The 57671-nt window shown below is 62.0% G+C and carries 50 protein-coding genes, 1 tRNA gene and 1 riboswitch (1 of these 52 running past the window's edge); of the genes, 30 read left to right on the top strand and 21 right to left on the bottom strand.

Annotated elements, in window-relative coordinates; all coding sequences use genetic code 11:
- The 10 genes from ANI01nite_RS17215 to ANI01nite_RS12980 all read left to right on the top strand — a co-directional run.
- Positions 1–252: hypothetical protein (locus ANI01nite_RS17215; protein ID WP_174787690.1), on the top strand; the 252-nt coding region annotated here is incomplete at its 5' end.
- A gap of 86 nt (positions 253–338) precedes the next feature.
- A complete protein-coding gene (locus ANI01nite_RS12945) occupies positions 339–623 on the top strand; it encodes an HU family DNA-binding protein (RefSeq protein ID WP_013349906.1) in 285 nt (94 codons plus the stop codon).
- A gap of 157 nt (positions 624–780) precedes the next feature.
- Positions 781–1389, top strand: coding sequence for a hypothetical protein (locus ANI01nite_RS16755; protein ID WP_170214649.1), 609 nt, complete (start codon positions 781–783; stop codon positions 1387–1389).
- 43 nt (positions 1390–1432) lie between these two features.
- Entirely contained in the window at positions 1433–2023 is a 591-nt protein-coding gene (locus ANI01nite_RS16760; RefSeq protein ID WP_170214650.1) for a copper resistance CopC family protein, read from the top strand.
- Between the two features lie 76 nt (positions 2024–2099).
- Complete coding sequence (locus ANI01nite_RS12955) at positions 2100–2615, top strand: copper chaperone PCu(A)C (protein ID WP_083586557.1); 516 nt, start codon at positions 2100–2102, stop codon at positions 2613–2615.
- The gene (locus ANI01nite_RS12960) at positions 2602–3738 is read left to right on the top strand and encodes a Dyp-type peroxidase (RefSeq protein ID WP_141358457.1); all 1137 of its coding nucleotides are present in this window, start codon (positions 2602–2604) and stop codon (positions 3736–3738) included. Before ANI01nite_RS12955 ends, ANI01nite_RS12960 begins: the two co-directional genes overlap by 14 nt.
- Positions 3739–3803: 65 nt before the next feature.
- Positions 3804–5855: a bifunctional copper resistance protein CopD/cytochrome c oxidase assembly protein gene (locus ANI01nite_RS12965; RefSeq protein WP_141358459.1), complete on the top strand. Its 2052-nt coding sequence runs from the start codon at positions 3804–3806 to the stop codon at positions 5853–5855.
- Positions 5848–6603, top strand: coding sequence for a hypothetical protein (locus ANI01nite_RS12970; RefSeq protein WP_141358461.1), 756 nt, complete (start codon positions 5848–5850; stop codon positions 6601–6603). The genes ANI01nite_RS12965 and ANI01nite_RS12970 overlap by 8 nt, the downstream gene beginning before the upstream one ends.
- Before the next feature lie 149 nt (positions 6604–6752).
- Positions 6753–8660 carry an NHL domain-containing thioredoxin family protein gene (locus tag ANI01nite_RS12975; RefSeq protein ID WP_141358463.1) on the top strand — a complete coding sequence of 636 codons (1908 nt, stop codon included), beginning with the start codon at positions 6753–6755 and terminating at the stop codon, positions 8658–8660.
- Between the two features lie 155 nt (positions 8661–8815).
- Positions 8816–10054 carry an MFS transporter gene (locus ANI01nite_RS12980; RefSeq protein ID WP_073705798.1) on the top strand — a complete coding sequence of 413 codons (1239 nt, stop codon included), beginning with the start codon at positions 8816–8818 and terminating at the stop codon, positions 10052–10054.
- On the opposite strand, the gene ANI01nite_RS12985 is transcribed toward ANI01nite_RS12980, so the two are convergent.
- The 8 genes from ANI01nite_RS12985 to ANI01nite_RS13020 all read right to left on the bottom strand — a co-directional run bounded on the left by ANI01nite_RS12985 (position 10051) and on the right by ANI01nite_RS13020 (position 16753).
- Positions 10051–11073 carry a zinc ribbon domain-containing protein gene (locus ANI01nite_RS12985; protein WP_141358465.1) on the bottom strand — a complete coding sequence of 341 codons (1023 nt, stop codon included), beginning with the start codon at positions 11071–11073 and terminating at the stop codon, positions 10051–10053. The two genes, ANI01nite_RS12980 and ANI01nite_RS12985, sit on opposite strands and share 4 nt — an antisense overlap.
- 66 nt (positions 11074–11139) lie before the next feature.
- Positions 11140–12678 (bottom strand): helicase HerA-like domain-containing protein, encoded by a 1539-nt coding sequence (locus ANI01nite_RS12990; protein WP_141358467.1) that lies wholly within the window; start codon positions 12676–12678, stop codon positions 11140–11142.
- Between the two features lie 18 nt (positions 12679–12696).
- The gene (locus ANI01nite_RS12995) at positions 12697–13464 is read right to left on the bottom strand and encodes an amino acid ABC transporter ATP-binding protein (RefSeq protein WP_141358469.1); all 768 of its coding nucleotides are present in this window, start codon (positions 13462–13464) and stop codon (positions 12697–12699) included.
- On the bottom strand, positions 13451–14116 hold the full coding sequence (locus tag ANI01nite_RS13000) for an ABC transporter permease subunit (protein WP_038990297.1): 666 nt from the start codon (positions 14114–14116) through the stop codon (positions 13451–13453). The genes ANI01nite_RS12995 and ANI01nite_RS13000 overlap by 14 nt, the downstream gene beginning before the upstream one ends.
- A gap of 72 nt (positions 14117–14188) precedes the next feature.
- A complete protein-coding gene (locus ANI01nite_RS13005; protein ID WP_066141138.1) occupies positions 14189–15010 on the bottom strand; it encodes an amino acid ABC transporter substrate-binding protein in 822 nt (273 codons plus the stop codon).
- 86 nt (positions 15011–15096) lie between these two features.
- On the bottom strand, positions 15097–16026 hold the full coding sequence (locus ANI01nite_RS13010; protein ID WP_038990299.1) for an AEC family transporter: 930 nt from the start codon (positions 16024–16026) through the stop codon (positions 15097–15099).
- A 66-nt stretch (positions 16027–16092) separates the two neighbouring features.
- Positions 16093–16163: transfer RNA gene (locus tag ANI01nite_RS13015), tRNA-Gly, on the bottom strand.
- A 104-nt stretch (positions 16164–16267) separates the two neighbouring features.
- Entirely contained in the window at positions 16268–16753 is a 486-nt protein-coding gene (locus ANI01nite_RS13020) for an SseB family protein (RefSeq protein WP_141358471.1), read from the bottom strand.
- Between the two features lie 111 nt (positions 16754–16864).
- Between ANI01nite_RS13020 and ANI01nite_RS13025 the strand changes: the two genes are divergently transcribed.
- On the top strand, positions 16865–18571 hold the full coding sequence (locus ANI01nite_RS13025) for a fumarate hydratase (RefSeq protein WP_073705802.1): 1707 nt from the start codon (positions 16865–16867) through the stop codon (positions 18569–18571).
- Between the two features lie 127 nt (positions 18572–18698).
- On the opposite strand, the gene ANI01nite_RS13030 is transcribed toward ANI01nite_RS13025, so the two are convergent.
- Positions 18699–19559, bottom strand: coding sequence for a M15 family metallopeptidase (locus ANI01nite_RS13030; RefSeq protein WP_170214651.1), 861 nt, complete (start codon positions 19557–19559; stop codon positions 18699–18701).
- A gap of 189 nt (positions 19560–19748) precedes the next feature.
- On the opposite strand from ANI01nite_RS13030, the gene dcd reads away from it, so the two are divergent.
- Positions 19749–20330: a dCTP deaminase gene (gene dcd, locus ANI01nite_RS13035; RefSeq protein ID WP_038991749.1), complete on the top strand. Its 582-nt coding sequence runs from the start codon at positions 19749–19751 to the stop codon at positions 20328–20330.
- Between the two features lie 82 nt (positions 20331–20412).
- Here the strand turns inward: dcd and ANI01nite_RS13040 are convergent, their stop codons facing one another.
- Positions 20413–21732 carry an MFS transporter gene (locus tag ANI01nite_RS13040; protein ID WP_141358475.1) on the bottom strand — a complete coding sequence of 440 codons (1320 nt, stop codon included), beginning with the start codon at positions 21730–21732 and terminating at the stop codon, positions 20413–20415.
- A 226-nt stretch (positions 21733–21958) separates the two neighbouring features.
- On the opposite strand from ANI01nite_RS13040, the gene ANI01nite_RS13045 reads away from it, so the two are divergent.
- From ANI01nite_RS13045 to mnhG, 6 genes are read left to right on the top strand one after another with little or no spacing between them, the layout of a single operon-like run.
- Positions 21959–24928 carry a Na+/H+ antiporter subunit A gene (locus ANI01nite_RS13045; RefSeq protein WP_141358477.1) on the top strand — a complete coding sequence of 990 codons (2970 nt, stop codon included), beginning with the start codon at positions 21959–21961 and terminating at the stop codon, positions 24926–24928.
- A complete protein-coding gene (locus ANI01nite_RS13050; protein WP_038991744.1) occupies positions 24925–25374 on the top strand; it encodes a Na(+)/H(+) antiporter subunit C in 450 nt (149 codons plus the stop codon). Before ANI01nite_RS13045 ends, ANI01nite_RS13050 begins: the two co-directional genes overlap by 4 nt.
- Positions 25371–26972, top strand: a complete 1602-nt coding sequence (locus ANI01nite_RS13055) for a Na+/H+ antiporter subunit D (protein ID WP_141358478.1) — start codon at positions 25371–25373, stop codon at positions 26970–26972. The genes ANI01nite_RS13050 and ANI01nite_RS13055 overlap by 4 nt, the downstream gene beginning before the upstream one ends.
- Before the next feature lie 11 nt (positions 26973–26983).
- Positions 26984–27610 (top strand): Na+/H+ antiporter subunit E, encoded by a 627-nt coding sequence (locus ANI01nite_RS13060; protein ID WP_307723211.1) that lies wholly within the window; start codon positions 26984–26986, stop codon positions 27608–27610.
- A gap of 2 nt (positions 27611–27612) precedes the next feature.
- The gene (locus ANI01nite_RS13065; protein WP_038991741.1) at positions 27613–27879 is read left to right on the top strand and encodes an MrpF/PhaF family protein; all 267 of its coding nucleotides are present in this window, start codon (positions 27613–27615) and stop codon (positions 27877–27879) included.
- Positions 27879–28280, top strand: coding sequence for a monovalent cation/H(+) antiporter subunit G (mnhG, locus tag ANI01nite_RS13070; protein WP_141358480.1), 402 nt, complete (start codon positions 27879–27881; stop codon positions 28278–28280). Before ANI01nite_RS13065 ends, mnhG begins: the two co-directional genes overlap by 1 nt.
- 60 nt (positions 28281–28340) lie before the next feature.
- Here mnhG and ANI01nite_RS13075 read toward each other — a convergent pair whose 3' ends face one another.
- A complete protein-coding gene (locus tag ANI01nite_RS13075) occupies positions 28341–28592 on the bottom strand; it encodes a DUF4235 domain-containing protein (protein ID WP_038991737.1) in 252 nt (83 codons plus the stop codon).
- A 75-nt stretch (positions 28593–28667) separates the two neighbouring features.
- Positions 28668–28788: riboswitch (TPP riboswitch) on the top strand.
- A 62-nt stretch (positions 28789–28850) separates the two neighbouring features.
- Between ANI01nite_RS13075 and ANI01nite_RS13080 the strand changes: the two genes are divergently transcribed.
- A complete protein-coding gene (locus ANI01nite_RS13080; RefSeq protein WP_066141114.1) occupies positions 28851–29459 on the top strand; it encodes an ECF transporter S component in 609 nt (202 codons plus the stop codon).
- Positions 29456–31783: an ATP-binding cassette domain-containing protein gene (locus ANI01nite_RS13085; RefSeq protein WP_141358482.1), complete on the top strand. Its 2328-nt coding sequence runs from the start codon at positions 29456–29458 to the stop codon at positions 31781–31783. Before ANI01nite_RS13080 ends, ANI01nite_RS13085 begins: the two co-directional genes overlap by 4 nt.
- On the opposite strand, the gene ANI01nite_RS13090 is transcribed toward ANI01nite_RS13085, so the two are convergent.
- A complete protein-coding gene (locus ANI01nite_RS13090) occupies positions 31780–32655 on the bottom strand; it encodes an aminodeoxychorismate lyase (RefSeq protein ID WP_038991732.1) in 876 nt (291 codons plus the stop codon). The genes ANI01nite_RS13085 and ANI01nite_RS13090 overlap by 4 nt on opposite strands.
- Positions 32656–32820: 165 nt before the next feature.
- Here ANI01nite_RS13090 and cls point away from each other — a divergent pair, with 165 nt between their 5' ends.
- Positions 32821–34317 (top strand): cardiolipin synthase, encoded by a 1497-nt coding sequence (cls, locus tag ANI01nite_RS13095; protein WP_255314538.1) that lies wholly within the window; start codon positions 32821–32823, stop codon positions 34315–34317.
- A 10-nt stretch (positions 34318–34327) separates the two neighbouring features.
- On the opposite strand, the gene ANI01nite_RS13100 is transcribed toward cls, so the two are convergent.
- The 4 genes from ANI01nite_RS13100 to ANI01nite_RS13115 form a co-directional block, all read right to left on the bottom strand.
- Positions 34328–36340 carry a chorismate-binding protein gene (locus tag ANI01nite_RS13100; RefSeq protein ID WP_141358484.1) on the bottom strand — a complete coding sequence of 671 codons (2013 nt, stop codon included), beginning with the start codon at positions 36338–36340 and terminating at the stop codon, positions 34328–34330.
- The gene (locus tag ANI01nite_RS13105; protein ID WP_038991730.1) at positions 36327–36836 is read right to left on the bottom strand and encodes a low molecular weight protein-tyrosine-phosphatase; all 510 of its coding nucleotides are present in this window, start codon (positions 36834–36836) and stop codon (positions 36327–36329) included. The genes ANI01nite_RS13100 and ANI01nite_RS13105 overlap by 14 nt, the downstream gene beginning before the upstream one ends.
- A 139-nt stretch (positions 36837–36975) precedes the next feature.
- Positions 36976–37599 (bottom strand): LysE family transporter, encoded by a 624-nt coding sequence (locus ANI01nite_RS13110; RefSeq protein ID WP_141358486.1) that lies wholly within the window; start codon positions 37597–37599, stop codon positions 36976–36978.
- A 9-nt stretch (positions 37600–37608) separates the two neighbouring features.
- Complete coding sequence (locus ANI01nite_RS13115) at positions 37609–38106, bottom strand: MarR family winged helix-turn-helix transcriptional regulator (protein ID WP_038991728.1); 498 nt, start codon at positions 38104–38106, stop codon at positions 37609–37611.
- 173 nt (positions 38107–38279) lie between these two features.
- Between ANI01nite_RS13115 and ANI01nite_RS13120 the strand changes: the two genes are divergently transcribed.
- From ANI01nite_RS13120 to pulA, 3 genes are all read left to right on the top strand, one after another.
- Positions 38280–40376 carry an MMPL family transporter gene (locus ANI01nite_RS13120; protein WP_170214653.1) on the top strand — a complete coding sequence of 699 codons (2097 nt, stop codon included), beginning with the start codon at positions 38280–38282 and terminating at the stop codon, positions 40374–40376.
- Positions 40377–40677: 301 nt separating this feature from the next.
- Complete coding sequence (locus tag ANI01nite_RS13125; protein WP_141358490.1) at positions 40678–42252, top strand: DEAD/DEAH box helicase; 1575 nt, start codon at positions 40678–40680, stop codon at positions 42250–42252.
- Between the two features lie 297 nt (positions 42253–42549).
- Positions 42550–48324, top strand: a complete 5775-nt coding sequence (gene pulA / locus ANI01nite_RS13130; RefSeq protein ID WP_141358492.1) for a pullulanase-type alpha-1,6-glucosidase — start codon at positions 42550–42552, stop codon at positions 48322–48324.
- A 177-nt stretch (positions 48325–48501) separates the two neighbouring features.
- Here the strand turns inward: pulA and ANI01nite_RS13135 are convergent, their stop codons facing one another.
- A complete protein-coding gene (locus ANI01nite_RS13135; protein WP_141358494.1) occupies positions 48502–48810 on the bottom strand; it encodes a PLD nuclease N-terminal domain-containing protein in 309 nt (102 codons plus the stop codon).
- Between the two features lie 170 nt (positions 48811–48980).
- Between ANI01nite_RS13135 and dnaK the strand changes: the two genes are divergently transcribed.
- The 4 genes from dnaK (at position 48981) to ANI01nite_RS13155 (ending at position 53028) form a co-directional block, all read left to right on the top strand.
- Positions 48981–50834 (top strand): molecular chaperone DnaK, encoded by a 1854-nt coding sequence (dnaK, locus tag ANI01nite_RS13140; RefSeq protein WP_038991726.1) that lies wholly within the window; start codon positions 48981–48983, stop codon positions 50832–50834.
- A 13-nt stretch (positions 50835–50847) separates the two neighbouring features.
- Complete coding sequence (locus ANI01nite_RS13145) at positions 50848–51429, top strand: nucleotide exchange factor GrpE (protein WP_038991725.1); 582 nt, start codon at positions 50848–50850, stop codon at positions 51427–51429.
- Between the two features lie 85 nt (positions 51430–51514).
- Positions 51515–52486, top strand: coding sequence for a DnaJ C-terminal domain-containing protein (locus tag ANI01nite_RS13150; protein WP_038991724.1), 972 nt, complete (start codon positions 51515–51517; stop codon positions 52484–52486).
- A gap of 113 nt (positions 52487–52599) precedes the next feature.
- On the top strand, positions 52600–53028 hold the full coding sequence (locus ANI01nite_RS13155) for a heat shock protein transcriptional repressor HspR (protein ID WP_038991723.1): 429 nt from the start codon (positions 52600–52602) through the stop codon (positions 53026–53028).
- Here ANI01nite_RS13155 and ANI01nite_RS13160 read toward each other — a convergent pair.
- Together ANI01nite_RS13160 and trmB are read right to left on the bottom strand one after the other, a co-directional pair.
- Positions 53025–53651: a GNAT family N-acetyltransferase gene (locus ANI01nite_RS13160; RefSeq protein WP_084083828.1), complete on the bottom strand. Its 627-nt coding sequence runs from the start codon at positions 53649–53651 to the stop codon at positions 53025–53027. The two genes, ANI01nite_RS13155 and ANI01nite_RS13160, sit on opposite strands and share 4 nt — an antisense overlap.
- Before the next feature lie 47 nt (positions 53652–53698).
- Positions 53699–54556, bottom strand: a complete 858-nt coding sequence (gene trmB / locus ANI01nite_RS13165; RefSeq protein ID WP_038991722.1) for a tRNA (guanosine(46)-N7)-methyltransferase TrmB — start codon at positions 54554–54556, stop codon at positions 53699–53701.
- Between the two features lie 126 nt (positions 54557–54682).
- Here trmB and ANI01nite_RS13170 point away from each other — a divergent pair, with 126 nt between their 5' ends.
- The gene (locus tag ANI01nite_RS13170; protein WP_038991721.1) at positions 54683–55093 is read left to right on the top strand and encodes a YccF domain-containing protein; all 411 of its coding nucleotides are present in this window, start codon (positions 54683–54685) and stop codon (positions 55091–55093) included.
- 69 nt (positions 55094–55162) lie between these two features.
- Here ANI01nite_RS13170 and ANI01nite_RS13175 read toward each other — a convergent pair whose 3' ends face one another.
- Both ANI01nite_RS13175 and ANI01nite_RS13180 read right to left on the bottom strand, forming a co-directional pair.
- Positions 55163–56347 (bottom strand): TerC family protein, encoded by a 1185-nt coding sequence (locus tag ANI01nite_RS13175; protein ID WP_141358496.1) that lies wholly within the window; start codon positions 56345–56347, stop codon positions 55163–55165.
- Positions 56348–56729: 382 nt separating this feature from the next.
- The gene (locus ANI01nite_RS13180) at positions 56730–57224 is read right to left on the bottom strand and encodes a DinB family protein (RefSeq protein WP_141358498.1); all 495 of its coding nucleotides are present in this window, start codon (positions 57222–57224) and stop codon (positions 56730–56732) included.
- A 169-nt stretch (positions 57225–57393) separates the two neighbouring features.
- Between ANI01nite_RS13180 and clpB the strand changes: the two genes are divergently transcribed.
- Positions 57394–57671 carry the 5' end (the start) of an ATP-dependent chaperone ClpB gene (clpB, locus tag ANI01nite_RS13185; RefSeq protein WP_141358500.1) on the top strand. It continues 2311 nt past the right edge of the window, so 278 of the gene's 2589 nt are visible here — the first part of the coding sequence; the start codon lies at positions 57394–57396; its stop codon lies off the right edge, out of view.

Below are 57671 nucleotides of genomic sequence, written 5' to 3' on the forward strand. Positions count from 1 at the left end.
TGCTGGCCACTCGGTCAAGCTGACCGCTGGTTCGAAGCTGAAGGCTGCTGTAGCCAAGAAGTAAGCTTCCTGTCGAGCTTTGCGCAAGGCCCGCCAACCGTCCTCGGTTTGGCGGGCCTTGCCGCGTTAAGCAGCGTTGCAATAGCTTTCATTCAGCTCGAAAATGGTGCCGTTGAGCCAAGAAAACTGCAATTAGTTGAAAAAATCCCGGTTTTCCGCCCGTTTTCCAGTGTTTCGGGGCAAAACGTTTGATATGTTCTCACTGATAAGTCCGTGCGACCGCGCGGCGTCCGGGCCCGGAAGAGGGTCTTGGATCACTAGTCCAGGAGGACCATACATTGGCTATGAACCGTAGCGAACTTGTTGCTGCTGTTGCAGCGAAGACCGAAAACTCCCAGGTTGCCGTCAACGGTGTTCTGGATGCAGTCTTCGAGGTTTTCGTCGACCAGATTTCCAAGGGTGAGAAGGTGTCGATCCCAGGTTGGTTGGCTGTAGAGCGCACCGATCGTGCAGCTCGTACCGGCCGCAACCCGCAGACCGGTGAAGCAATCCAGATTCCTGCTGGCCACTCGGTCAAGCTGACCGCTGGTTCGAAGCTGAAGGCTGCTGTAGCCAAGAAGTAAGCTTCCTGTCGAGCTTTGCGCAAGGCCCGACCCGCTCCGGAGAAATCCAGGAGGCAGGGACGGGCCTTTTGCGTTATCTGGCACCATTTGAGGCATACTTCTACTTCGCGTAGAATCAGCCATGATTGAAGATTTCCACTAAGAATGGCTGCCCACCGTGTCACAGAAACCCGCTACCCGCGTACTGCGCGGCTGGTTAGCGGCAAGCGTGTGCACCTGGACAGCTTTTGCCGCCCACGCCCACAGCGCGCCCACTGCGCTGTCGGTCGTGGCCATGGTGCTGATTACCTGCGTTTCCGCGGCGATCAGTGTTGTGCTGGTTGGCCGTAAATTCTCCCTGTGGGCAACCAGCCTGGTCGTGCTGCTCAGCCAAGGGCTCTACCACTTGAGCCTGTCGGTGATGAACCACCAGAGCGGCGATGTTTCCGGCATGGAGCACGTCCATCATGCGGGACGAAATCTGGAGCTGGCGCAGAACATCACCGCGCAGTACGCCAACGTGCATACCGAATCGATGCTCTACGCCCACGTGCTGGCCGCGATCGCCAGCGTTGTGGTGCTCAACGGCGGTGAACGCCTGCTCAAGGTCTTGGGCAGCTGCCTCACACTGTCAACGGCCCGGCGGATCCTCGCGCGCATTCGCGTGCAGGCTCCTGCTGCCCGGCCGCTCCGCGCCTACTTCCCCTTGCGCTTCCAACTCAAGCTGGCGCAACTGGGAAGGCTGCCGGAGCGCCGCGGTCCTCCCTGCTTCATTCTTGCCGCCTGAGAAAAGAATCGAAGCGCCCCGACAGGGGCTTGGAAGGAAAGCCATGACCGTAGCAACCAAGAAGATCTCGCGCGTGATCGCCGTATTGGCGTTCTCCCTGCTGGCCTTTGCCGGCTCGATTAGTGCCGCGAACGCCCACGACCAGCTGATCGGCTCCACCCCGAAGGACGGGGCAACCGTCAAGCAGGCCCCGGAAGACATCACCCTGGAATTCTCCGGTGTGCTCCAGAGCTTATCCGGCGTGGACTCCACGGTGGTCTCGCTGACCCTTGATGGGGAAAAGATCGACGCCGAAGCGCAGACCAAGGGCACCAAGGTCACCATCACCCCGGCCCAGGAACTGGCCAACGGAGAGTACCAGCTGGCCTACCGCGTGGTGTCCTCTGACGGGCACCCGATCGAGAACAAGATCGGCTTCAGCGTCGACGCGCCGCAGGCCGAACCGACCCTGGTCAGCTCCAGCGAGCCAGCCGCTCCAAGCGAGACTGCCGGCTCCGCTGACGAGGAACGAGGCCAGAACCCGGTCCAGGAACTGGGCAGCTCGGTGAGCCCGGTCATCTGGGTGATCATCGGCGTGGTCATCCTCGGCGGTGCGCTGGGCGTGCTAGCCAAGTTCATGCGCCAGTCCAAGTAACCCCCACTCTTCCGGTGCGCCAGAGGCCACCGCAGCCTTTGGCGCGCCTGCACACCGATTTTGAAAGCTTGAGAACATGAAATTCCAAAAGACTTCTGCACTGGCCTTGGGCCTCACACTGCTGCTCGCCGGCTGCGCGCAGGGCGCCGGCTCACCCGCACCGGGCAGCGAGCAGCAAACCGTCCGGCAGGCTGAAGCGCTGACTACGAGCGAGACCTGGGCAAAGGCCGCCGAATCAGGCATGAGCGCGGCCTTCGGCATCCTGCACAACTCGTCGGGCACCCCGATTGCACTGCACCAGGTCAGCAACGCGCAGGGCGACGAGATCCAGATCCACGAAATGCGCGGCACCGGCACCGGGATGACGATGGCGCAGCTCGAAGGGGACCTGGTGATCGAACCCGGGAAGGACGCGGTGCTGGCACCGGGCGGAAACCACTTGATGTTCATGGACCTGCAACAGCCGCTGGTGGCCGCGCAAACGGCGAGGCTGACGCTGGAGTTCGCCGACGGGTCGAGCACCGAGGTCGATTTCCCGATCCGCAACTTCGACGGAGCCAAGGAAAGCTACGACGAGCATGCCGGGCATTAGTGTCGATCGCCGGGCGCTGCTGGGCACCACCGCGGCCGCCGCGCTGGGCGGGATGCTCACCGGGTTCGGCACCGGCAAGCTCAGCGTGCCAGCGGCCAGCGCCGCTGAGCCTGGCTACCGCCCGTTCTACGGCAAGTACCAGTCGGGAATCCTCGATCGCCACCAGGCCCACGCGGTGTTCGCCGGATGGGACCTGCACTGGCGCGAAGGGTCGAAGAAGGACCAGCTGCGCGCGATGCTGCAGATGATCACCGAAGATGCGGCCAGGCTAGCCAGCGGCCGCGGAGTGCTGGCCGACACCGAACCGGAAATGGCGCAGCCCGGATGCGAGCTGACGCTCACCGTGGGGCTGGGCCAGAGCCTGCTCGATGTGGCCGGGCACGGGCAGATCGGCACGTTGCCGCATTTCGCCGGCGACCAGCTCGAACAGCAGTACGGACAGTGCGATCTGCTGATCCAGTTCTGCGCGCAGGATCCCACGGTGCTGCAGCATGCAGTGCGGGCGGTATCCAAGAACCTGCGCGGCCTGGCCTCCCGGCGCTTCGCCCAAACCGGGTTCGCAAGCCCTGGCGTGCACGGGTTCCGCAACCTGTTCGGCCAGCTGGACGGCGTCAACAACCCCGAGGGGGAGGTGCGCGCGGAAGCGGTGTTCGGCCAGCCGGGCTGGATCGAGAACGGAACCACGCTGGCGCTGCGCAGGTTCGAAATGGACCTGGATGGCTGGGACGAGGTGGACACCGCAGGACGCGACCATGCGCTGGGCCGGCGGCAGGCCGACGGCTCGCCGCTGTCCGGCGGCAGCGTCGATGACCCGGTGGACCTCGCAGCGGTCAATGGGCTCGGGCTGCCGGCGATCGCGGCCAACGCCCACGTGGCGCTGGCCAGGCCGGGCAGCGCCGATGAAGTCATGCACCGGCGGGGCTACAACTTCGCCGGGCAGGCTTCGGGCCTGCTGTTCGCCAGCTACCAGCGCGACCCGGCAACCAGCTTCATCCCGGTGCAGCACCGGCTGGCGGCCGCGGATGCGCTGAACACCTGGCTGAAGCCGGTGGGATCAGGGCTGTATGCGATCCTGCCCGGGGTGGCTGAAGGCGGCTATCTGGGGGAGCAGCTTCAAATGTGAGATGCGCCCAACCCGCCCGGCCGCACGGTGACCGGCCGGGCGAAGAATGAGATGATGAGAAGGTTATGGATACACAGCGTACGGTTTCAGTTGCCCGCTTCATCCTGCCCGGAATCCTCGCTGCGGCGGTGGCCTTCCTGGCGGCGGTGTTGTTCACCGGGATCGCCCGGCCGGCGGAATTGGCCGATCCCGGGGCGTTCGTGCGCTGGTCGCTGCCCATCGCCCGGGCCATCCACCACGCCTCGATGGCGCTGAGCATCGCAGCACTGGTGTTCGCCGCGGCGATCATCCCGCGGGCCGCCAAGGTGACCCGCGATACCGAAGGGGATGCCCATCCGGCATTCACCCGCACGATGAATATCGCCGCCGGGGCGGCGGTGGTGTGGACCCTGTCCGCGGCCACCGTCATGCTGCTGACCTTCTGGGACCTGGCAGGCATCCCGATGAGCCTGGACCCGCAGTACTCGGCAGCGATCCTGGACTACATCCTGTCGATCACCACCGGACGGGCCTGGGCCTGGATGGTGGTGATCGCCGCGATCACCAGCTCGCTGGCGCTGGCAGTGCGCTCCAAGACCACGGTGGGGCTCAGCGCCCTCTTCTCGCTGTTCGGCATCCTGCCGCTGGCGTTCATCGGCCACGCGGCCGGGGGAGACGACCACTTCGCCGCGGTGAACTCCATCGGCCTGCACCTGCTCGCCGTGGTCCTCTGGTTCGGCGGCATCATGGTGCTGGCCCTGCTCGCCCCGACGCTGGGAGGCGAAGCGCCGGGCCGGGTCCGCGGGCAGGTGCTGGCCGGGGTGGTGCTCAAGCGCTATTCTGCGCTGGCCACCTTCGCGGTATTCCTGATGATCGGCTCCGGGCTGGCCTCCGCGGTCATCCGCATCACCGACTGGGACCAGTGGCTGACCCCGTATGGAACCCTGGTGATCGTGAAGCTGCTGATCACCCTGGCATTGGGCATGCTGGGCCTGTGGCATCGGCGGATGGTGATCCCGAAGCTGCTGGAGGGCAAGTTCACCGCGCTGCGCGCGGCCTGGCAGGTCGTGGCCGCCGAGGTCGTCCTGATGGCCGCAGTGATGTCGGTGGCCACCGTGCTGGCGCGCACCGCCCCGCCGACTTCCGACGCTCCGCCGGCCGAAGCGACCCCGGCGCGCCTGCTCACCGGCTATGACCTGCCGCCGGCCCCGGACACGGCCGCCTGGTTCACCACCTGGCGGATGGACTGGATCTGGGTGGCTGTGTGCCTGTTCGGCCTGGCCGTGTACCTGTGGGCGTTCATCAAGCTCGCCCGCCGCGGGGACAGGCCCAGCGTGCTGCGCCTTGCCAGCTGGATCGTCGGCCTGTTCGCGCTGTTCTACGTGACCAGCGGCGCGGTGGCGGTGTACGGCAAGATCCAGTTCTCCACGCATATGGTCGACCACATGTCGCTGACCATGATCGTGCCGATCTTCCTGGTCCTGGGCACCCCGGTCACGCTGCTGCTGCAGGTGCTGCCTTCGCGCGCCGATGGCACGCGCGGCCCGCGCGAATGGATCCTCTACCTGGTCCACTCGCGCTACTCGAGGGTGATCACCCACCCGATCTTCGCGGCCGTGAACTTCGCCGGCTCGATCGTGGTCTTCTACTTCACCCCGCTGCTCGAACCGGCCATGCGCTACCACGCCGGCCACGAGCTGATGAACCTGCACTTCCTGCTCACCGGCTACCTGTTCGCCCTGTCGCTGGTGGATGCCGACCCGGTTCCCAAGCGCTACCCGTACCCGATGCGCCTGGTGGTGCTGCTGGCCACCGTCGCCTTCCACGCCTTCTTCGGCGTGGCGCTGATGAGCACCGAAACCCTGCTGGCCCCCGACTACTTCGGGAACATGGGCCGGACCTGGGGCGGCACCGCGCTGGAAGACCAGGTGGTGGGCGCCGGGGCGATGTGGGCGATCGGCGAGGTGCCGACGCTGGTGCTGGCGATTTTCGTGGTCATCTCCTGGCTGCGCCAAGACAAGAAGGACACCAAGCGCTACGACCGCCAGGCCGAGCGCGACAACGATGCCGAGCTGGCTGCCTACAACGAAATGTTCGCCCGCTACAAGCAGGCCGACCGAAGGGACCCCCGTGCCTAGCACCAAGAAGATCCTCGCCTCCTCGCTGCTGGCCTGCGCGCTGCTCGCTGCCACCGCCTGCTCCGCGGAGCAGGAGATGCCGCAGGACGAGACCCACAAGATCGCCGTGCAGGGCACCGCGACGCCCAGCGCCTCCGAGAATGCTGAAGAGCCTGCGGAAATGACCACCGCTCAGGTGGCCACCACCGCCGGGGCAGTGATGGCCGCCGAGCTCGGCTTCCCGGCCAGCGCGAAGATCCAGGGCAAGGCCCTCGAATCCCTGGCCACGCCGCCCACCGACACGCTCAAGGACATCGTGGTGCTGCCGGCCCAGTGCTCGGCCCCGATCGAGGATTTGAACTGGTCGCCGGTGCAGCTGGGCACCGAGGCGGCGCGCACCGACTTCACCAACGAGAACCAGTCGATCACCGGTTCGGTGGAGGTCGCCAAGCTCGGCGACCAGGCGGCGAAGGTGGCGGCGCACAACAAGAACGTGGCCGCCATCCTGGACGAATGCAAAACCGTGAAGCTCAACGGCCTGGATTACCGCGAGACCCTGAAGTTCTCGGATCCCGGCGTGCCGGAAGCCGATTCGGCCCTGTACTACAGCCGCGACGGACAGTATGCGCAGGATTCGCTGGTGCTGATCAAGAGCACCGATCAGTACGCGGTGATGGTTTCCTTCATGTCCGCGACCTCGCTGCAGGATGCCACCTTCAACAAGGTGGCCACCAGCATCATGGACACCGTGCTCGCGCAGCTGCCCTAGCGGGAATACCCGGCCCGGGCCGGTGGTTGCACCAGCAAGAACTTCACACTTTTCTCAATGTTGCTTAACACCGTTCGCCCGTTCGGGCGGCGGTGGCAGATAATTGAGCTTCGAATTGCCGCAGCCGCGGCGACAGCGAAAGGATGACCATGAGCACTTCCGAATCCGTCCGCGCCAATTACAAGGTGCGCGCCAGCGAGCTGCTGGGCCGGAACTGGCTGAATACCGGCGGCAAGCAGCTGGATCTGGACGCCCTGCGCGGCAAGATCGTGATCCTGGACTTCTGGACCTTCTGCTGCATCAACTGCCTGCACGTGCTCGACGAGCTGCGCCCGCTGGAGGCGAAGTACTCCGACGTGCTGGTTACCGTCGGCGTGCATTCGCCGAAGTTCGAGCACGAAGCCGATCCGGACGCGCTGGCCGCAGCCGTGGAACGCTATGAGATCCACCACCCGGTGCTCGATGACCCGGAGCTGGTCACCTGGCAGGCCTATGGGGCGCGTGCCTGGCCAACCCTGGTGGTGCTGGATCCCGAAGGCTACATCGTCGCCCACCTTTCCGGCGAGGGCCACGCCCAGGGCCTGGGCTCGCTGATCGAGGAACTGGTGGCTGAGCACGAAGCCAAGGGCACGCTGCACCGCGGCAACGGGCCGTACGTGGCTCCCGAGGCCCGCGAAGGCGACCTGCGCTTCCCGGGCAAGGCCATCGCCCTGGCCAACGGCAACTTCCTGGTGGGCGACTCGGGCCACCACCGGCTCGTCGAGCTGGCCGGGGACCTGTCCACCGTGGTGCGCACCATCGGCGCCGGGGTGAAGGGCTACGCCGACGGCGACGCGGACACCGCCCAGTTCAACGAGCTGCAGGGCCTGGCCGCACTGCCGGCCGAGCTGGCCGCGGAACTCGGCTACGACGTAGTCGTTGCCGACACCGTCAACCACCGCCTGCGTTCGGTCAACCTGGCCACCGGGCAGGTGGGCACCCTGGCCGGCAACGGCGTGCAGCGCCTGCTGGACTCGGAGAACGCCCGCCAGGAAGTCCAGCTAACCGAGCTGGGCACCGACGCGCTGAACATCTCGCTGTCCTCCCCATGGGATGTGCTCTACCACCCTTCGGGCAAGATCATCGTCGCAATGGCCGGCACCCATCAGATCTTCGCCTTCGACCCGCGCACCAGTGCGGTGTCGGTCTTCGCCGGCACCGGCCTGGAAGGGCTGGCCGACGGGGCACCGGACCAGGCCTGGTTCGCCCAGTCCTCGGGCTTGGCCCTGGACGGGGAGAACGTGTGGATCGCCGACTCGGAAACCAGCGCCCTGCGCTGGATCGAGGTCGAAGACGGCCAGGCCCAGTCGGTGCACACCGCGGTGGGTACCGGGCTGTTCGACTTCGGCTTCCGCGACGGCGACGCCGAGGCGGCGCGCCTGCAGCACCCGCTGGGCGTTGCGGTGCTGCCTGACCACTCGATTGCGATCGCCGACTCGTACAACGGCGCGGTGCGCCGCTTCGATCCGGCCACCAAGACCGTCTCCACCCTGGCCAAGGGGCTGAAGGAACCGGCCGACGTGCTGGTTGACAGCTCGGTGGACGGCGACCCGGTGCTGCTGGTCGTGGAGACCAACACCCACCAGCTGGTGCGCATCCCGATTCCTGCCGAGGCCCTGGTGGTGGACGAAGGCGCCAGCCAGACCCAGCGCCCGAAGACCCGCGTGCAGGCAGGAAAGCACGAGATCCTCGTGCGCTTCGCAGCGCCGAAGGGGCAGAAGCTCGATGACCGCTGGGGCGATCCGACCCAGCTGAAGATCTCGGCCAGCCCGGAGGAGCTGATCCTCGACGGGGCCGGCACCTCGGTGGGCCTTACCCGCACCCTGGAGCTGAACCCGGAGGTGGCCGACGGCGTGCTGCACATTACCGCCCGCGCCGCGGCCTGCGACGGCGAGCCGGGCGGCGAGATCCCCGATCACGCGGCCTGCCACCTGTACCAGCAGGACTGGGGCATCCCGGTGGTGCTGGACGCAGGCGGCGAGAACGAGCTGCTGCTGGATTTGCGCGGCGTGAACTAGAAAAAGGCGCACCCGAGGGTGCGCCTTTTTGCATGCCCGGCGAAAGATGGCATCATAGCGATAATCTGAGGAAACCTCAGCATTTTCCTGCCCAAGTAGCTAGACTGGAGGGCGGGAGGAGCCGGAGGGATCCGGCGATAAGTATGGCGTCGAAAATGTTCCGTGCACTGGAAATACCAAATTACCGGTTGTGGGTGATCGGCGCGCTGGTCTCCAATATCGGAACCTGGATGCAGCGCGTGGCCCAGGACTGGCTGGTGCTCACCGAGCTCACGGACCACGATGCGGTGGCCACCGGCATCACCACCGGCCTGCAATTCCTGCCGGTGCTGCTGCTGGGCCCCTATGCCGGTCTGATCGCCGACCGCTTCAACAAGCGCCGGCTGCTGATCCTCACCCAGAGCTTCATGGGAGCCTGCGCCCTGATCCTCGGCCTGCTGGTGGTCACCGGCACCGCGCAGCTCTGGCACGTCTACGTGCTGGCCACGATGCTGGGCATTGGCGCCTCCTTCGACGCGCCGGCACGCCAGGCGTTCGTCTCCGAAGTGGTTCCGGGCACCCACCTGGCCAACGCGGTGGCGTTGAACAGCGCCAACTTCAACCTGGCCCGGCTGGCCGGTCCGGGCGTAGCCGGTGCGGTCATCGCCCTGGTCGGCACCGGGCCTGCCTTCCTGCTCAACGGCGCCTCCTTCCTTGCGGTGATCTCCTCGCTGGTGTTCATGCGCAAGGACGCGCTGAACCCCTCCAAGCCGGTAGAGCGGGCCAAAGGGCAGGTGCGCGAAGGCATCGCCTACGTGAAGAACCGCAAGGACCTGCTGCTGATCTTCTTCCTGGCCGGGGTGATCGGCACCTTCGGGCTGAACTTCCAGATGACCAACGCGCTGATGGCTACCGAGGTCTACGGGGTGGGCGCAGGGGAGTACGGAATCCTGGGCTCCATCATGGCCGTGGGCACCTTCGGCGGCGCGCTGCTGGCGGCACGGCGTTCGGCTCCGCGTTGGCGCTACTTGATCGGCGGCGGCGTGTTCTTCGGCATCGCCGGCGTCGCCAGCGCATGGATGCCCAACTACATCGCGTTCGCCCTGGTGCTGATCCCGGTGGGACTGGGGTCGCTGACCTTCCTGAACAGCTGCAACACCATGGTGCAGACCTCGGTGCCGCCGCAGTACCGAGCGCGCGTGCTGGCACTGTACCTGATGGTGGTGATGGGTGGAACGCCCATAGGCTCGCCGCTGATCGGCTGGTTCGCCGAACTGTTCGGGATCCAGATCGCCGTGACCATCGGGTCCGGGCTGTCGCTGGCCGCCAGCCTGGCGGCGCTGCTGGTCTGGCAGAAGTTCAAGACCAACGCGGTGCCGCTGCGCAGCCAGTTCCGCGAACTGCTCGGGCGCTAGCCGGCCACCTGTTCGCCGCCGGCCACCGGGACCACCGACACTTCGGTGGTGCTGGTTGTCAGCTGGGCAGTGAAGGAGTAGTCCTCCTTGACGGTCTTCTTGGCCTTGGCACCGGTGCGCAGATCCTGCTCGGTCAACGTCAAGGTGGCGGTGGTCTTCAGCGGGGAGAGCACCCAGGCGCCGTTGTAGTAGTTCACTTCAATGGTCGGGTACTTCGAAATGGACCAGTCGATGGTTGCCGGGTCCACGCGCGCAGAGGTGTTGTAGGCGAACGGGCAGCCGGACGGCATCAGCACCTGCTGTTCGGCGCAGTCGTTGAGGTACTTCTTCACCTTGGTGTTGATGGCTGCGATGAATTCCTTGGTCGGCTCCGTCTTCAACGCGATCTCCACCGGTTCCTCGGCAGGCGCGGTGACCACCATGCCGCGGGTGTCGGCCGCGAAGTTCTTGGTGCTGAAGCTCGCGTCGAGGATCGCAGGGTAGAACACCGGCAGGGTGCTCACGCCGGCGGACAGCGGGATCTTCTGCTCGTTGACCGTGACTTCGTTGACGGTGTTGGCCTTGATCTTCACGCTGGGCAGGGTGCTCGGCTCGAAGGCCCACTTGTCGAACAGCAGCCAGGATTTGCCGGCATGGCGCAGCGTGTAGGTGGATTCCTTCTCCACACCGTGGGCCTTGTAGTGCGCGGTGACGGTGCGCAGCTGCTCATCGCCGTCGACCGGCTGGGCCTTGTCCGTCGTGAACTCCGTAATCCCGGCCTGGGTGCGCTTGAGCACGTCCCCGTCCAGGGCCACCGCGTCGCCCTCCGGGACCTGGGCCTGCATCAGGCCCAAGGCCTCGGCGCCTTCGCCCTTGGCCAAATGCTGCTGCAGCGCCTTCACCTGGTGCTGCGGGGAGAAGAGCGTGCGGTTGGCGGCAATCGACCCGGCAATGACCAGGACGATGACTGCCGCTGCGGCCATGGCCCAGCGAAGCGCCAGACGGGCAGCGGAGATCTGCATGGAATTACGAGTGTTCATCAGTAGCTAGGCTATCTGGTTTCCGGGCCCAGATAGTAAACGGCGTGCTGGAATGAGCGGGTAATATCACCGGCGACGGCGCTTGCGGTTGCCGAAGAAACCGCGGATCAGCTCGCGGCCAATCACCTTCGCGGCATCCATGGCCATGTCCATCATCGGGTTCGCTTCCCGCCGCTCCCGGCCCTGGCGCGGTGTACTTTCCCGAGACGGTTCCGGCGCCGCCTCGGGAACCGGAGCCACGGCCGGCTGCGCTGCCTGGGCTTTGGCGTCGAGCATTTCGCGGGCAGAATCACGATCCATCGCGGCCGAATATTGCGCCGCCAGTGCCGAGCTGCCGCGGACCTGCTCTAACCGCTCGGAGGAGGCGGGGCCGATATTCGAGCCCGGCGAGGACATCTTGGTCCATGCGACCGGGGTCGGAGCGCCCTTTTCGCCCAGCACGGTCACCACCGCTTCGCCAACCCCGGCCTGGGTCAACGCCTCCTGCAGGTCCAGCTCGCCGGAGGGGAAGGTCTTGATGATCTGCTTGAGCGCGCTCTGGTCCTTGGCGGTGAAGACACGCACCGCATGCTGGATGCGATTGCCCAGCTGGCCGAGCACCTCGTCGGGCAGGTCGGTGGGGGACTGGGTGATGAAGAACAGGCCCACGCCCTTGGAACGGATCAACCGCACGGTGCTGATGATCGCGTCGGTGAAGGCCTTGGTCGCATCCTTGAAGAGCAGGTGGGCCTCGTCGAGGAAGAACACCAGCTTGGGCTTGTCCAGGTCTCCGGCTTCTGGCAGGTCCTCGAACATGTCGGCCAGCAGCCACATGAGGAAGGTGGAGAACAGCATGGGCTGGGAGCTGACCGAGGGCAGTTCCAGGATGTTGACGACGCCTGCGCCGTCGCGCACCTGCAGGAAGTCCGCGGTATCGAACTCGGGCTGGCCGAAGAACTGGTCCAGGCCCTGGGTCTGCATGATGGTGATGCCCCGCAGGATCACCGACGCAGTGGACGAGGACACCCCGCCCAGGGCTTCCAGTGCCTTGGCACCGCCGTCGCTGAGCAGGAAGCTGATGACCGCCTTCAGATCGCTCAGGTCATCGAGCGGAAGCTTGTTGGAATCGGCGTAGTGGAAGATCAGCTGCAGGCATTCTTCCTGGGTCTCGTTCAGTTCCAGGACGCGGGCCAGCAGGATCGGTCCGAAAGCGTCCACGCTGGCGCGCACCGGGACGCCCTCGCCCTTGCCTCCCAGGCTGAGGATTTCGACCGGATTGGTGCGCGCAGTGAACTCGTGGCCCAATTCGGCCAGCCGGGCTGTGAGCTTGTCCGACGGCTCGGCAGGCTGCGCCAGGCCGGTCAGATCGCCCTTGACGTCGGCCAGGAATACCGGAACGCCGGCCACCGAGAGCTGTTCTGCCATGGTCTGCAGGGTGACCGTCTTGCCGGTGCCCGTGGCGCCGGCAATCAGGCCGTGGCGGTTGAGCATCTTCAGCGGCAGGCGGACCTGCGCAGTAGGCTCGGCCTTGCCGTCGATCAGCGCAGCCCCGAGCTCCAGGCACGCGGATTCGAAGGCATAGCCTTCAACGAGGCTGGTCAGCAAAGTATTCGTTTCCTGGGTCATGGCATCACTCTATTGCTTTTAGAACGGGTGCAAAAGACGCTGGACGAAACTTCGCGTGCGCGGGTTGGCAGGCGCGCCGAGCACCTGGGCGGCCGGGCCGCTTTCCACAACTACACCGCCGTCCATGAATACTACGGTGTCAGCCACATCCCGGGCGAACGCCAGCTCGTGGGTCACCAGCACCATGGACCAGCCCTCCTGGGCCAATTCCTTGATGACGGTGAGCACTTCGCCGACCAGCTCGGGGTCCAGCGCGCTGGTGGGCTCGTCGAAGAGCAGCAGGTCCGGCTGCTGCATCAGCGCGCGCACGATGCCCACGCGCTGCTGCTGTCCGCCGGACAGCGAATTCGGGTAGGCATCGGCCTTGGCTTCCAGGCCGACGCGGGCCAGCAGCTTCTTCGCTTCGGCCAGCACCTGGTCCTTGGGGCGCTTCTGCACCTCGATCGGGCCGATGCTCACGTTCTGCAGGACCGTCAGATGCGGAAACAGGTGGTGTCCCTGGAACACCATCGCCGAACGATTGCGCAGGATCTGCGCGGACTTGGGCTTCATCCCGGGGCTGAAGGACACTTCCGGGCCGCCGGCGAATCCGACGGAACCGGCATCGGCGATTTCCAGGCCGTTCAGGCAACGCAGGGCGGTGGTCTTCCCCGAGCCGGACGGGCCGATCAGCGCCAGCACCTCGCCGGAATGCACGGTGAAGTCGATGCCCTTGAGCACCTGGTTCGCCCCGAATGCCTTGTGCAGGCCGGAGACTGCCAGCAGCGGGGAATTACTTGGCGACATACTTTTCAAGCCTTCCTTCAACAGAGTTTTGCAGGGCCGAAAGCACCAGGCAGATCACCCAGTAGATGGCCGCGGCTTCGCAGTAGAGCAGCAGGAACTCATAGGTGGAAGCCGTGATTTCCTGGGCTTTGCGGAACATTTCGGTGACCAGGATGGTGGAGGCCAGCGAGGTGTCCTTGACCAGTGAGATGAAGGAGTTCGACAGCGGCGGCACGGCCACCCGGGTGGCCTGCGGCAGGATCAGCCGGTACAGGGTGCGTGTGCGCGACATGCCCAGGGTGTAGCCGGCTTCCCATTGGCCTTGGGGGACCGAGAGGATTGCCGCACGGATGATCTCAGCGGCGTAGCCGCCGATATTCAGGCTGAAGGCGATGATGGCGCTGGGCCACGGGTCGATGACCAGGCCCACCGAGGGCATGCCGTAGAAGATGACGAACAGCTGCACCAGCAGCGGCGTGCCGCGGATGATGGAGATGTAGATCCGGGCGATCGAGGAGACCACCCGGTTCTTGCTGATCCGCATCAGCGCCATCAGCAGGGCGATGACCAGGCCCAGGGCCATGCTGATCAGGGCCAGCGGAATGGTTGCGGTGATCGCACCTAGGGCCAACGGCCCGAGCGAGTCGAGGAATAACTGCCATTTCGGATCCATGGGCTACCTTTGCGCAAATGAAACTGGCTCCACGCGTTTCCACGTGTGGAGCCAGTCTACTGATAGTGCTTGCTACTTGCTGACGTCTTCGCCGAAGTACTTCTCGGAGATTTTCGCCAGTTCCCCGTCGGCGCGCAGCTCGTCCAGGGCGGTGTCGATCGCCTTGGCCAGTTCGGTGGAATCCTTGCGCAGGGCGACCGCGGATTCGCTCTTCTCCTCGGATTCGGCGGCGATCTTGATGCTGTCATCCGGATTGGTCTTCTGCGCGTCCAGGAAGGTCAGCTTGTCGTTCACGGTGGCATCGACACGGCCCTGCTTGAGCAGGGTGATCGACTGGGCCCAGCCTTCAACCGGTTCGACATTCGCGCCGGCATCCTTGGCGGTCTCGTAGAAGTTGCTGGTCAGCGACTGCGCGGTGGTCTTGCCCTTGAGCGTGTCGAAGGACGTGATGTCGGTATTGTCGCTCTTGGTCACCACCACGCCGGTGGAGACGGTGTAGGGCTGGGTGAACAGGTACTTCTCTTCGCGTTCAGGGTTGATCGAGACCTGGTTGGCGATGACATCGAAACGGCCGGCATCCAGGCCAGCAAAGATCGCGTCCCACTGGGTCTCCTGGAACTTAACCTCGACGCCCATCTTCTCGCCGACGGCTTCGATCACCTCGACGTCGTAGCCGGTCAGCTCGCTGCCCTCATGGTAGGAGAAGGGGCGGTAGGTGCCCTCGGTACCTACGGTCAGCACGCCGGAATCCTTGACCTTCTTCAAGGTGTCGCCGGTTTCGGCCGTGGCGCCACCCGATGCGCTGGGGGAGGCCGGCGAGCCGGAGGACCCGCAGGCGCTCAATGACAGGGCGATGATTGTAGCGGCAGCCAGCAGGGGTGCAGTGCGCTTCATGATGACCTCACTAGGGGAGCGGATAGAACCAGTAGTCCATAGAACACTCTAGTGATGATCGCTTATTCCTGCGGCGCGAAGTTACCTCAGATTCCGAGGATGATCGCCAGCAGCATCATCAGCGGGATCGCGCAGATGGTGGTGACCAGCACGGTGTCCTTCGCGACGACCACCCCGTGGTCGTAGCGCATGGCCGTTACGAAAATGTTCTGTGCGGTCGGCAGGCCGGCCATGATGACCGAGGCCACCAACAGCTCTCCACGCAAATTGAAGACCCAATAGGCAAGTACCCAGGCCAGGAACGGGTGCAGGAGCAGCTTGGCAGCCGTCGCGATCAGCACGTCGGCGCGGCGTCCGGTTTTCTTTTCCAGCGGCTTGGAGCCCACCAGCGAGATGCCGAAAGCCATGAGCATGGCGGGAATCGAGGCGCCGGCAATTAGATCGATGGGTTCAAGCACCATCGAAGGCAGCTCGATGCCGGTCAGCGCCACCAGCAGGCCGAGCAACGAGCCGATGATCATCGGGTTCTTCGCGGTAGCCAGCAGCAAGGCGATCGGGGTGGTGCGGTGTCGAGAGGTGGTGGCATCCAGCATCGCCAGATTGACCGGCTGGTAGAGGGCCAGCTGGAAGAGGATGATCGGGGCCGCATAGGACATGTCGCCGAGCACGTACAACGCGATGGGCAGACCCAGGTTCGCGGAGTTCACCGTGGAGGCGGACATCGCGGCGATGATGCTTTCCGATGCCGGGCGCTTCAGCGTCCGCACCGTCGCCAGGTAGTAGATCGCCGCAGTCAAGGCCGCGGACAGGGCAGCCACCCAGAGCAGCGGGCCGAGCACGGAGACCGGATCGGACTCGGCCAGGGTGGTGAACAGCAGGGCCGGGCTGGCCACAAAGAAGGTGACCCGGCTGAGCACGTGGCGGCCCTGGTCGCCGAGGACCCCGGTGCGGCCCACCAGATAGCCGACGAGAATGACGACCCAGATGATGGAGAAGCCTTCGAGGACTCCGGTCATCGTGCTCCTTCGCTGGCTGCAGGGACAGAAACGCCGGAGCACCAATGGTGCCCCGGCATTCGCTTGAGCGGGCGACGGGAATCGAACCCGCGTATCGAGCTTGGGAAGCTAGCGCTCTACCATTGAGCTACGCCCGCAGTGCTCCGAGCGGCCTATTGACGGCCCGGGCATCAAAAGCATATCCCACGAATCTTGCGCACCGGCAAACGGCACGGGAAATCGTGGCAAAAGTTACGAAATGCTATTCCGGACGCTTCTGGTTGAGCAGCTGTTCACGCAAAATCGCCACCCCATCAGCGGGGACTTCGAAGCTGAGCTCGTCGCCGGGGTTCACCACGAAGCCGGTGTTCTCCAATGCGCGCACCACGGTGGCGCCTTGGACCTTCACGCCGTAGGGTGCCATGTCGATGTACGAGGAAGGGATGCGCTCCAGAGTGGTGAAGACCGCTACCACCGCTTCGCCCGAAGGGTTGGTGAGCATCATCGGCTGGGCGTTCTTGTTCTCGCCGGTGACCTCTTCGCGGGAGAGGAAGTACACCTCTGCACTCATGAACGCGCCGATGACCGAACCGGAGAGCTCGGGTTTGTTAAGCCCGGCCTGCAGCATCATCTCGAAGTGCGTTTTGGGCTGAGCCCGCTGCTTGTCCATCGGGGTTTCGATGATCGCATCTGGGCCCTGGGCAGGCTTTTGGTTCTCGTGCGCTTCGGAGGCGTTCTCGTTGCTCATGTATTACAGCATGTCGCGATAAACCTTCAGGCGCAAACGGCGAATGCGGTTAATTCGGGGTAAAGGCCTAAAATGGCAGATGAGCACCCACGATTGAATCAAGGACTGAGCATGCCTGAATTCCGTTATGAGGATCTTCTGCCCATTGGCGAAGACACCACCAAATACCGCAAGATTTCCTCCGAAGGCGTCGAGGTAGTCGCCGGTCCGGACGGGAAGAACTTCCTGAAGGTCGCGCCGGAAGCCTTGGAACAGCTGGCAGAAACGGCGCTGCACGATATCTCGCACTACCTGCGCCCGGCCCACCTGCAGCAGCTGCGCAACATCCTCGACGATGAGGAAGCCAGCCCGAACGACAAGTTCGTGGCGCTGGACCTGCTGAAGAACGCGAACATCGCCGCCGGCGGCATCCTGCCGATGTGCCAGGACACCGGCACCGCGATCGTGATGGGCAAGCGCGGCCAGCGCGTGCTCACCGAAGAGCAGGACGAGATTTCGCTCTCGCGCGGCATCTACAACGCCTACACCCGGCTGAACCTGCGCTACTCGCAGCTGGCTCCAATCACCACCTGGGAAGAGAAGGCCACCGGCAACAACCTCCCGGCGCAGATCGACCTGTACGCGAACACCAAGGACGGCGCTGACACCAGCTACAAGTTCCTGTTCATGGCCAAGGGCGGCGGATCGGCCAACAAGTCGTTCCTGTACCAGGAGACCAAGGCGATCCTCAACGAGAACTCGATGCTGAAGTTCCTCGACGAGAAGTTGCGCTCGCTGGGCACCGCCGCGTGCCCTCCGTACCACCTGTCCATCGTCATCGGCGGCACCAGTGCCGAGATGGCATTGAAGACCGCGAAGTACGGTTCGGCCAAGTACCTGGACTCGCTGCCCACCGAGGGCGCGATGACCGGCCGCGGCTTCCGCGACACCGAACTGGAAGAAAAGGTCCTGGAACTGACCCGCCACTTCGGCATCGGCGCCCAGTTCGGCGGCAAGTACTTCTGCCACGACGTGCGCGTGGTGCGCCTGCCGCGCCACGGCGCCTCGATGCCGGTGGCCATCGCCGTATCCTGCTCGGCCGACCGCCAGATGCTGGCCAAGATCACCGAGGAAGGCCTGTTTGTCGAGCAGCTGGAAACCGATCCGGCCCGCTTCATGCCGGACGAATCCCACCCGGCCATCGCGGCCCACGACCACGAGACCGATGGCGTCACCGGCACCGGCGGTTCTTCCGTGGTGAAGATCGATTTGAACAAGCCGATGGATGAGATCCTGGCCGAGCTGACCAAATACCCGGTCAAGACCCGCCTGTCGCTGACCGGTCCGCTGGTTGTGGCCCGCGACATCGCGCACGCCAAGATCAAGGAGCGCCTGGACGCCGGCGAAGGGATGCCGCAGTACCTCAAGGACCACCCGGTGTACTATGCAGGTCCTGCCAAGACTCCTGAGGGCATGGCCTCGGGTTCCTTCGGCCCGACCACCGCAGGCCGCATGGACTCCTATGTCGACCAGTTCCAAGCTGCTGGCGGCTCGATGGTCATGCTGGCCAAGGGCAACCGCTCCAAGCAGGTCACCGATGCCTGCAACACCCACGGCGGCTTCTACCTGGGCTCCATCGGCGGCCCGGCCGCGCGCCTGGCCCAGGATTGCATCAAGAAGGTCGAGGTGCTCGAATACGAGGAGCTGGGCATGGAAGCAATCTGGAAGATCGAGGTCGAGGACTTCCCTGCCTTCATCGTCGTCGATGACAAGGGCGAGGACTTCTTTGCCGAGACGCTGAAGCCGACCTTCACCGGCATCCCAGTGCGTGCGAAGTAGGACTTCGAGCTAGTAGGAGCCGCCAGCTGAAAGTTGGCGGCTCCTTTTCCTATTCGGGCCGCTTTGTCCCGTCGCCGGGAACGAGGAACCAGGTCCGGGCTTGGCAGTGAATCCTGCCCCGGGGTGGCTACTGGGTGAAGCCGAAGCCCCAGTCGCGGTACGGCGGAAGGAAACTCAGGACCAGCAAGTCCTCGTCCACGACAACATCTTCGCCAGCCTTCTGGGATTCTTCCTTCGGCTTTTCTTGCTTGGCCTTTGCCGGTTCCTTCTCGATGGCAACCTCAGCTTCGCTCTGCTTGGCGCTCTCAAGCGAGTCGGCGAGCATCTGGTGGTACTCTTCGAAGGTTTCTGCGCCGGAAGCCAGCATCGCTTCGGCATGCTCGGTTCCGATGTAGCGCACATGCCATGGCTCGTACTTGTAGCCGGTGATCTCTTCCTTGCCCTGTGGATAGCGGATGACCAGGCCGTACTCCACCGCATGTTCGGCGATCCACAAACCGGCCGGAGTCTGGCCGAACTCTGCCTTCAATTCGGCACGGCTGTTGGTGTAGCCCAGGTCTGCGGCCAAACCGAGCTGGTGCTCGCTGGTCCCGGGGCGTGCAGAAATGCGTTCGGCATAGGCAGTGCCGTATTTGGCTTGGTACTGGTTGAACAGCACCGCCTGGCGCTCGTAGGAACGGTAGGCGCTGAGCAGCTTGATCGAGTGGCCGGCGGCGCGTGCGTCGGCAATGAGGGCTTCGACCGCCTTGGCGGCTTCTGGACGCAGGGTCATCGAGCTGCCGGCAACACTCACCAGCTTGCCTGGAACGTAGTCTTCTGGCGAAAGCTTCGTGCTGGGGTTGATCAGGGCCAGGGGGCTCGATGCCTTCGTCAGCTGCGAGCTCTCCACCGCAGGCAGATCCTCAGCCGGCGCAGCGAATGCGGCGGTGCCGGAGAGCAGCAGTGCCGAGGCGAGTGCAGTGCCAGTCAGCGCGGAGGCTAGACGCATCTTGAATAAACCCTTGTGTTGCGGAGCGATGATGGGAAAACCCAACATAACGATAGCTGGAAACACTGGGTATTTGGTGAGAAATCCGCCACCAGCGGGTGAACAGGAGGCGCCTGCGGGAATCGACTCACCGTACATATTTGGCCCAATAGTTCGGCTGCCGGGGAAAGTCAGGATAAATTTATATCCGTGTTGTATTCAGATGGTGATATTCGTCGTGAAATAGCGTCAGGTGAGATCGGGCTGGAGCCCTTCGAGCCGGCGATGGTCCAGCCCGCGTCCGTGGATGTTCGACTTGACCGGTTCTTCCGGCTTTTCGACAACCACAAGTATGCGCACATCGACCCTTCTGTGGAGCAAGACGAGCTCACCCGCCTGGTCGAGGTCGACCCCGATGAGCCATTCATCCTGCACCCGGGCGAATTCGTGCTCGGCTCGACCTATGAAGTGGTGACCTTGGGCCACGGCGTGGCGGCCCGTCTGGAGGGCAAGAGCTCCCTGGGACGGCTCGGACTGCTAACCCACTCCACCGCAGGCTTCATCGATCCGGGCTTCTCCGGCCACGTCACCTTGGAACTGTCCAACATGGCAACCCTGCCCATCAAGCTGTGGCCCGGTTCGAAGATCGGCCAGCTGTGCTTCTTCAAGCTGACCTCGGACACCGAGCACCCTTATGGTTCCGGCCCCTACGGCAACCGCTACCAGGGCCAGCGCGGCCCAACGGCTTCACGCAGCCACCTGAACTTTCACCGGACGAGCATCGAGAACTAGCGGCAGCACGCCTGGTCCTCTCGCAAACGGCGCTGGCTCCCAACGATTGTTGGGAGCCAGCGCCGTTTGCACTCGGGTTCGCTCAGGAGGCCTTCTTCGGCGCGCGGATCGGCAGGAGCAGCAGCAGGCCGAGAGCCAGGACCACCAGGATGCCCAGGATGCCGTAGCGCTGAGCTTCACCGGATGCCACCAGCGGGGTGGCGATGGCGATGGCCCCGGCGAACAGCGCAGGTGCCAGGAAGGACACAGCGCGGCCGGTCGTCGCGTACAAGCCGAAGAGTTCCCCTTCGCGCCCTTCGGGAATCAAGCGCGAGAGATAGGAACGTGAAGCTGCCTGTGCCGGTCCGACGAACAGGCACAGCAGCAGGCCGAAGATCCAGAACCCCGTGGCTTCGGGCGAGAAGAAGACGCCGGCACCGGCTACCAGCAGGCCGATGAGCGAACCGACAATGACAGCCTTCGGTCCCGCCCAGTCATCGACTCGGCCGCCAAGCACGGCACCCAGGGCGGCAACCACGTTGCCGACGATCGCGAAGATGATCACTTCGGTCAATTCGAAACCGAAGGTGCCGGCGGCAATGACCCCGCCGAAGGTGAAGATCGCTGCCAGCCCGTCGCGGAAGACGGCCGACGAGCACAAGAAGAACAGCAGGTTGCGGTCGCTGCGCCACAGTTCCTTGATGTTGTTGAACAGCACCTTGTAGGTCTGAACCAGCGGGATCTTCTTCGACGTGCTCGGCGGTGCTTCAGGGATCACGAAGAACAGCGGCAGCGCGAAGAGCAGGCACCATGCGGCCGAGAATATTGCCACCCAGCGCAGGTTCAGGGATTCATCGGTATTGGCACCCGGCCATTCCACAATGGGCTGCACGAACAGGAAGAGCACCAAGGCGAGGGCAAGGATGCCGCCGACATAGCCCATGCCCCAGCCGAAGCCGGAGACCTTGCCGACCGTTGCCTTGGTGGAAATCTGGTTCAGCACCGCGTTGTAGTTCACGCCGGCGAATTCGCCGACGACAGACATGCCCGCGATGAGAATAGCGCCGAACCAGAGGTAGGAAGGGTCGGGGTAGACGAAGAAGCAGGCCGCGCAGATCACCACGAGAATCAGCGTGTTGACCACGATCCACAGCTTGCGCCGTCCGGCAACATCGGCCCGGAGCCCGGTGACTGGCACCAGCAGGGCGATGGCCAAGCCGCCGACGGCCAGTGCCTGCGAGAGCACCAATGAAGCATGATCGGTATCGCCAAAAAGCTCGCTGGTCAGATAGACGGTGAAGACGAAGGTAATCATTACCGCGTTGATCGCCGCTTGGCCCCAGTCCCAGCTGGCCCAGGCCCATGTGTACCTATTAAGCCACTTTTCGCGAATCGCTGACGGTTCGACCTGATTGATTCCCATGCTCGCATCGTACCGGCAACTGGTAATCAGGAAATGAATAGGAACGAATTTTTAGAGAAAATCGAGCGATTCAGAAAATCAGCTGGTTGCGGAAAACGCGGGGAATATTCCTTAAACGACACATTCCTGCAATGGAAGGCAGCTGCTGGCTGATAAAATTACAGATGCAGACGCTTTTTGCGGCGTTCTGGATACTCTGCCCACCACCAGCCGACAGAGGAAATGCGTGCTAATAATTCTCACTGCGCTGTTTGTGACCGCTCTTTCATGCCCACTGATATTCAGGGCCCTGAAGCGTAACGGTTTCTACGTTGTGGCGGTCGTTCCTGCAGTGGGATTCATTTGGTTGCTGACCCGCATGCCTGCGGTGCTTTCCGCTGACAATTCACTGGCCAATGGTGCGCCGAATGCGCCGCCATCAGTTCAGATGGAATGGATTCCCGGGCTGAACATCGCCCTGAATTTCCGCATGGATTCCTTGGCCGCGACAATCCTGCTGCTGATCCTGGGCGTGGGCGCGCTGGTGCTGTTCTATTGCGCCCGCTACTTCAAGAATGATGATCCGCAGATCGGCGGCTTCGCGGCGAAGATGGTAGCTTTCGCCGGGGCCATGACCGGCCTGGTGACGGCAGATGACATCATCATCATGTTCATTTTCTGGGAAATCACGAGTGTCCTTTCCTACTTGCTGATCGGTTTCAGCCAGGCCCTGATCACCGCGCGCCGTTCGGCCATGAACGCGCTGATCATCACGACCCTCGGCGGTCTGGTGATGCTCGCCGGCATCCTGATGCTCGGCGCGGCGGCCGGCAGCTACCAGCTGTCGGAAATCCTGGCGTCGGCCGATGCGCTGGTGGCGATGGGGACCTTCACCGATGTCGCGGTGGCACTGATCATCGTTGGGGCGATCTCCAAGTCGGCCCTGGTGCCCTTCCACTTCTGGCTGCCCGGTGCCATGGCGGCCCCGACTCCGGTCTCCGCGTACCTGCACGCGGCGGCCATGGTCAAGGCCGGCGTCTACCTGATCGCCCGCCTGGCCCCCGGCTTTGCCGAGACCGCGCTGTGGGCACCCATGACCGTCGGCATCGGCATTCTGACCATGCTCATCGGGGGATACCGGGCGCTCAAGCAATACGACCTCAAGCTGATCCTCGCGTTCGGCACGGTCTCGCAACTGGGCTTCATCATCGCGGTCTTCGGCTTCGGCACCCACGAAGCCGCCTTCGCGGCACTGGCCATGACGCTGGCGCACGGCCTGTTCAAGGCGACGCTGTTCTTGAGCGTGGGCATCATCGACCACAACACCGGTACGCGTGATATCCGCAAGCTCACCGGTTTGGGCCGGGTCATGCCGATCCTGGCCACGACCACCGGCATTGCCGCCGCCTCCATGGCCGGCGTGCCGCTGCTGTTCGGCTTTGTCGCCAAGGAGGCTGTCTACGAGGCGGCCCTGCACCTGGATACCGGGTGGTCGCTCGCGGCACTCATCGGCATCCTGCTAGGCGCAGCGCTGACCATGGCCTATTCGCTGCGCTTCTTCTTCGGAGCGTTTGGCGTGAAGAAAAAGAAGCTGCCCGCGCTGCAGTGCAAGGCCCCGACGCTGATCTTCCTGGCCCCCTTGCTGGTTCTTTCGGCGGCGACGCTGTTCCTCGGCCTCTACCCGCAGCTGGTGGAGCCGTTGGCCATCCACTGGTCGGCCGCGCAGGGCGGCCCTGGCAAGATGCACCTGCTGCCCTTCGCCGGCTTCAACGCGGCCCTCGGGCTGAGTGCCATTTCCGTGGGCCTGGGCCTGTGCTTCTTCTGGCTGCGCCACCGCACCGACACCGGCGCCCCGCTGCGCCGGATGATCACCTCAGCCGAGGAGATCTACCGCATGTCGGTGAACGTGCTGGACAAGGCGGCCATTTGGATCACCGGCCGCACCCAGCGCGGTTCGCTGTCCTTCTACCTGGGCGTCATCCTGGTCGTGGTGCTGGTGATTCCGCTGGCCATCGCGCTGACCGTCTACACCCCGTGGCCGACGAACTGGATCATTGCCGACCACCCGGCGCAGCTGCTGATCGGTGCGGTGATCATCGCCGGTGCGGTGGTTGCCATTACCGCGCCGAAGCGCTTCATGGCGGTGCTGATGGTTTCGGTAACCGGCTACGGCATGGTCGCGATCTTCGCCCTGCAAGGTGCCCCCGACCTGGCACTGACCCAGCTGCTGGTGGAGACCATCGTGCTGGTCTCGTTCGTGCTCGCCCTGCGCGCCTTGCCCAAGCGGCTGTGGGTCGGGCTGACCAAGATCAAGTGGGGCCGGGCGATCTTGGCGATCTCCCTGGCCTTGATGGTCGTCTACATCGCCATCGCGATGATGGCCGCGCGCACCGAGGCACGCATTTCCCTGGCTTGGCCCGATCTGGCCTACTACGACGGATTCGGCAAGAACATCGTCAACGTGGCCCTGGTGGATATGCGCGTGTGGGATACCTTCGGCGAAATTACCGTGCTGTCGGCGGCAGCCACCGGTGTGGCGTCGCTGATCTTCGCCGGACGAAGCTTCGGCAACCGGGTACGCGCCCACCACGTGGCCCCGGGCAGCATCGATGCAGGATCCGAAGCCATCGGCACGAAGGACTCGAAGGAAACCGAGCTGCGCATCGCGCGGCGTTTCGCTTCCAGCTCCAACCAGGATTGGCTGATGGCCGGCAACACGCTGGTCGCTGAACGCCGCTCGATCATTTTCGAAGTGGTCACCCGGCTGATGTTCCACACCGTGCTGATCATGTCGGTGTACACGCTGCTGACCGGTCACAACACCCCGGGCGGCGGCTTTGCGGGCGGGCTGATTGCGGGCTTGGCGCTGACCATCCGCTACCTGGCCGGAGGCCGCGTGGAACTGTCCGAGTCAATGCGCATCGCTCCGGGCATGCTGATTGGCGGCGGCATTGCGCTGGCCGGCCTGGCCGGCATCGTGCCGCTGCTGCTGGGCGATGGAATCTTCACCACTTATGCCCTGGAATTCTGGTTCTTCGGCGAGCACAAGTTCGTTTCCTCAACGATTTTCGATATTGGAGTGTATCTGGTGGTCCTTGGCCTCGTGCAGGATGTGCTGCGTTCCCTGGGCAGCGAAATCGATTCGCTGTCCGAAGGCCGCAGCCCGGTGGACCGCCACGATGAAATCCAGTCATCACGGACAGGAGTTGGCCGATGAGCGTGAATATCACCTTCCTCGTCGTCACCGGCGTGCTGCTGGCCGCCGGCTTCTACCTGGTGCTCGAACGCACCCTGACCCGTGTGCTGCTGGGCATCATGCTGCTGGGCAACGGCATCAACCTGCTGCTCCTCACCAGTGGCGGCCGCAAGGGAGCCGCACCGCTGTTCAACCCCGAGGTGCCCGCGGACGAGTATTCCGATCCGCTGCCGCAGGCGCTGATCCTCACAGCGATCGTGATCACCTTCGCAGTGACCGCGTTCCTGCTCGCGATGATCTACCGGTCCTGGACCTTGACCAGCGCCGATGAGCTCACCGATGACACCGAAGATATCAAGGTGTCCCAGAAGACCGCCTACGACGAGGAAGAGGACTCGCCGGTGGCTGAGGACACGACCGAATTCGTCGATGAAGAAGGCCGCCCAGTGCGCGAGGGGGAAGAGTGAATTTCCTGGATCTAGCCCCGTTGGCTGTGGTGCTGCCGATCTTCGGCGCCGGTGCCGCGTTCCTGGCCCGCCGCCAGGTCCGCATGCAGCGCCTGATCACTATCGGCATCCTCACCCTGACCCTGGTGCTCGAAGCCGGGATGCTCGCCGCCGTGTGGGGCGGGGAAAGCTACGCCATCCACATTGGCGGGTGGGACTCGCCTTTCGGCATCGCGCTGATGGTCGACGGGTTCAGCTCGTTCATGCTGCTGGTCTCCACGGTTGTTTCGCTCGCCGTGCTGCTCTTCGCCACCAGCCAGGGCCTGGCCGATGGGGATGAGCCCGGACCGGTGTCGATTTTCCATCCGGCCTACCTGATCCTGCTCGCCGGCGTGTCCAACGCCTTCCTGGCAGCCGACCTCTTTAACCTGTATGTCGGATTCGAAATCCTGCTCACCGCCAGCTATGTGCTGCTGACTCTGGGCGGCACCGCTGAACGCATCCGCGCCGGCACCACCTATGTGGTGGTATCGGTGGTCTCCTCGGTGATCTTCCTGATGGCCATCGCGATGATCTACGCGGCCACCGGCACGGTGAACATGGCAGACCTCGCGGTGAAGCTGCCTGAATTGGGCCAGGGCCCGCAGCTGATCCTGCATGTGCTGCTGCTGATCGCCTTCGGCATCAAGGCCGCGGTCTTCCCGCTGTCGCTGTGGCTTCCGGACTCCTACCCGACCGCGCCGGCACCGGTCACCGCTGTGTTCGCCGGGCTGCTGACCAAGGTGGGCGTCTACGCGATCGTCCGCACCGAAACCCTGCTCTTCCCGGGCGGCTCGGTCAACGCCGGCCTGCTGGTGGTGTCCGCGCTGACCATGGTCATCGGCATCCTCGGTGCGCTGGCGCAGACGGACTTCAAGCGCATGCTCTCCTTCACGCTGACCAGCCACATCGGCTATCTGATCTTCGGCGTGGCAGTGGGCGGGCCGCTGGCCATCGCCGCGACCATCTACTATGTCGGCCACCACATCATCGTGCAGACCTCGCTGTTCATGGTGGCGGGCCTGATCGAACGCCGTGCCGGCAGCTCTAATGTCACCCGGCTCGGTTCGCTGGCCAAGCTGTCCCCGGCGCTCTCCCTGCTCTTCTTCATCCCGGCCATCAACCTGGGCGGCATCCCGCCATTCTCCGGGTTCCTGGGCAAGTTCGGGCTGCTGCATGCTGCCGCGCAGCACGCCGACCCGCTGACCTGGGTAGTGATCGGAGCCGGGCTGCTGACCAGCCTGCTGACCCTGCTGACGATCATCCGCGTGTGGGCCCGCGTGTTCTGGCGCCGTGCCGCCGATGCCGAGGTGCCCAACCAGGAGCTGGTGGCCGAAGCGACGCAGGTCGCCGACGAGACGCTGGCCGGCGGTGCGCAGAACCCGCGCCTGGGCTTGAAGCTGGCCAAGCAGCTGGAAGCCGACTCCTTGCCCTGGGGCATGCGCTATGCCACCGGTTCGCTGGTGCTGGCGGGCATCGCCCTGACCGTCTTTGCCGGGCCGATCTTCGAATTCTGCGAGCGGGTGGCCGCTGAGCTGATCGCCCGCGAACCATATATCAGCTCGATCTTGCCATTCTGATTGGAGGGATGATGCCGAACAAGAACTTTGAACCGCGCGACCAGCGCATCGATGATGCGCTGGATACCTCCGGCGTGCGCCACCGTGCGACACTCAAGCAGGAGTGGCCGCTCCTGCTGCTGCTGCTCTTCGTCTGGGGCGCCCTCTGGCAGGACTTCTCGCTGGCGAACATGATCTTCGGGGCGGTCATTGCGCTGGTGATCGTGAACCTGTTCCCGCTGCCGCCGGTGGTCCTTTCGGGCCGGATCAACCTCTGGTACTGCGTGAAGCTGTTCATCTGGTTCCTCGGTCAGGTTGTCGCGGCCAGCGTCCACGTGGCCTGGCTGGCAATGGTCCGCGGGAAGAACACCCGCAGCGCGATCATCGCCGTCCCGCTGCGCACCGGCTCGGACCTGATCGTGATGACCGTGGGCCACGTGCTCACGCTGATCCCGGGATCCTTCGTGATCGACGTGGACCGCAGCTCGTCGACCCTGTACCTGCACTACATCGACATCCAGTCGCCGGAGGATGTGGAGACGGCACGGGCAGCTATCCGGGACATCGAACGCCGGCTGATCATGGCCATCGGCAGCCGTGACGAGTACGAGGCGATCAAGAGCGAATGCGGACCGGACTTCGCTGCGAGGAAGGGGTAGACATGCTGGATATCGTCATCTGGATCTGCGGCATCATGCTCGGGCTGGGTGCCATCGCCTGCCTGATCCGGGTTGCCAAGGGGCCATCAATCCTTGACCGGGTGCTTGCCCTGGACGTGATGCTGCTGATCATCTCCGCCGCCCTGTGCCTGGAGATGGTGCTGCACAAGCACACCGACTACCTGCTGTTCGTGGTTGCCGCGTGCATGCTCGGCTTCATCGGCTCGGTGACCGTCTCACGCTTCGTCTCGGATCAGAGGAATGCCTAATGGAACTCTTCCTCGATATCCTCGTCGCCATCCTGCTGATCCTCGGCTGCCTGATGTCCTTGATCGCAGGCATCGGCTTGCTCACCTTCCCGGACATGCTCACCCGCATGCACGCGGCCACCAAGCCGCAGGTGCTCGGCTTCCTGCTGATCTTCGCCGGGTTGGTCATCTACCTGCGCAGCTGGGCGGTGATCCCGGTCCTCGCGTTGGCTTGGGGCATGCAGCTGCTGACAGCGCCGGTTTCCGCCCACATGATCGGCCGTTCCGGCTACCGCACCAAGCACGCGGCCAAGGAAACCCTGTTCTCCGATGAGCTCAGCCTCGTGGTCAACAGGGTCAATGGCGCACCGCCCACCGGAGCAACACCGATGTCCAAGGCCGAAGCGCCAGAGGACAAGTAATGCGAAAAGAGCGGGAGCAGTTCAGCTGAACTGCTCCCGCTCTCGGCTTGCCGCCGAAGCCTATTTGGTGAACTTGGCAACAACCTTGTTGGCGCTGCGGTCGGCCACGGTCTGCATGATCGCTGCCACCAGGGCCGAGACGATCGCGAAGCCCAATGCGCGGCGGAAGGACGCTTCAGCCGCTTCCTCGGTGCCCTTGCGTGGCGCTTTGCTGCCAGTTGCCTTCAACCAAATGAAATCAACCAGCTTGCCACCGAGCATGCCCGCGCCAACGGTGATGCCGGTAGTGACAAGTTTCTGCACTTTATCCATTTTTTCCTCGCGATCAAGCTCGTGACACATCGTTCCTCTGCCCAGCATACCTGCGGTATGGTGGGGGAGCAGTAATTATTCCGACAGGGGAGCGTCAGACTTCTACGAAGTCGCAGGACGCTGAGAGTGCGATGGATCGCAGACCCTCGAACCTGCCCCGGCTAGTACCGGCGAAGGAAGTCGAGCATCTCGGATGCGGATAGGCGCAGCATGCCCTCATTCCGTGCATCCCCCCTCCTTTCCACAGGAGGACCAACAATGAACGAAACAATTTCGAAGCATCGTACCGGCTGGCGTGTCGTCGATATCGTCGTGGCATCGGTGATCGCCGTGGCTTCAGGAGTCATTTTCTGGGCATGGAGTGCCGGCTACGGCCTGTTTTCGCTGGCCTTCGCGGCTTTCCCTCCAGCCACCGCGCTGCTCACCGGCATGTGGCTGTTCCCCGCGGTGCTCGGCGCATTGATTATCCGCAAGCCTGGCGCCGCGCTCTACTGCGAGCTGCTGGCCGCCGTGGTTGAAGCGCTGCTCGGCTCGCACTATGGGTTGACCGTGCTGATCTCCGGCCTGGTCCAGGGCCTGGGCGCGGAGCTGGTCTTCGCGGCATTCCGCTACCGCAAGTGGAACCTGGGCGTGGCACTTCTGGCAGGCCTGTTCTCCGGCCTGTTCGCCGGCATTACCGAGGCATACATCCTGGCCTACTACGTCGAGTACACCGCCGGGATGAAGATCTTCCACGTGATCGCCACCGGTGTTTCCGGTCTGGTCATCGCCGGGCTGCTGTCCTGGCTGGCCACGCGCGGACTGGCGAAGACCGGTGCCCTGAGCGCACTGGCGAGCCGGCGTGCACACCTGGAAACCGCAAAATGAGTTCAGTTGCCAATTCCGATGCCGCCTCGCTGACCCAGCGCGGAGCGTCAATCACCGCAACTGGTTTCGGCTGGCAGCACTCGGAGCGGCAGGAACCTGCCATCTCGGGGCTGGATCTGCAGATCCACGCCGGTGAAAAGGTGCTGCTGCTCGGTCCATCCGGTGCCGGCAAGTCGACGTTGCTGCATGCAATGGCCGGGCTGCTGGAAGCCGATGAGGATCAGCAGCTTGCCGGCCAGCTGCTGATTGATGGCAACGATGCGTTCAGCCGGAGCCACCCGGTGGGCTTGATGCAGCAGGACCCGGAAACCCAGGTCGTGCAAAGCAGGGTCGCCGATGATGTGGCCTTCGGAGCGGAGAACCTCGGGATGGATCCGGGCGTGATCCGCCAGCGGATCCCCGAAGTGCTGGACGCGGTCGGATTGGGCGCGCTGTCCTTCGACCACCGCACCCAGCAGCTCTCCGGCGGGCAGAAGCAGCGCTTGGCCCTGGCTGGCATCCTGGCCATGGAACCCGGCCTCATGCTGCTCGATGAACCGACCGCCAACGTGGACCCGCAGAGCATCGGGCCGTTGCGCGATGCGGTGCTGAACGCCGCGAAGCTATCCGGTGCCACGCTGGTTGTGGTCGAGCATCGGCTCGAAGCCTGGGCAGAGCATATGGACCGGGTTATCGTGCTGGAACCGGGCGGGGGAGTCGCGCACGACCTGGATCCGCGTCAGCTGTACACCGAAGACCCCGTGCGCCAGGAGCTGGCTGCCGCCGGGCTATGGGTTCCCGGATATGTTCCGCAGGTGGCACCGGCCGAGAACCTTGCCGGAGCCATGCTGCTGGAAGCGCGGCAGCTGGTCTGCGCCCGCACGGCTACCGCGCCGCATACCCAGGCGGTGGATATGGAAGTGCAGGCGGGCACCGCCACGGTGATTCTCGGCGAGAACGGCGCCGGCAAATCGACGCTGGCCCTGGCCTTGGGCGGTTTGCTGGCCCCGGCCAGCGGTGAGCTGACGGCCACCGCGCAACTGGCCGACGGCCTGGGCAATTCCCCGTTTGCTTGGAAAGCCGGTGCACTGATCGGGCGGATCGGCTCGGTCTTCCAGGAGCCCGAACACCAGTTCGTGACGCAGAGCGTCCGCGAAGAGCTGGCTTTCGCACCCAGCCGTGCGCAGGCGAGCAGCTCCAACGCGCCGAAGTACGACCCGGCCCAGGTCCAGGCGCGCGTCGATGCGTTGCTTGAACGCTTGGGGTTGGCGCATTTGGCTGAGGCGAATCCGTTCACGCTCTCCGGCGGAGAGAAGCGCCGACTGTCCGTGGCCACCGTTTTGGCAGCCTCGCCAGAGGTGCTTATCCTCGACGAGCCGACGTTCGGGCAGGATGCGAACACCTGGCGGGAACTGGCCGGGTTGCTGGTCGAAGAGCTGCAGCAGGGCACTGCGATCATTGCAGTCACCCACGATGAGCATTTTGCCTCGGTGCTCCAGGCCAACCAGCTGGTGCTCGCTTCCGGCACCCCGGATGCTGATGCCCCGCGCCAAGGGCCGGTGCTCGATGCGCCGGTAGGGCACAGCTGGCTGGCGAAGATCAATCCGCTGGCCAAGCTGGGTGCGGTGGCCGCGGCAACGCTGCCGCTGATCACCACCTTGGATTGGGTCTCGGCACTGGTGATTATCCTGGCGACCGTGGTGTTCTTCCCGCTGGCCGGGCTGAGCCTGCTGAAATTCCTCAAGCGTGCGTGGCCGTTGCTGCTTGCCGGGATCTTCGCGGCCTGGGGCATTGCCCTGGTGGGCCAGGACAGCGGCATGGTGTACGCGCAATTCGGCGCCTTCAGCATCACCGAGGGATCGGTAGCCGGCGGCATCGCCACCGGACTGCGCGCCTTCGCACTGGCCATCCCGTGCATCTTGCTGCTGGCCACCACGAACCCCAGCGATTTGGGCGGGGCGCTGTCCCAGCAGCTGAAGGTCCCGCACCGGTTTGTGCTCGGGGCGCTGGCAGGCATGCGATTGCTTGGGCTGATGGTGGAAGAATTCACCACGCTCACCCTAGCCCGGCGTGCTCGCGGTGTCGGAAACTTCGGCACCGTGGGCCAGCGCATCAGGGCAACCCTCGGCCAGGTGCTGGCGTTGCTGGTGCAGGCGATACGCCGCGCCGGACGGTTGGCAACCACGATGGAGGCCAAGGGGTTCGGCACGGCCAAGCGCACCTGGATTCGCACGGCCACCTTCACCTGGCGTGATGGCATGGTGCTGGCAACCGGAATCCTGCTTGGCACGACCGCCATGGCTGCGGCCGTGCTGGCAGGGACCTACAACCTGGTGTGGTCCTAGCGGATTGCGTCGCTCAGGGCGCTGAGCTCCTCATGGAGCTCGGCGTCCAGCCGCAACGGCTTGGCATCGATGGTGCGCACCGGGGTGAGCAGGCGGATCGATGACACCAGCCACACGCCGTCGGCCTGGTACAGGTCTTCAGGGCGAAGCGGGCCATAGCCCAGCTCCCAGCCGTCCTGCGCCGCCGCATCGAAGATCGCGCTTTGCGTGGTGCCTGGCAGAATGCCGGTTTCCAGCATCGGGGTGAGCAGCCGCTTGGTCTCGCCATCGCGCTGGGCAACCAGCACGGTTGAGGTCGGAGCTTCGAGGATGATGCCGTCAGCCGAAGTGAAGATGACGTCATGGGCGCCGTGCTTGTGCGCGTAGCGCAGGGCGGCCATGTTGATCGAATAGGAGAGGGTCTTGGCGCCCATCATGAGCCATGGTGCGCGTTCTGCCAGCTTCGAGTCGTAGCCGCGGTCCAGCAGCAGGACATCCACGCCGGTTTCGCGCTGTTCCTTGCCCAGCGCCGGTGCCGGGGTGACGGTGACCCAGCAAATGGCGGGATCGTTGTCGTGCTCGCCGCGTGCAGCGACCAGCTTCACCACGGCCTCTTCGGCGCCGCCGGTGGCGTCGAAGTCGGCCACCGCGGTGTCGACCGCGGCATACCAGCTGCGCGAATCGGGGATGGCCAGGTCTGCGACTTCAGCAGAGATTGCCAACCGTGCCAGATGCGCTTCGAATTTGCGGACGGCCTGGTTGGTGTAGAGCATCGATTCGAAGATGCCATCACCTCGCGTGACTCCCTGTGCAGTGACCAGAAGCTGCGGTGCGGTGATATCGGCAAGACGTCCGGCCGGATAGGCAGGATCCAAGAATACAAGTGAGCTCATAAAGACAGATTATCGAACCCCAGCGTCTTCTGCGTGATTTCTGCGGGCGGAGATTCAGACAAGCAGGAGATTGTTCGATAAGCTAATCGAAGGATTTTGGCCTGTATATCGCAGATCAGAGGCCGAAATGCCAACTTCGAGTGTATAGCCAAAGGGGGTGCCTACGTGTGGCCGAGCAATGAAGTCTTCTTGCAGATCGGCGGTGTTCTCTGGAGCGTGCTGGTCGCGATTGAGCTTGCGGTCCGCTACTTCATGATCGGCATCGTTCCGGGCAACCGGCGCCCCACCACCGCAATGGCATGGCTCTTGGCCATCTTCTTCCTGCCCGTGGTAGGACTTGTCGCCTATTGGCTATTCGCCAATCCACGGCTGTCGCGCAGCCGGTTGGAAAAGCAGCGGCGGGCTCACGATGAAATCATGAAGGCCACGAGCCACATGCAGCTGCCCGAAGAATTCCATTCCCAGGAGGAATGGGTCGAATCGGCGGTCATGCTCAATCGCAACCTTGGTGCCATGCCGCTGGAAGGCGGAAACCAAGTTGAGGTCCTTTCCGATTACCGTGCCTCGCTTGACGCAATGCGACTGGAAATCGAAAAGGCCACCCGTTATGTGCACATCCAGTTCTACATCATGGGCGATGACCCGGACTATGTTGGGCCGGTACTCGATGCGCTGGAAGCGGCAGCGGATCGCGGCGTGCACGTCCGATTGCTTTTCGACCACTTGGGGACCTTGCGCGTCAAGGGCTACAAGGATTTCAAGAAGCGCCTGAAGAAGTCCAATATCAACTGGCACCCGATGCTGCCCATCGACTTGATTGGCCGGCGCTGGCGACGCCCGGATCTGCGCAACCACCGCAAGATCCTGGTGGTTGACGGCGAGGTGGCTTTCACCGGAAGCCAGAACCTGATCGAACCTGGCTACAAGCGCGAGTCCGCCCACAAGGTTGGCCGCGAATGGGTTGAAATGATGTTGCGCGTCGAAGGCCCGCTGGTGCGCAGCCTGGACGTCACCTTCGCTACCGACTGGTGGCAGGAGGACGACGACCAGGAAGTGCTGATGGACATGGCCGAGGCCCGCCACCCGCTGGCATACGAGGAACGCCCTGGCTCCACCCTGGCGCAGCTGCTGCCCAGCGGCCCAGGCTACGGGACCGAGAACAACCTTCGGCTGTTCAATACGCTGATCTATTCGGCCTCCGAACGCCTGGAGATCACCAGTCCCTACTTCGTTCCCGACGATTCGCTGCTCTACGCCATCACCACTGCCGCACAGCGCGGGGTGGAAGTCGAGTTGTATGTTTGCGAAGAAGGCGACCAGTTCCTGGTGCACCATGCACAGCAGTCGTATTACCAGCAGCTGCTGGAAGCCGGCGTGCGCATCCACCGGTATCCGGCTCCCATGGTGCTGCATACCAAGTGCTTCACCGTGGATAACGAGGTGGCGGTGGTGGGATCCTCGAATATGGATATGCGTTCGTTCAGCCTGAACATGGAGATATCCGTGATGCTGCTGGGCCGGGAAATGGTCGATGCGGTCAACCAGGTGCAGAACCACTATCGGGATATTTCTTCGGAGATCACCCTGTCGCAGTGGCGCCGCCGGCCGCGCATGCAACGTTGGATCGACAACGTCGCACGCCTGACGGCCACCTTGCAGTGACGCGTAGCGCTTAGGATTCGTCCGGGAAGCTGGCCCCCAGCGCCTGGAGCACACCACGGGATTTGGTGATGACCTCGTCCCATTCGTCGGCGGGTACCGAATCTGCGGTAATCGCTCCGCCTAAGCCCAAGCTCAAGCGCCATGACTGGTCAGCCAGCTGGTCGCAGACCAGGGTGCGGATCACCACTGAGAAGTCGGCAGCGCCATCAGCACCCAAATAGCCCACCGCCCCTGAGTACAGTCCGCGGGTACGATGGTCTTCCAGCTCATCCAGGATATTCATTGTGGACAGCTTCGGTGCACCGGTCATGGAACCGGGAGGGAACGCTTCACGCAGGGCCTCGGCGGCCAAGTGCGGGGAGGACAGCGTGGCGTCGATGGTCGAGACCATCTGGTGCACCGTCGCATAGGATTCCACCGCGCACAGCCGGGCTACCTTCACCGAACCGGGAACCGCATGGTGCGACAGGTCGTTGCGCAGCAGGTCGACGATCATGATGTTCTCGGCCCGGTCCTTGGGATGCGTAGCCAAATCATGCTTCAAAGCGAGATCCGATTCTTCATTCTCGCCGCGCGGACGGGTGCCCTTGATCGGCTCGGCCCGCAGCTGCCCGTCCTTGGACAGCGCGAGGAAGCGTTCCGGCGACATGCTGGCGATCTGCAGATTGGCGAAGCGCAGGTAGTGGGCAAAGGGTGCCGGGCTGGAGCGGCGCATGCGGCAATAGGCTTCGAATGGATCGAACTGTTCGGCATGGGCGGTCAACTCGGTGGTCAGGCACACTTCGTAGGTGTTGCCTTCATAGATCTCCCGTTGAGCTTTGCGGATCTTGTGCTTGTAGCCGGTTGCAGTATCCGCGCAGCTGAATTCCGGGATGGGCAATTCCCGCCCGCTGCGCAGTTCTGGCGGGTTGCCCAATAGGATGCTCACTGCCGCTGCGGGCTCGGCAATGCTGTGCAGATGCATCTGCTCTTGGTGATGGTCGATGACCACCACGGTGTCCGGCGCGAAGAACTGGGCATCCGGGCGTACCCGTCCGGGTTCAACCACAGCCTGCAGATCTGCGGCGCCGACCTCGCGTTTCAGCTCATACCCGAGATACCCCACCCATGCGGGCAACGGATAGCCGGTTTTCGCATCGATTGGCGAGCCAGGCCAGCAGCCAGCCAGGGCGCGGAAGAAATCTTTGCCCAGCCGTACTTCAGCGCCGGGCAGTCGGATGCTCGTGCCGTGGCTGGTAGCGCTCAGCAACGGCGGCTGCTGAGCAGTGGAGAGAGCAAGCACCGAATAGCGATTGCGTCCCAATGGGTCGCTGAGCTTGTGGCTTGTCGATTCCAATAACGCGGCATGCGGAAGGGCAGCGGCCAGTTGCTCGAAAAGCGAGGCCGCATCACCTGGCGCCTCGTAGCTCTGGCGGAATTCCAGGACGCTGGGAGCCGTGTTGGGGCCTGCGCACCGCTGGCGTATTCCGGCGGGCAGGTATGGGCAGGCCAGTGCCCAGATTTGCATGGGATCGCGGTCGCTGGCGGCGTCCATCACCAGGTCGGCCGCGTGGTGCGGGTTATGGGCCTTCAGGTACCGATCTTCCTGCTCGGCCCACATGTCCCAGTACGGGCGGTAGGTCTCGCCGTCGCGGGCCAGCGCCCGGTCGCGGCGGCAGTTTTCCGGGGCCTCAAGCCAGATTCCGAGGTCGAGGTACTTCCGGGCTGCGCCATGGAGCGCGCCGACGCCTTCAACGACAACGATCTCGGCAGACGAGAAGTTGCTGGATTGGCCGAGGGTACTTGATTCCCAATCCCAGGTGGGGTATGCAGCGGTGAGCCCTGCTGCCAGCTGCGGCAGGATCCGTTCATACAGCTCGAAGGAACTGTGCAGTCCATCCCAACCGTGGTAGAGGTCTTCAAGGCGCAAAATAGCTACGGAGGCGGTGGCTTCCAAGTATTCCGCTAGGTCTGTTGCAAAGGTGCTTTTGCCGGATCCGGAACGCCCGTCAATGGCAATAAGTGTTGGTCTAGCGGTTTCCACGAGAGGTGATATTACTCCGCACGTAATCTACAAGGGCAGGCAGGGAAGCAGAAATGAGTTTCCAGGTCTCGCGGAAATCTCCCGCGTCACCGTACCAAGGGTCGTAAATGCCCTGCTGGTCGTGCGGGGAGCTCGCGGTTCCCGGATCGAAGGAACGGAACATCCGCAGCTGCGGGCGTTCGCTCGGATCGATCTCGGCCAATTCGGGAACGAGATCCTCGAAGTGGTCGGTGTCCATTGCCAGGACAAGATCCATCTTGGCAATTTCGTCCGAGTCGATCTGGGCGGCAATGTGCTCAGCAGCATCAAGCCCATGGCTGCGCAGCGTACTGGCGGCCCGCTCATCGATGCGCTTGCCGACTTCGCCATCGGTGATGGCTCGCGAAATGACCTCCACCTGCGAGACCTCGGCGTCCTTGAGCGCATTCTTGAGCATGTACTCGGCCATGGGGGAACGGCAGATATTTCCCGTGCACACGATCATTATCCGGAACATGGCATCAGTCTATGGGCACAAGGCGATTCGATCGATAGCTACGCGCCCGTTTCCCGGCAACAAAACGGCAACGATTCGGTGCGCAGGGCCATGAATGGGTTACGACTAGGGGTTCAAGACGGCTTTGGGGGAGAAAAAATTAGTGGATCAGCAACAGCAGCGCGGCGACCAGGATGAATAGGATGCCGAAGAGGATGTTCAGCAGCTTGGCACCCCGGTAGGTGGCGGTGAAGCGCTGGAAGGTACGGGCGGTGCCGGCAAAGAAGAAGAACATCACCAGGATGTCCACCACGACGACCGTGCCGATGAAGATGGCGTATTGGGCCAGGAGCGGCTGGTCGGCGCGGATGAACTGCGGGGTGAAAGCCAGGAAGAAAACTATGGCCTTGGGGTTGAGCAGGTTGACCAGGATGCCGCGGTTGAGCATGGCCCAAGGGGTCAGCTTGTGCCCGCTGCTGGATCCGTCGGAGGCGACTTCCGGTTTGGAGAGCAGCATCCGGATGCCCAGGTACACCAGATAGGCAGCTCCGGCGTAGCGGATGATGGCGAAGAGCAACGGCGAGCTGGCCACGAGCAGCCCGACTCCGGCTGCGACGATGACCACATGGATCAGCAGGGCGATCTGCTGCCCGAGCACGCCCCAGATGGAAGCGCCCCAGCCCTGCCTCAAGGAATTGCTCATGGTATTGATCGCACCGGCACCGGGGGTGAAGCTGATGACGATGCAGGCGCTGAGAAGGGAAAGCCAGAGTGAAAGGGTCACTGCTTAATGCTAGGTTGCCGGGATGCTGCGGGCTGATTCGTTGCGCGCTGTTACGGCTTCTTCGCGAGCACTGTCCACTCCGGCAACCGCTTCGGCCATGAAACGGGCTATGACCTGCAGCTGCTGTTCGTCGTAGTGGCTGATCACTTCGCGCATTTTGATGCCCAGCGGCATGAACATTTCCCTGCCCTTGCCTCGTGCTTTGGCGGTCATGGCAATGCGGATGACACGGCGGTCCGCATCCGAGCGCTGGCGCTCGATCATGCCCAGTTTTTCAAGGCGGTCGAGCATGGCGGTGGTAGCTGGGGAGCTCAGCTGCAGTTCGCGGCTCAGGTCGCGGGGAGAAGGCAGCTGGCCGCGTTGCTCGTGCTTCATGATGATCGACAGCGCATTCATGTCCGTGCGATGGGTTCCGTACAGTGCTCCGGTGGACTCAACGTACCGGTCTGAGGCCTGGCCGAATTCCTGCAGGAGCATGACCAAGCGGTGCTGTTCTCTGGCGCTCATAAGCGCAATCCTAGTCTGAAAAATTCAATAGCCCAGGAAGTATTTCGATAATGGAAATACATCTTGTAGTATTGCGTTCGGGATCGCTGGTCGATCCACCGGCAGCAAATACGAGTGAGGACGGATCAGTGGCGCATCTAGCGAAAACCGGCCAGGCACCGGGCAAGAAGCGAATGAACAAGAAGAACGTCGGCATCAGGGCGGGAATCTATGCCCTGCTGATCGTCCTGTGGCTGGGTGTCGCCGGAATTGGCGGCCCGACCTTCGGCAAGCTTTCAGAGGTCCAGACCAATGACCAGACCTCATTCCTCCCGGCTACCGCGGAGGCAACCGAGGCCCTGGAATGGCAGAACAAATTCCGCTCCACCGATGCAATTCCAGCGGTCGTGCTGCTCACCAGCGATGCCGGGGTCAGCCGGGAAAGCGCCGCGCTGGTGGGCGAAGCGCTCAACGGCTTCACACATCTTGACGGCCAGATCACCGGCCCCTTCCTCTCCGAGGACGGCAAGGCCGCTGAATTCATTGTTCCGGTCTCCGGCGAGGTGAAGGCCAACGAGGGAGTCGACGAACTGCGTTCGCTCCTGGCCGCCGAGAAGCCCGAGGGCGCCAGCGCCTATGTCACCGGCCCGGCCGGCTTCAGCGCCGACCTGGTCGAAGCCTTCGGGGGCATTGACGGAGTGCTGCTGGGCGTGGCGCTGGCCGCCGTGCTGGTGATCCTGCTGCTGGTCTACCGCTCGCTCCTGCTTCCGTTCACGGTGCTGCTGACCTCGGTGGTGGCGCTCTGCGCGGCAATCGTCGCGGTGTACTTCATGGCATCCGAAGGATGGATCCGCCTGGACGGCCAGGCCCAGGGCATCTTGTCGATCCTGGTCATCGGCGCGGCGACGGACTACTCCCTGCTCTTCGTGGCACGGCACAAGGAAGCCCTCGTTGCAGGTGAGGACAAGTGGCGGGCTGTGGCATCCGCGTGGAAGGGTTCGGTGGAACCGATTGCCGCTTCGGGCGGCACCGTGACGGTGGGCCTGCTGTGCCTGCTGTTCTCGGATCTGAACTCGAACAAGGCGCTGGGCCCCATCGGCGCCTCGGGCATCATCTTCTCGATCATCGCCGCATTGACATTCCTGCCGGCGGTGCTTGGCCTGCTGGGCCGGGCCGCCTACTGGCCATTCCCGCCCAAGCCGGCGGCCGCGGATGCCCAGGGCCAGCAGAAAGAAGGCCTGTGGGGCCGCATTGCGCGTTTTGTCGCCAATCATCCGCGCCCGATCTGGATCATTACTGCGCTGGTGCTGGCCGTCGGAGCGCTGGGCATGACCCAGCTCAAGGCCCATGGCGTGCCGCAGAGCGAGCTGGTGGTGGGCGCTTCCGAAGCGCGAGATGGCCAGATCGCCCTGGGCGAGCACTTCCCTGGCGGATCGGGCTCCCCGGCCACGGTGATCATCGATGAAGCTGAAGCACAGACTGCCCTGGAAAAGGCCCTCGATGTCACCGGCGTGGATTCGGCCTACCTGCAGGCCGAAGACGGGGGACCGGCGATGGCCGCCCGAGGAGCCGAGCCGTACAGCGTCGAAGGCCGCAACCTGATATCGGTGACCCTGTCCGATGCGGCGGACTCGGATGCCGCCAAGCAAACCGTAGTCGAGCTGCGCGAGCAGATGCACGCGCTCGATGCCAACGCCCTGGTCGGCGGCACCACTGCGACCCAGCTCGATACCAACGAGACGGCGATTGCCGACCTGTTCAAGATCATTCCGATTACGCTCCTGGCCATCTTGCTGATCCTGATGCTGCTGCTGCGCTCCATTCTGGCGCCGGTGCTGCTGATCCTGACCACTGTGCTTTCCTACGGCACCGCCATGGGCGTCAGCGCGCTGGTCTTCAATAACGTCTTCGGGTACGTGGGCGCAGATCCGTCCGTGCCGCTGTTCGGCTTCGTCTTCCTCGTGGCGCTGGGCGTGGACTACAACATCTTCTTGATGACCCGTGTGCGCGAGGAATCCTTGAAACGCGGCACCCGCGAGGGCATGCGCGTGGGCTTGAAGGTCACCGGCGGCGTGATTACCTCCGCCGGCGTGGTGCTTGCCGCGACCTTTGCCGCATTGGGTGTTGTGCCGATCATGTTCCTGGGCCAGCTGGGCTTCATCGTGGCCTTCGGCGTGCTGCTCGATACCTTTGTGGTCCGCAGCCTGCTGGTTCCCGCGCTGGTTGAGGAAATTGGATCAAAGGTCTGGTGGCCCTCGAAATTGGCGAAGAAGAAGTTCGAATTGAACTAGCAAGAAGTTCGCAGAATCCGGGAGTGCAAGTGGTGAACATCTCCCGGCATAGCAGTGCAAATCGGGGCCGCTCACAGACGTGCCCCGCTTGAGCACTGTAGTATGGATCTTTGTGCGTCACCGGAAAATTCTGTGGCGTATGCGTCGACAGTTTAGATTTCCCCTCCAGTAGATCGCCCGGACAACCTCCGCCGGTTCACTTTTGGTAGCAGGCCTTGGCCTTGCACGTTGCGGACTTCCTCCTGGCTCGGCGAAACCCAACGCCTGCATCAGGCGTGCGAATCAGAGAGAAAGTTTGAATATGTCCGTAACTTTTAGCGCCCTCGGTGTGCCCGAATACCTTGCCAAGGTCCTTGCCGACAGCGGAATCGAATCCGCCTTCCCGATCCAGGAAGCGACCCTGCCTTCGACTCTCGCCGGCGGCGACGTCCTGGGCCGCGGCCAGACCGGTTCCGGCAAGACCCTGGCTTTCTCGCTTCCACTGGTAGCGCGTTTGGCAGATCGCCCGCAGCGCCGCAAGGCTCGTTTCCCCCGTGCGCTGATCATGGCTCCAACCCGCGAACTGGCAACCCAGATCGCCAAGACCGTTGAGCCATTGGCGAAGGCTGCCGGCCTGCGCACCACCGTGATCTACGGTGGCGTGGCCCAGAGCCGCCAGGAAAAGGCCATGAACGAGGGCGTTGACATCGTCATCGCCTGCCCAGGCCGCCTCGATGACTTGATCAAGCAGAAGATCGTCGACCTGTCCCAGCTGGAAATCTCCGTGCTGGACGAGGCCGACCACATGGCAGACATGGGCTTCTTGCCTGTAGTACGCCGCATCATGGACCGCATGCCAACCGGCATCCAGCACATGCTGTTCTCCGCCACCTTGGATAACGGCGTGGACAAGGTAGTCAAGCGCTACCTGAGCCACCCGACCATTCACTCGGTGGATGCGCCCGAGGCCGCTGTGAACACCATGGAGCACCACGTCTTCGTCATCGGCAACGATGATAAGAAGGACCTGATCCGCGTCCTGGCTCAGGGCACTGCCCGCCGCATCATGTTCATGCGCACCAAGCACCACGCCAAGAAGATGGCGCTGACCCTGTCCAAGGCTGGCATTCCAGCAGTGGACCTGCACGGCAACCTGTCGCAGAATGCCCGTGACCGCAACCTTGCTGCTTTCGCTTCAGGCGAGGCGAAGGTGCTTGTCGCTACCGACGTTGCCGCTCGTGGCGTGCACGTTGATGGTGTGGAACTCGTGGTTCACATTGATCCACCTGCGGAGCACAAGGCTTACACCCACCGTTCGGGCCGTACCGCACGTGCCGGTTCGGATGGAACCGTCGTGACTATCTGCACCCCTGACCAGCAGGGCGACGTTGCTTCCTTGCTGAAGCAGGCCGGCCTGAAGGTACCTTTTGAAAAGGTCAGCCTGGACTCGCCAGTTGTTGCCAAAGTAGTCGGCGAAGTTGCTGAACATGTCCCTTATGTCGCACCAGCACAACAGAAGCGTAACCCAGCGAAGAAGAAGCCTGCTGGCGAATCTTCGAACGCACGCGGTGGCCGCGGTGGTGGACGAAATGCCCGTGGCGGCAAGCCTGCCGGTGAGGCACAGGGTCGCGGGGGAGACCGTCGTCGTTCAGATCGTTCCGGTGCATCAAATCAGTCGGAGCGTCCAGCACGTGAATCACGCGGTGCTAACGCTGAGCGTCCTTCACGTGGTGCCTACACCGAGCGTCCCTCACGTGGTGCGCGCGGTGCTAACGCGGACCGTCCAACAAACTCCTCGCGCTCAGCACGATCCGGTGGTCGCAATGCTGCAGGTGCCGCAGGTGGCCGCTCACGTGGACCACGCCGTGCATCAAGCCCTGCTACCGGCGGGCGCTAAGAACTAGTACCCAAAAGAAGCTCCAGACAGCCAAAAGCTGTCTGGGGCTTCTTTTTGGTGGTGGGGTTGCGAGCGGATCGGAAAATGAGAATCGGGACTTTTACACCAGATTGTGCAAGCGTTTCCTATGTAATAAGTTGGAAAATTACTGAAAATTTTGATGTTTTACCTGCATCCGAGTGTAAATGTTGGAAACGCTTGCACTTGATGGAATTCGCTCAGTAGTGTGGGCTGAATCACTGGCAAGCCACCTAGTGTGGCCTGCCGCTCGCACCTTCGAATTCAATGGAGCATTTCATGAACAGCCGAAACGCTGCTTCCTCCGTGCGCAGTCAGTCACTGCCACCAGGCCTTCATAAACGTGGTTGGCGTCGTTGGGTCACCGCCTTGGCCGCGACCCCGATGCTGGCGCTCGCACCCATGGCGCCACTGGCTAGTATTCCTGCCGCGGCAGATGAAACTTCTGTGACTCTGGCCGGTTCTTTTCAGTCGTTGTTGGGATGTTCCGCTGACTGGATGGCTGACTGTGAAGCTACCAGTCTGCAATCCACGGACCAGGAAGGGCAATACAGCCTGGAAGTGGAAGTTCCGGCGGGGAACTATGAATACAAAGTAGCGTTGAACAAAAGCTTTGACACGTCTTATGGACTCGACGGGGGCGAAGAGAACATTCCCCTAGCACTGAGCGCGGATAGCCGATTGCGCTTCACCTTTGATACGGCTACGGGGCTGACGCAGGTTGTACCACTGGACCTTCGCGGAGAATATTCCGATACTGACGCCGATTTGGTCTCTGCGCCGGTCAGGCAAGCCGGCTCTGGTGAGCAGTTTTATTTCGTTATGACAGACCGCTTTGCCAATGGGTCAACGGCTAACGACACCGGCGGTTTGGAAGGCGATCGGCTAACCACCGGGTTTGATCCGACGAACAAAGGATTCTATGAAGGCGGTGACATCGCAGGCCTACGCTCCAAGCTTGACTACATTCAAGGCCTTGGCACCAGCGCCATCTGGCTCACACCCAGTTTTAAGAACATGCCGGTTCAGGGTAGTGGTGATGATGCCAGCGCCGGATACCACGGCTATTGGGTCACCGATTTCACTCAGATCGACCCACATCTAGGCACCAACGAAGAACTCTCCGAACTGATCGATGACGCCCACAAACGTGGCATCAAGGTGTATTTCGACATTATCGTGAACCACACCGCAGATCTCATCGATAATAAGGAAAAGAAGTATTCCTACGTTGAGCAATCTTCCGTTCCTTATAAGGATGCTCAGGGCCAAGCCTTTGACCCGGCGGACTACGCAGGCAGTGATACCTTCCCAGAGCTAGATGCTTCCAGTTCCTTCCCCTATACCCCGGTTGTTTCTGATCAAGTCAAGAAGGTTCCCGACTGGCTCAATGATCCAACGCTCTATCACAACCGCGGGGACTCAACATGGGAAGGCGAGTCGGTCACCTACGGCGATTTTCAAGGTCTTGATGACCTCATGACCGAAAATCCTAAGGTCGTCAACGGTTTCGCAGAGGTCTACAAAAACTGGGTGGACTTGGGAATTGATGGCTTCCGCATAGACACCGCAAAACATGTGAATTTCGAATTCTGGGAACAATGGACCAAACAAGTTCAGGACTATGCACGAGCCCAGGGTAAAGACGACTTCTTCATGTTTGGCGAAGTTTATGATGCCGATGCAAAAAAGCTATCGCCCTACGTGCGTAAGACGGAAATGAATTCCGTCCTTGATTTCACGTTCCAATCTGCGGCTGCCGGTTTCGCGGGAGGAAATTCAGCCAAAACGCTAAGCACGCTGTTCTCGGCGGATGACTACTACACCACGGCAAACACCTCAGCTGATGCCTTACCAACCTTCCTCGGTAATCACGATATGGGACGCATTGGGTACTTCCTGAACAACAGCAATCAGAAACTCAAACGTGTTGAACTGGCCCATGAACTGATGTTCCTGACCCGTGGCCAGCCGGTGGTTTACTACGGTGACGAACAAGGATTTGCCGGCACCGGTGGAGACAAGGATTCTCGCCAATCACTGTTCGCTTCTCAAGTCTCGGACTATCAGAACCAAGAATTGATTACTGGAGAAAAGCTCGGAAACCAAGATCGTTATGACAGTGATTCTCCGCTGTATCAGCACATCGCGGCCCTCTCTAAACTTCGCGGATCAAACAAAGCGCTGAAGGGAGGGGCGCAAGTAGAGCTATACGCCCAAGATTCCAAGGGAGTTTATGCTTTCTCGCGTGTGGACCGTGACGAGAAAACCGAATATTTGGTGGCCCTGAACAATTCGGAAGAATCCGCTGATATTGAGTTGTCGACTCTGACCTCCGACGCAAGTTACTCAGCGCTCTATGGCGCGGAAGGCAAACTCAGCAGTGCTGCGGACGCTAAACTCAACGTGACGGTGCCAGCGCTATCTGCGGTGGTTTATAAAGCTGACAAAGACGTAGACAGTGCTGCCTTCACACCTGAGATTTCCGCTCCAAAATCTGGGGCAGGGCTCAGCGGCGTATCACCCGTATCCGTGGATCTAGGCGAACAGGCGTGGTCTGAGACAAGCATGTCGTGGCGTGAAGTAGGCACCGAGAAGTGGCACCTACTGGGCGTGGCAGAAGGCCACACCCCACGAGTCTTCCACGACGTTTCATCGCTACCACAAGGCACCTTGGTGGAATATCGTGCGGTGAGTACCAATGCCGCAGGTGAACACAGCGCCGCTTCCACTTATGCTTCCGTGGGCAACGATGTATCCGGGTTCGCGAAGGAAAAACCGGTTGAATCGGACATCTCCATGGTCACCGTGCCAGGAAGCCATAACATCGAAATGGGTTGTGTCACGGACTGGGATCCGGCCTGCGAGGCCGCCAAACTTACTGAACAGCCTGGCGGGGTCTACTCTGGTGAATTCGAAGTCCCGGCAGGGGACTATGAATACAAGGTAGCCATCAACGGATCATGGGATCTGAACTACGGCGTTGGTGGCGTTGCCGGTGGTGACAACCTCAAATATTCTCACGAAGGCGGGTCCGTCAAGTTCTTCTTCGATCCACGCAATAACATCGTACAAAGTGATCAACAAGGTCCCATGATCACCTTGCCGGGAAGTTTTCAAGATGAGTTGGGCTGTGCTTCCGACTGGGATCCAACCTGTTTGGCAACTTTGATGGCTGACCCAGATGCTGACGGTACCTACGAATTCACTACGGAGAAAATTCCGGCCGGCACCTACGAGTTTAAGGTGTCGCATAACTTCGGGTGGGAGGAAAATTATGGCGTTGACGGTGCTGCCGGAGGTGCTAACTACAGTCTCTCGGTGACCGCGGGGAAGCCGGTGAACTTCAGCTATGACTCGAAGACTCACCTGCTGCAGATTGGTTCTGACACCCAAACAGTCGACGGCGTTGGTCAAATGAAAGCGCAGTGGATTTCTGCAGATACGATTGCTATTCCCCGTGATCTGGGTAGTGGCGAAAGCTATGCCCTCTACGCTGCCAAGGACGCCGGCTTGAAATTGGAGGGAAACGAGATCTCCGGTGCGAAGCCACTTGAGCTCAAAGAAGTTATTGGCGGGTTGAGTGCAGAGCAACGTAAGAAGTTCCCGCATCTTGCTGACTACCGTGCTTTGCGTATTGACCTTAAACGCGAGGACGTAGCCTCTGCATTGCGCTCACAAATGGCCTTGGCACGATTCGACGGTGAAGGAGATTCCAAGAAACTCACCGCCTTCACCGGAGTCCAGAGTGCTGGTGTTATCGATGATCTCTATGCCAAGGCGCTTGAAGATGTAGAACTCGGCGTGAGTTTCACCGGGAAACGCCCTACTTTCAGGCTCTGGGCACCCACGGCCCAAAACGCAACACTGCTGATTACTGACAAGAAGGAGAAGACCACACGATACGCTGCTAGCTATTCGGAGGACAGCGGTGTGTGGACGGTCAAGGGCAAGCCTCAGATGGCTGAGGCGAAGTACCGGTGGGAAGTCCAAGTCTTTGTCCCGGAAACCGGCAAGATTGAAACGAACATCGTGACGGATCCTTACTCGGTAGCACTCACGACTAATTCCACCCACTCGGTGGCTGTGAGCTTGGAGGATCCTCACCACCAGCCAAAACAGTGGCGTAAGGCCAAAGCCAAAAACGTCGAAAAGGACGTGGACCGCAGCATCTATGAACTGCAGATCCGTGACTTCTCAATTTCAGATGCTTCGGTGCCCGAGAACCAGCGGGGCCGCTACGGAGCGTTTGGAGCCAACGGAGCCGGAAGCAAGCAGCTCAAACAGCTCTCCGAGGCTGGCCTGACTACCGTTCACCTGCTGCCAAGTTTTGATATCGCCACCATTGAGGAGGAACAGTCTCAACGTGTTGAGACGGACTGTGATCTGAAGTCGCTGCCGGCAGCCTCGAGCAAACAACAAGAGTGCGTTACCGCTCATGGTGATGAGGACGGATTCAACTGGGGCTATGATCCCTTCCATTTCATGGCTCCGGAAGGTTCATACGCAACGAACCCTGAAGGCGCTAATCGGGTGGAAGAATTCCGCTCAATGGTCGGTTCTTTGCACAGCATGGGGCTAGAAGTAGTGCTTGATCAGGTGTTCAACCACACGGCAGCCTCAGGTCAAGCCGATCGCAGTGTGCTCGATAAGATCGTGCCTGCTTACTACCACCGACTTGATGCCACCGGGAAAGTCGAAACTTCGACCTGCTGCCAGAACCTAGCTACGGAACACGCTGCGGCGCAGAAACTGATGGTTGATGCCGTGGTGGTGTGGGCCAGGGACTATAAGGTTGATGGATTCCGTTTTGACCTCATGGGCCACCACTCGCGAGAGACTATGGAAGCGGTACGCAGCGCATTAGATGAACTGAAACCGGGACGTGACGGAGTGGATGGCAAGTCCATTTACCTCTACGGTGAAGGATGGAACTTTGGGGAAGTGGCGGACAATGCTCGCTTCTATCAAGCGACTCAAGGGCAATTGAACGGTACCGGCATAGGGACCTTTAATGACCGACTGCGCGATGCCGTTCATGGTGGCAGTCCTGTTGATTCATCCTCAACATTCCGTCAGGGCTTTGGTACTGGCTTGGGCACGGATCCCAACGGCAATAAGGTCAATGGGAGCACCGAGGAAGCATTGAAAGACCTCGGCCACGAAACAGACCTGGTGAAGCTCGGCTTGGCTGGCAACCTGGAAGGGTTCGAGTTCCTCACTTCGGATGGCAGCGTGCACCGTGGTGATGAGTTGAATTACCGCGGAGCGAAAGCGGGCTATGCCTCGCAGCCGGGGGAAGTGATCAACTATGTTGACGCGCACGATAACGAAACGCTCTACGACCTCACTGTGCTCAAGTTGCCACGAGATACTTCCATGGAAGATCGAGTGCGAATGAATACCCTCTCGCAGGCAACCGTGATGTATTCACAAGCTGTTCCGTTCTGGCATGCCGGAACCGAGTTATTGCGTTCAAAGTCTTTGGACCGAAATTCCTATAACTCGGGGGACTGGTTTAACCGCATCGACTTCTCCGGCGTGGAGAACACTTTTGGTTCCGGGCTTCCACCCAAGGCGGACAACGGTGAGAAGTGGGATCTGATGGCTCCACTATTAGAAGACCCTGCGCTCAAGCCGGATGCAAAGGCCATGGCTGCTGCTGAAGGCGCTGCTCTGGACTTGCTGCGGACTCGTAAAGAGGTAGGTCTCTTGCGTTTGGGCTCAGCTGATCTCATCGAGCAAAAGGTGAGCTTCCCGCTGGGTGGGTCCGAAGCCGAACCAGGAATTATCGTGATGCGTATCGACGATACCGTGGGCAAGGATGTCGATCGCAAGCATGATGGGGCCTTGGTGCTCTTCAACGCCTCGCCGAAAGATAGCACGCAGACCCTTGAGGAATTAGTAGGTCACGACTACTCGCTTGCCAAGTCTCTTACGAAAGGCAGTGATGACCGGGTGAAGTCAACTTCGTTCGACAGTGCCACCGGTGAGCTGACTATTCCGGCGCGCACCGCGGCAGTCCTAGTGGAACCTCAGGGCTCGGCTAAGTAGTAGAACGGAGCATTCCTACTGGACCATCTGTAGGGATTATTCGCAGGACCATTGTTGGTAGATGAACCGATCTAGCCAGTGTGGCAATCGAGTTTTTCATTGCCAAAGCGTCCACGCTGACAGCGAACAACCCGCTCTCGTCATCACGAGAGCGGGTTGTTCCATTGTGTCTGTAAATCAGTTTTGAGGGTCTTTGCGACGCCCAAAGACAATGTAGGAAATGCTTCCTAGTACGTTGTGGCAACTGACCACGGCCCACAGTGGTTTTGGCCCTCTCGCCAGCTGAACGGGGCGTCGACGAAGATCGCGCAAGGCTGCAAACATCAAAGTCAGTTCAATAATTCCAGCGGCGACTACAGCAATTTGAGTTCGGCGATCCAGATCCCGGGAGGACCGTTTTTTCGGTAGGTTGTGGCGCTGGGAGCGCAGGGTGGATTGTCCTTGAATGCCTTGGGGGTCCTGTGTCTGAAAATTATTTTTCGGCATGGGAATCATTCTTGCCCTTTGTCCGTTGAAGAAGACAGAACGCAAAGTTGAGTGAGTTTGGCTCAAGTTAATTTGACAGTCGAAAGCGGCTGAGTAAACTTGAGTCCAGAACGCTCAATGGGGTAAATCCTCAGCGTTAGTACTTTCAACCAAGGCAAAGGAGAGCCATTATGTCGCGTGCCGTAGGCATTGACCTGGGAACCACCAACTCGGTCGTATCCGTGCTCGAAGGTGGTGAGCCAACCGTTATCGCAAACGCGGAAGGCAACCGCACTACCCCGTCCATCGTTGCTTTCTCGAAGAGCGGCGAAGTCCTGGTTGGCGATATCGCCAAGCGCCAGGCAGTAAACAACATTGACCGCACCATCGCTTCGGTCAAGCGCCACATGGGTACCGACTGGAGCATCGAGGTCGACGAGAAGAAGTACACCGCACAGGAAATCTCGGCTCGTACCCTGATGAAGCTGAAGAACGACGCTGAGTCGTACTTGGGCGAAAAGGTCACCGACGCTGTGATCACCGTTCCTGCATACTTCAACGACGCAGAGCGCCAGGCCACGAAGGAAGCCGGCGAGATTGCCGGCCTGAACGTCCTGCGCATCGTCAACGAGCCAACCGCTGCCGCACTGGCCTACGGCCTGGAAAAGGGCAACGAGGACGAGCTCATCCTGGTCTTCGACCTCGGTGGCGGCACCTTCGACGTGTCCCTGCTGGAAGTCGGCAAGGACGACGACGGCTTCTCCACCATCCAGGTCCGCGCAACCGCAGGCGACAACCGCCTGGGCGGCGACGACTGGGACCAGCGCGTTGTCGACTGGCTGCTGGCCCAGGCCAAGGCCAAGGGTGCAGACCTGTCCAAGGACAAGATCGCCCTGCAGCGCCTGAAGGAAGCTGCTGAGCAGGCCAAGAAGGAACTGTCCTCGGCTACCAGCACCAACATCTCGCTGCAGTACCTCTCGGTCACCCCAGAGGGCCCAGTGCACCTGGACGAGCACCTCTCGCGTGCCAAGTTCCAGGACCTGACCAAGGACCTGCTGGAGCGCACCCGCAAGCCATTCAATGACGTCATCGCAGAAGCAGGCGTCAAGGTTTCGGACATCGCCCACGTGATCCTGGTTGGCGGTTCCACCCGTATGCCAGCCGTTGCCGAATTGGTCAAGGACCTGGCCGGCAAGGAAGCCAACAAGGGCGTGAACCCTGACGAGGTTGTCGCCGTGGGCGCAGCCCTGCAAGCCGGCGTGCTGAAGGGCGAGCGCAAGGACGTTCTGCTCATCGATGTCACCCCACTGTCCCTGGGCATCGAGACCAAGGGCGGCGTGATGACCAAGCTGATCGAGCGCAACACCGCCATCCCGACCAAGCGTTCGGAAACCTTCACCACCGCTGAAGACAACCAGCCTTCGGTTTCCATCCAGGTCTTCCAGGGCGAGCGCGAGTTCACCCGTGACAACAAGGCTCTGGGTACCTTCGAGCTGACCGGTATCGCACCAGCTCCTCGCGGCATCCCACAGGTCGAGGTCACCTTCGACATCGACGCCAACGGTATCGTGCACGTATCCGCTAAGGACAAGGGCACCGGCACCGAGCAGTCGATGACCATCACTGGTGGCTCCTCGCTGTCCAAGGAAGACATCGAGCGCATGGTTCAGGAAGCTGAAGCACACGCCGAAGAGGACAAGGCACGCCGCGAAGCTGCTGAGACCCGCAATGCTGCCGAGCAGGCAGCCTACTCGGTGGACAAGCTGATCAAGGACAACGAAGACAAGCTGCCAGAAGAGGTCAAGACCGAGGTTCAGGCCGACGTTGACGCACTGAAGGCTGCTCTTGAGAAGCAGGACAACGACGACGAAGTCAAGGACGCGTTCGAGAAGCTGCAGGCTTCGCAGACCAAGCTGGGCGAGGCAATCTACGCCAACGCCCAGGCTGAGGGAGCTGCTACTGGCGAAGGCGAGCAGGCACCTAACGCTGATGAAGACATCGTCGACGCCGAGGTCATCGACGAAGACGAAGCCGACAAGAAGTAGGGAGTTTAGGAATATGTCCGAGGCAAAGGACCAGAACGAGAACTCCGGCCAGGAGCCGGAGAACCAGCCCGAGGCCGCTGACCAGCAGCCAACTGCTGACGCCCTGGGTCAGGCCGAGGCGATCCTGAACGAAGCTGCTGCTGGCGCTGAAGCCGATGCGGAGCAGCCGGAAGATGCCGGTGCGGTGGAAACCGAACTGCGCAACGACCTGCTGCGCCTGCAGGCTGAATACGTCAACTACCGCAAGCGTGTGGAACGTGACCGGGCAGTGGCGCGTGAAAACGCCGTCCAGTCCGTGCTCAACACTCTGCTTCCGGTGCTTGACGACATCGATGCGGCACGAGCCCACGGCGACCTCGCCGACGGCCCGTTCGCGTCGATCGCCAACAAGCTGGATGGCATTCTGGCTCAGCATGGCCTGGAACGCATCAACGAGGCCGGCGTGGAATTCGACCCGAACATCCACGAAGCCCTGCTTCGCCAGGCTGTTCCGGAGATTCCAGCCGACCACGTGGGACAGGTGCTGCGCACCGGTTACCGCAAGGGAACCATCATCCTGCGCGCAGCCCAGGTGCTGGTAGCCACCGGCGAATAGCCACGAATAGCACAATCGATACTGCCCACTGCCGAGTCCTCGTCAGTGGGCAGTGTCGAATTGGCACTGAAAGGATGGGGCCCTGATGGCAAGTCAGGACTGGATCGAAAAAGACTTCTACGCCATTCTGGGCGTCTCCAAGGACGCCAGCGAGGCGGACATCAAGAAGGCGTACCGCAAGCTTGCACGCAAGTACCACCCGGATACCAACCAGGGGGACGCGGCCGCTGAAAAGAAATTCAAGGACATCTCCGAAGCCAACTCGGTGCTTTCGGATAAGGAAGAACGCGAGCAGTACGACGCGATCCGCGCCATGGGCGGCGGAGCGCGGTTCTCTGCGGGCGGCGGACCGGGTGGCCCAGGCGGGCAGGCCGGCTTCGAGGACATCTTCTCCAACCTTTTCGGAGGTGGCGGAGGCGGCGCTCGCGGTCGTGGCGGACAGCCGGACTTCTCCGACCTGTTCGGAGGCGGCGGCGGTTTTGGCGGCGGCTTCGGCCAAAGCGCACCGCCGCGCAAGGGTGCCGACCGCACGGCCAGCACCACGATCTCCTTCTCCGGATCGATCAAGGGAACCACCATTGGCCTGCGCGAACAGAACGGCGAGGTCATCGACGTGCGCATCCCGGCGGGAATCAAGGACGGGCAGTCGGTGCGCGTGCGTGGCAAGGGCCAGCCAGGAGCTGCCGGCAACGGCGACCTGCTGGTCAAGGTCAAGGTCAGCGAGCACCCGTTCTTCAAGCGCGAAGAGAACAACATCCGCATCCACGTGCCGGTGACCTTCGATGAAGCGGTGCTTGGAGCAAAGATCCACGTACCGACCCTGGACGGGGAATCCGTTGCGGTGAAGGTGCCTGCCGGATCCAACTCCGGACGCACCTTGCGCTTGAAAGGCCGCGGGGTGAAGACGTCCAAGGCCACCGGCGATCTGCTGATCGTCCTGGATGTCGCGATCCCGCAGAACCTCTCGGATGCAGCAAGGAAGGCCGTGGAGGACTTCGCTGCAGCCACGGAGGGCGAGGATCCACGAGCGGACTTGGCAGCCCACGCCAAGCTCTGAACCCAATAGCCTGTTTTCCCTGTCCTGGCATCGAACTGGCAGGGCGGGGAAGATAGACTCAAAGGCAAAAGGGCCAGTATCGTCGGTCCTTGCAGAAAGGTGGTAGAAGCAACGTGAACGGGGAGTACCTGCGACCTGTCTTCGTCATTTCCGTCGCCGCCCAGCTTGCAGACATGCATCCGCAGACGCTGCGCCAATACGACCGCATCGGCTTGGTTTCGCCCAGCCGGCAAAGCGGAAAGCAGCGCCGCTACTCGCAACGCGACGTCTCGCTGCTGCGCCAGGTGCAGTCATTGAGCAAGGAAGGCGTCTCGCTGGAAGGCATCAAGCGCATCCTGGATCTGCAAGATCAAGTCGCGTATCTGCAAACCGAAGTCAATGGGCTTCGCCAAGAACTGTCAGCCGTTCGCCAGGGCCAATCGCGCATCTTCGCCGCGGGCACCGCTGGAGGCGACATCGTTTCGCTGTCCCGGGGCATGCGTCCGGAACGACGTGAACCGACCGTGTCGCTCTTCCCGGTACGCCGCGCCATCGGCCGCTAGATCCGTCCGTGCCTCGCCAGGCGCGCTTCCAACTGGGTGCGCACGGCAGGCCACTCGTGCGGGAGGATCGAGAAGACTACGGTGTCTCGAAGCGTGCCGGTCTTCGGATCATATTTGTGATTGCGCAGCACGCCATCCTGTTTGGCGCCAAGCCGTGCAATTGCTGCGCGTGACGCAGTGTTGTGCCAGTGCGTGCAGAAAGCCACTGAATAGCAATCCAACTCCTCGAAAGCGCGGCGCAGCAGCATGAACTTGGCCGCCGGATTGATCCCGGTGCCTTGGGCGGGCACGGCCAAGAATGTCGAGCCGATTTCCACGCGATGGTTGGCCACGTCGATATTCAGGTAGCTCGTAGCCCCCACCGCTTGGCCGGTGGACAGGTCGATGATGGCGAACGGAGCCATCGCTCCAGTTTCCTGCAACGCCAGACGGCGCTCGATATCCGCCTGCATGGATTCGGCCGATGGGGTGGTGGCAAACCATGCTTCATCCAGCTGGCCGTTGGCGGCGAGCTGGATCAGCTCCGGGGCATGGTCCAATGACAGTTGTTCCAGCCTCACCCCGGCATATTCCATGCTCGGGGCTTGGGAGCAGAACTGGTTCTGAGCAGAAAAGGAGGCCATGGAATCCATCCTAGGGATTCCATGGCCTCCTTGATGCATTTCGGCCGCTAGCCGATGCGCGTGTACGCCAAATCGAAGACCAGGCGTCCAGCCTTCAGCGCCTTGCCCTCGAAGCTGGTGAGGATTCGTCGCTCGAAACGCGGTGCCCAGCCGCCCTGGACGTCAATGAAGTCAGGCTCGGGGTCAAAGCCTTCCATGCCATCGCGGCGCACCTTGGTCAAGTTGCTCTCCTCGCCGGAGAGGTTTCCGGGATGCTGGTTCTCGAAATCAGGGTGGGCTTCGAGGACCTCGCGCATCTGCTCCGCATAGTTCGACCAGTCGGTGGCCAAGCGCAGGGTGCCCCCTGGCTTGAGCACGCGGGAGACCTTGTCCAGGAATGAGGCCTTGATCAGGCGGCGCTTGTGGTGCCTCGGCTTGTGCCACGGATCGGAGAAGAAGATCCAGATCTCGTCCGCGCTGTTCTCATCAAGCATGACGTCCAGCACCTCAGGGGCATTGGCCTGCACGGCGCGGACGTTGGTGATGCCGAAGGATTCGACCTTCAGCATCAACTGGGCCAGGCCTGGACGGTAGACCTCAACGGCGAGGTAGTTGCGCTCGGGATCGTCCTTGGCGGCGTTGGCGATGCATTCGCCCAGGCCGGTGCCGATCTCCACGATCAGCGGTGCCGTGCGGCCGAAGGCCTCGGCGGGATCGAGCTGGAAGTCGTCAGCAACCGAGGTGTCGGCAATCTTGCGGGGCGGCTCGATGACATACTGCTCGGCATTGCGCTCCCAGGCGCTGGCCCGGCGGCCCTGCAGGCGGTTGCCGCGACGCACGAAGGACACCGGCTCGGCACGGAAAAGGTCTGGGTTCCTGGGGGCAGAGCCATGGGGTGGACGCTGCTGCTCGCTCGATTCGCTCATGATGATCAATCCTAGCCGAGCAACCTGCATCGATGCGTGCCGAACGGTGGGGGATTGGACACCCCTAGGGGGAATTCGGGGTGATCCCCGATGGAGCATGAGAGGTAAAAGAAGGAGAATGTAGCCATGACTGATTTAGTGCGCGGTATTCTCAACATTATCTGGCTGCTGTTCGGCGGCCTGTGGCTGGCCCTGGGTTACGTGCTGGCAGGCATCATCTGCTGCGTGCTGATCGTGACCATTCCCTTCGGCATCGCCTCGTTCCGCATTGCCGGCTATGCGCTGTGGCCCTTCGGCCGCACCGTAGTCGACAACGGACCGGTCGGCGCGTTCTCCACCCTGGGCAACATCATCTGGATCATTTTTGCCGGCATCTGGATTGCCATCGGGCACGTGGTGACCGCGATCCCGATGTTCGTATCGATTATCGGCATCCCGCTGGGCATCGCCAACCTGAAGATGATCCCGGTGTCCCTGATGCCCTTGGGCAAGGTCATCGTGCCTTCGGACAATTACATCGGCAACGTTCGCCGCTAGGCAGCACCAAGGCGGCAATGGCTGCCAACTCCAATGAGTTGGCAGCCATTGCTCTAAGCCTGAATCGGATCAGCTCTTCAGGTACTCATCGTGCTGGCGGTGCGCCTCGGCGACCTCGACGCGGATCTTGTCCACGTCCTTGGCCTTGTCGCGGTATTTCTTCTCCATGGTCTTCACATACGCTTCTTCTTCCACCAGGGCGCGGTAGATGCGTTCGCGTTCGTTTGGATCCGAGGTGTAGCTCAGGTCGTTGTAGCTGCTCGCATGGCGGCGCAGGTTGCCAATGGCGGTTTGTGCCTTGCCAGCCTTGCTGAACAGCGAAGCGAGAATGGTCAGCACGAGGACGCCGATGATCACGCTCAGCGACAGCCCGGTGCTGATTTCGATGACCATCACGTGCTCGCCGTCATTGATGAATGGCAGGTTGTTCTCGTGCAGCGCGTGCAGGATCAGCTTCACGCCGATGAACGCCAGGATCGCTGCCAAGCCATAGGACAGGTAGATCAAGCGGTCCAGCAATCCATCAAGCAGGAAGTAGAGCTGGCGCAGGCCCATGAGCGAGAACGCGGTAGCAGTGAACACGATGTAGACGTTCTGGGTGAGTCCGAAGATCGCTGGGATGGAATCCAGGGCGAAGAGGATGTCGGTTCCGCCGATGGCCACCATGACCAGCAGCATCGGGGTCAGGACCTTCTTGCCGTCGATCTTGGTGAACAGCTTGTCGCCGTCGTACTTGTCGGTGGTGTGGAACAGCTTCTTGGCCAATCGGATGATGAAGTTGTTGGCCTCGTCGGATTCGTCGTCCTTCTTCAGCAGGTTGCCTGCGGTGAGCAGCAGGATCAGGCCGAACAGGTAGAAGACCCAAGCGAACTGGTTGATCAGCGCCGCGCCGACAAAGATGAACGCGGTGCGGGCGATCAGCGAGAAGACGATGCCGAAGAGCAGCACTTTCTGCTGGTCTTCGCGGGGGACCCTGAAACTGGCGATGATGATCAGGAAGACGAACAGGTTGTCGACGGACAGGGCCTTTTCGGTGATGTAGCCGGCGAAGTATTCGGCGCCCATGTCGATGCCGCCGAAGATGAGCACCAGCACACCGAATATGAGGGCCAAGCCGACGTAGATGCTGGACCAGATCGCTGCTTCACGCAGGGATGGAACGTGGGCCTTGCGGATGTGGAAGAAATAATCGAAGGCCAGTAGGGCGAGAACCACGACAATCGTGATGCCCCAAATCATAGGGGAAGCTCCCATAGGGATTCCTGCTTTCGTAAGTTGCGCGCGGACGCGTCCGAGTAAGTCTCTTCACCGACACTGTGGTTGGCCGTAAAACCCGGCAGGACCATGAAGTCCTGCGTATTGACGGATTCAACGATTGTGAATACTCCCTTACGTCCCTTAATCCTAACCCGAAGCGGTGCTCCTGGAAGAATTCTGGTTTACGGATGTCATGTTGATCTGTAATGTACTTCGTCTTTGCCCAGTTGGGTAGGCGTCATATGCAATTCGAAGGATGCGGTGGGCAAAGTGCTCGAGTGAATTCTTCGGCCCAGGTCTCGGGTCGCCTTGGAAATCCTCGCAGGACTCGGAGCGCTGGCAACAGCATGCGCGGTACCTGCCGATGATGCGTGGCCGGCTAATTCCGTGCGGACAGGATTTGCTCACGCAGGATATCGGCGTGCCCGCAATGCTGCGCCAATTCGCGCAGCATGTGCAGCTGGATCCAGCGCAGCGGCAACGACCCGCGCCGATTGCCGGAGAAAACGTGATCCCCGGTCTTGCCCTTCACTACTTCACGTGACAGTTCGATGGCCTGGGCATAGTCACGCCGAATGGATTCGATGGTGTCGGACGCGGACAAGTCGAAGGACTTGCTGGGCGACGACGCAATGCCCAGTTCGGCCCGGCTCTTGCCGGTGGCTGCTTCGCCAAACCAGACACGTTCGACGAAGATCGCATGTTTCACCAGCCCGAGCAACGTGGTCTTGGACTCAACCAGCTTCAACCGCGCTTCGTCTTCGTCCAGCCCGTCGAGGCTGGAAAGCAGCATCTGCCGGTGCTGATCGATGAATACCTGGACCATCTCATCGTGGGGCAGGGAAAAAATATCTTGGGAATCCGGGTTGCCCATGCCTCATCCTAAGACTGCAAATCGCGCTCCACAAGGGGTTTTGCCGTCGAGGCAAAGAGAAGAAAAATATCTCGAGAATCTTGCTCTAGCTGGAATACTAGGACTAGGAGTAGAGTTGAGTTAAGTACACTCAAGTTTATGGGTTCACTCCAATAGAGAAAGGATGCGCGTGGACACGAAACTCACCACTAAGAGCCAAGAAGCTCTCTCAGCTTCCGGGATGAACGCTTCAACCGCAGGCAATCCGCAGATTGAACCTGCGCACCTGCTGAAGGCATTGCTGGACCAGCGAGAGTCCGTCGCAGTGGCCTTGCTGAAGACTGCGGGGTTGGATGTCGACGCGCTTTCCGTCAAGGCGAGCGCTGTCATCAACGCGTTGCCCTCCAGCTCCGGTACTTCGGTTGCCCAAGCTCAGTACTCCCGGCAGTTGCTGCAGGTCGTGAGCAA

The sequence above is a fragment of the Glutamicibacter nicotianae genome, from assembly GCF_006539525.1.
Taxonomy (GTDB): Bacteria; Actinomycetota; Actinomycetes; order Actinomycetales; family Micrococcaceae; genus Glutamicibacter; species Glutamicibacter nicotianae.

Excerpts from the sequence above, each read along its gene's own strand:
- ANI01nite_RS13170 (WP_038991721.1), top strand. The coding sequence starts at position 54,683 with ATGACTGATTTAGTGCGCGGTATTCTCAACATTATCTGGCTGCTGTTC.
- ANI01nite_RS13180 (WP_141358498.1), bottom strand. The coding sequence starts at position 57,224 with ATGGGCAACCCGGATTCCCAAGATATTTTTTCCCTGCCCCACGATGAG.
- mnhG (WP_141358480.1), top strand. The coding sequence starts at position 27,879 with ATGGAACTCTTCCTCGATATCCTCGTCGCCATCCTGCTGATCCTCGGC.
- ANI01nite_RS13010 (WP_038990299.1), bottom strand. The coding sequence starts at position 16,026 with ATGACCGGAGTCCTCGAAGGCTTCTCCATCATCTGGGTCGTCATTCTC.
- ANI01nite_RS13125 (WP_141358490.1), top strand. The coding sequence starts at position 40,678 with ATGTCCGTAACTTTTAGCGCCCTCGGTGTGCCCGAATACCTTGCCAAG.
- ANI01nite_RS13005 (WP_066141138.1), bottom strand. The coding sequence starts at position 15,010 with ATGAAGCGCACTGCACCCCTGCTGGCTGCCGCTACAATCATCGCCCTG.
- ANI01nite_RS13065 (WP_038991741.1), top strand. The coding sequence starts at position 27,613 with ATGCTGGATATCGTCATCTGGATCTGCGGCATCATGCTCGGGCTGGGT.
- ANI01nite_RS12955 (WP_083586557.1), top strand. The coding sequence starts at position 2,100 with ATGAAATTCCAAAAGACTTCTGCACTGGCCTTGGGCCTCACACTGCTG.
- trmB (WP_038991722.1), bottom strand. The coding sequence starts at position 54,556 with ATGAGCGAATCGAGCGAGCAGCAGCGTCCACCCCATGGCTCTGCCCCC.
- ANI01nite_RS13050 (WP_038991744.1), top strand. The coding sequence starts at position 24,925 with ATGAGCGTGAATATCACCTTCCTCGTCGTCACCGGCGTGCTGCTGGCC.
- ANI01nite_RS13060 (WP_307723211.1), top strand. The coding sequence starts at position 26,984 with ATGCCGAACAAGAACTTTGAACCGCGCGACCAGCGCATCGATGATGCG.
- ANI01nite_RS12965 (WP_141358459.1), top strand. The coding sequence starts at position 3,804 with ATGGATACACAGCGTACGGTTTCAGTTGCCCGCTTCATCCTGCCCGGA.
- ANI01nite_RS13105 (WP_038991730.1), bottom strand. The coding sequence starts at position 36,836 with ATGTTCCGGATAATGATCGTGTGCACGGGAAATATCTGCCGTTCCCCC.
- ANI01nite_RS12995 (WP_141358469.1), bottom strand. The coding sequence starts at position 13,464 with ATGTCGCCAAGTAATTCCCCGCTGCTGGCAGTCTCCGGCCTGCACAAG.
- ANI01nite_RS13000 (WP_038990297.1), bottom strand. The coding sequence starts at position 14,116 with ATGGATCCGAAATGGCAGTTATTCCTCGACTCGCTCGGGCCGTTGGCC.
- ANI01nite_RS13160 (WP_084083828.1), bottom strand. The coding sequence starts at position 53,651 with ATGGCCTCCTTTTCTGCTCAGAACCAGTTCTGCTCCCAAGCCCCGAGC.
- ANI01nite_RS12980 (WP_073705798.1), top strand. The coding sequence starts at position 8,816 with ATGTTCCGTGCACTGGAAATACCAAATTACCGGTTGTGGGTGATCGGC.
- ANI01nite_RS12985 (WP_141358465.1), bottom strand. The coding sequence starts at position 11,073 with ATGAACACTCGTAATTCCATGCAGATCTCCGCTGCCCGTCTGGCGCTT.
- ANI01nite_RS13145 (WP_038991725.1), top strand. The coding sequence starts at position 50,848 with ATGTCCGAGGCAAAGGACCAGAACGAGAACTCCGGCCAGGAGCCGGAG.
- ANI01nite_RS13135 (WP_141358494.1), bottom strand. The coding sequence starts at position 48,810 with ATGCCGAAAAATAATTTTCAGACACAGGACCCCCAAGGCATTCAAGGA.
- ANI01nite_RS13120 (WP_170214653.1), top strand. The coding sequence starts at position 38,280 with ATGAACAAGAAGAACGTCGGCATCAGGGCGGGAATCTATGCCCTGCTG.
- ANI01nite_RS13030 (WP_170214651.1), bottom strand. The coding sequence starts at position 19,559 with ATGCGTCTAGCCTCCGCGCTGACTGGCACTGCACTCGCCTCGGCACTG.
- ANI01nite_RS16760 (WP_170214650.1), top strand. The coding sequence starts at position 1,433 with ATGACCGTAGCAACCAAGAAGATCTCGCGCGTGATCGCCGTATTGGCG.
- ANI01nite_RS13075 (WP_038991737.1), bottom strand. The coding sequence starts at position 28,592 with ATGGATAAAGTGCAGAAACTTGTCACTACCGGCATCACCGTTGGCGCG.
- ANI01nite_RS13150 (WP_038991724.1), top strand. The coding sequence starts at position 51,515 with ATGGCAAGTCAGGACTGGATCGAAAAAGACTTCTACGCCATTCTGGGC.
- ANI01nite_RS12975 (WP_141358463.1), top strand. The coding sequence starts at position 6,753 with ATGAGCACTTCCGAATCCGTCCGCGCCAATTACAAGGTGCGCGCCAGC.
- dnaK (WP_038991726.1), top strand. The coding sequence starts at position 48,981 with ATGTCGCGTGCCGTAGGCATTGACCTGGGAACCACCAACTCGGTCGTA.
- pulA (WP_141358492.1), top strand. The coding sequence starts at position 42,550 with ATGAACAGCCGAAACGCTGCTTCCTCCGTGCGCAGTCAGTCACTGCCA.
- ANI01nite_RS13025 (WP_073705802.1), top strand. The coding sequence starts at position 16,865 with ATGCCTGAATTCCGTTATGAGGATCTTCTGCCCATTGGCGAAGACACC.
- ANI01nite_RS13085 (WP_141358482.1), top strand. The coding sequence starts at position 29,456 with ATGAGTTCAGTTGCCAATTCCGATGCCGCCTCGCTGACCCAGCGCGGA.
- ANI01nite_RS13175 (WP_141358496.1), bottom strand. The coding sequence starts at position 56,347 with ATGGGAGCTTCCCCTATGATTTGGGGCATCACGATTGTCGTGGTTCTC.
- ANI01nite_RS12960 (WP_141358457.1), top strand. The coding sequence starts at position 2,602 with ATGCCGGGCATTAGTGTCGATCGCCGGGCGCTGCTGGGCACCACCGCG.
- ANI01nite_RS13040 (WP_141358475.1), bottom strand. The coding sequence starts at position 21,732 with ATGGGAATCAATCAGGTCGAACCGTCAGCGATTCGCGAAAAGTGGCTT.
- ANI01nite_RS12990 (WP_141358467.1), bottom strand. The coding sequence starts at position 12,678 with ATGACCCAGGAAACGAATACTTTGCTGACCAGCCTCGTTGAAGGCTAT.
- ANI01nite_RS13090 (WP_038991732.1), bottom strand. The coding sequence starts at position 32,655 with ATGAGCTCACTTGTATTCTTGGATCCTGCCTATCCGGCCGGACGTCTT.
- ANI01nite_RS13115 (WP_038991728.1), bottom strand. The coding sequence starts at position 38,106 with ATGAGCGCCAGAGAACAGCACCGCTTGGTCATGCTCCTGCAGGAATTC.
- ANI01nite_RS13080 (WP_066141114.1), top strand. The coding sequence starts at position 28,851 with ATGAACGAAACAATTTCGAAGCATCGTACCGGCTGGCGTGTCGTCGAT.
- ANI01nite_RS13020 (WP_141358471.1), bottom strand. The coding sequence starts at position 16,753 with ATGAGCAACGAGAACGCCTCCGAAGCGCACGAGAACCAAAAGCCTGCC.